We start from the raw sequence: 57,671 nt of genomic DNA on the forward strand, positions 1-57,671 counted from the left end.
CCGGGCTACGCTAACGCGACTCCTAAAAACCTATTACTGCAAAACGAAAGAAGCCCGCATTTCTGCGGGCTTCAGTTTTTTAAGTCGGGGTGGCCAGATTCGAACTGACGACCTTGGCGCGAAGCGCGCCACGCGATACCGGGCTACGCTAACGCGACTCCTAAAAACCTATTACTGCAAAACGAAAGAAGCCCGCATTTCTGCGGGCTTCAGTTTTTTAAGTCGGGGTGGCCAGATTCGAACTGACGACCTTGGCGCGAAGCGCCACGCGATACTGGGCTAGGCAATTTGCTCTAGAAGAAATCGCTTTGCTCCTCGCTTTTTTATTTTGATTTCCATTTTGATCGCGTCAGATTTTGTTTCGAATTTTTGAGACCAAACTATCCTCCATGGAATACCATGCTTAATAGATTTTGTCTCGCCTGAATTATGCTCAGTAATTCTGTTATCAAGATCTTGCGTTGAGCCAATGTAGTAGCGACTGATCGCGTCACTGTAAAGAATGTAAACGTAGTAGGACATAGCAGAAGTAGTTTGAATGATACAAAACGGATACTAAAACGAAAGAAGAATTGACGACCGTGGCGCGAAGCGCGCCACGCGATACTGGGCTATGCTAACGCGACTCCTAAAAACCTATTAGTGCAAAACAAAAGAACCCTGCATTTTTTGCAGGCTTCAGTTTTCTAAGTCGGGGTGGCCAGATTCGAACTGACGACCTTGGCGCGAAGCGCGCCACGTGATACCGAGCTACGCTAACGCGACTCCTAAAAACCTATTACTGCAAAAACGAAAGAAGCCCGCATTTCTGCAGGCTTCGGTTTTTTAAGTCGGGGTGGCCAGATTCGAACTGACGACCTTGGCGCGAAGCGCGCCACGTGATACCGAGCTACGCTAACGACTCCTAAAAACCTATTACTGCAAAACGAAAAAAGCCCGCATTTCTGCAGGCTTCAGTTTTTTAAGTCGGGGTGGCCAGATTCGAACTGACGACCTCTTGGTCCCAAACCAAGCGCGATACCGGGCTACGCTACACCCCGAAATATTTTTCCCTTTATCAAACAACGTGAGGTTTTGTTTCCTCCGGACGACCTTGGCGCCTAAGCGCCACGCGATACCGGGCTACGCTACACCCCGAACAACTTTATATTCTCTCTAAAACTCTTTCAAACAACTAGAGATTTTACTCTCTCATTTTTTAGAGGCTGCAAAGATATATTAATTTCTTATATTCTTCGCATTCTCTCTTCAAAATTTTGTGATCCGACAGGGACTCGAACCCCGAACCCTCAGCTTAGAAGGCTGATGCTCTATCCAGTTGAGCTATCGGACCAATTATTCTGAATGGCTTCGATACATACCTAGCAGCATCTTCGAAACCTTCTCATATTTCTCATAAAGATCTTGAGCTTGTGCCTGCGGAAGAGAGTCAAGTTCTCTCAATATCTGCAGAATGGCAACACTCTCAAACACCGCGCTTCTCGCGATGGTAATGTAATGCTTTTTGTCCGTGGGCGTCATCCGTCCCGTTCCTTCAGCTAGATTCAAGAGAATGTTTACGCTTGCAACTTTCCATTGATCTTTCAAGTAGGGATCAATGTTCTCGTTCGAGAAAATGATTTTCAGCGAATCGGCCACCAAACTTTTTGCAATCTGATAAACCTCAAGCCTTTCAAAATCAAACATGTTGCTGCTTTTAGTATCTCAGATCTGCAAGCATCAAAGTGCGGAGAGGGGGGGATTCGAACCCCCGGTACCGGTTGCCCAGTACCGCAGTTTAGCAAACTGCTGGTTTAAGCCACTCACCCACCTCTCCAAATAACACGCCTTTACAAAAGAAGTCCATTTTTAGCTTAAAAACGAACCTTTCTCAAAAAGGAAGTGCAAATATAAAATTTGATGCTAAACTATCGCACTGCCGCTTTTAAATAACTTGATTTTTTTTCAGAAATGTTCTCAACGCCCGTGATCAAGTCGGCTCTCCTTGCCTACTCTCCTCTTAAACTGTCCGTAGGATTTACAAGCGCAGCTTTAATCGTTTGATAACTCACAGTCAATAGCGTAACGGCAATCGCGATCAAAGCGATGAAAAGAAAAACGATCCATTCGATATCCACACGGTAATCGTATTGTGATATCCATTTGGTCACCACATAGTATCCCAAAGGCATCGCGATAAGCATGGCAATCACCACGAGCTTCACGAAGTCGGTCGAAAGCATTCTCCAAATTGAAAACACAGACGCTCCCAGTACTTTTCGAATTCCAATTTCTTTAGCGCGTTGACTCGTTGCATATGCGGCTAGTCCAAACACACCAATACAACTAATGAAGATAGTGATCGATGAAATCACCGTTGCTAACTTAATTGTTCGTTCTTCATCGTGGAAGAATTTCTTGTAATCTTGATCTTGGAAAACATACTCAAAGGGTGAGCCTGGATTAAATTGTTTGAGCACAGCTTCGATCTTTTTTAATGAAGCCCGAACATCCATGTTGGGCATGAGTCTAATTGTAAGCGCATGCCTCACATCGTAATTGATGTAATAGATATGCGCTGATTGGTTTGCGAATGGCGTCCATCGTACTTGATCTTCAATAACACCGATAATTTCACGTTCCTTTCCATGGCCAAATCGAATCTTCTTTCCAACTACATTCATATCGCCGTTACCCACGAGTTTTGCACCCAACGCGTTGATGATCACCGCAGCTGAGTCAGTCCTTTGATCTCTTGAAAAATCGCGCCCAACAATAAATTTGAATCCATTGGTTTCAGGAAAATCATGACTGCAGCTGTTCATCGCGATGAGTGGCTGTGACGAAGGATCCTTCCCTTCCCAGGTCAATGATGCATCCGCTGCCATCGTTCCGGTGATAAACGCATCAGAAATAGCCATATTCTCTACCACACCCGTCGACAGCAATTCATGGCGTAGCGTGTTATAATCCGCTTTGGTTAAATCGTCTGTATTAATATCAACTTGAATAATTCAGTCGCGATCGAAGCCAACAGGTCTATTCTTTACATGTTGAATCTGCTCAAAGAAAATAGCTGTTCCAATCATCAGCGTTATCGCGGTAGCGAATTGCAATACAATCATAGTCTTTCTGAGCCAAGTTGCATCGGGTCCTTTCCCATTGCCTTTTAATACCCGGACAGCACTAAAAGATGACAAGTAAATTGCGGGATAGACTCCGGCAAGAAAACTTGTAACGACAATAAAGATGAGTGACGTTACAAAGAACGAAGGGTTGCCCCACTGCATACTCAACTCCTTTTCAGCGATGGCGTTGACCAAGGGTAACATCAACACAACTAACATCAGTGCGATGGCATAGGAAAAAACGACGACAAGAAACGATTCGCTCAGAAACTGCAAAATCAGCTGGAAGCGTAGCGATCCCATCACCTTCCGAACGCCAACTTCTTTCGATCTTATTTGACTCCGAGCCGTGCTCAGGTTTACAAAGTTCACACAGGCTAGTAATAAAATTGCTACTCCTATTGCCGCGAAAATAAAGACGACTTTCTTTTGTCCACCGGTATTGACACCGTTTTTAAAATCAGCCGACAAGTGCCACGCTTCCATCGGAAATAAAAAGCCTTCAGGTTTCAATGACTTACCATCGCTGGAAATATGATCGAAGAGGACGTGTTTAATCTTGCCATTTATTTCATTTATATCGACGTTGTCATTGATTATCGCGTAGCAATGAAACGAAAATGCTTCCCAGCTATCCTCCAACTTTTTTCCGTCTGAGGCAGAGGTAAACATTTGCGACATGGGCAGCAACAGTTTTACATCAGCGAGAAATGAGTTCTTGGGAAAATCCCGATACACCGCGCCAACGGTTACTTCGCGTTGGTTGTTCAGCTTAAACGTTTTACCGATTGCCTCACCTGCGAAAACAGCATCGGCCACCGACTGCGCAATAGCTACTTCATGTGTATTGGATTGAAGCTGTGTATGCCCCTGCAGCACGTCAACCGAAAACATCTCAAGAAACTGAGGTTCAACATGTAAGGCCGTCTTCGAGAACGCATTGTCGTGATAGGAAAAAAGTATTTCACTTTGAGCACTTGTTATAGATACCTGATCAAATTCAGTATGTTCACTTTGGAGAATCTTTGCTATCGGTGCCGGAACATCGTTTAGGGTAATCACTTCAGCACCGAACGTGATATGATGATACAGTTGAACGATGCGGTCATGGTGCTTGAAAGATTTATTATAATTAACCTCGTCGAAACACCATAGCCATACTACGATTGCAATAGCCAATCCAAATGCGAGGCCGGTGATATTGATTATCGAGTAAATGCTGTTCTTTAAGATGCTCCGCCAGGCAATGATGATGTAGTTTATAAGCATGTCTCTCACAAGTTGATGCTTTGAGATGACCCCCTGCACCAAAAAGTTCTACACGAATCTAGTTTCTCATACGCAACTTTCCATTTGACGGACCATCGATTCTACTTTTGCAATCGTGTCATTTAATTCTGCCTGTTGTTTTTTTATCTGTTTCGGCCTGAGGTATATCCAATTGAACAATATCCAAACCATCGTGACGGCATAAGTTGTTACCGCGGCAACCGCGCTCATGCGAACCGTATATTCATACATATACAAGGCTAGTCCGACGCTGAGGAGCGCAAAATATATATTGGTCATTGTCGCGTGCATGAATTTTTGCCTTCGTTGCAGCAGCAGTAAGTTTTGGAGGTACTGCTGATTATTCTGCGTTTGACTGATTTTCATCAAGAGCGGATACATCCGATTAAACATCAGGAGGAATGAGACCATCGCCGCGATAACGACGACGATACCAATTTTAGTTGTGGTATATTCTGGTTGAAAGTAAATCCAGATAAAGATGATAAATGCCGATGTCAATAGCAGTAATGTATTGGCGAAAACTAATCTGCGCATGTACTTCCACTTTAATTGTTTCACTTGATCCTTAATGATCGATATGTCGGGCATTTGCACTGACTGCTTCGACCATAATCCCTTGAAGTCAATATTAGAATCCATTTTCTTTAAAACGTTGTGTTAATTTTTCTTTGATACGATGAATCTTCACCCGGACATTTGCCTCCGATAAACCTACGATGTTGGCAATATCTGCTTGTTTTACTTCGTCCAACTCCAGCGATATAATAATCCTATCGGTTTCCGGAAGTGCAGCGATGCATTTATACAAAAATTGAATTTGAGGTTCTACGCTCACCACTTGCTCTTCCATCAACTGAGTGGGCAACTCCGTTTTTACAATCCGCTTTTGCTTTTCAACGAACTTCAGGCAATTGTTAGACGCTATTCGGTATATCCATGTACCGATATTGGATTCACCTCTGAAGTTCGGTAGCTGCTGCCATACAATAACAAAAGTATCCTGCGCTAAATCTTTCGCGATGTCAACGTCATTCGTATAACCCATGCAAAGGCGAAACACCTTTTGCCAGTGCATGCTGTAAATCTCGTCGAAGACCATTATCTGTTTGCAAAGAATGCAACGATCACAAATATCGCAACGCCAACCCCCACGCTGTGACAGGCTACTCCGATTGCTGTTCCGAGGGTGAGTGCTACAATGATTGACTTTCTATTTTTTAATGCTAGTGTTTTCATAGTTTATATAATATATGCAGTTGGTTGAATTTTTAGGATGCCGTTGATCATATCTTATTTAAGGAACTCATTGATTTGATTCATGTACCAATCAAAGTCATCAAACATAATAAAATGTAGTCCTTTGTCTGCATATTTGATGTTACCAGTGGCCAGTCCCTTGTATTGATCTTCCATTGTGGTGGCCATCGGTTTGAATGCGCTCTCCAATAAAACCAACGATGGACATGTAATTGATTTGATCTTTTCACGCAAATCGGTGTTGAGAAAATCACAATACATGTTACCAAAAGTCTTGCGATCCGATTTCACTGTCCAGCCGACGATTAAATCATATTTTGATTGGTCTTGAACCAGTGATGGAATACTCATCTTCTGCATTTGACTGAATTGCTCGTCGCTGGTGCTTCCCATTTGTGTCGCCCATGGAGAACAATCGTTCGATGGATTACTTTTAAAATTTGGGTCTCTTAATGCACTCAAGCAAGGAAGTGCATCAACGACAACAATTTTACCGACCAATAGCGGATAGTCTGCAGCGAGTGCCAATGCTAACGCACCGCCCATGCTATGACCGATCACAATAGGGCGATCGATATTGTGATCTTGAATGTACTGGGCAACCCCTTGCTTCCAGCGATCAAAGGTCGCATTTTCCTGTGGTGCTGTACCGGCAAACCCAGCCATGGTGAGCGTATAACATGTGAACTGTTTGTCGAGGTGCAAGCGCGTATCAGTCCAAACATCTCCCGAACAACCGAAGCCAGGAATAAATATGACGGCCTTTTTGCCTACGCCAGTTTTTTGTACATCAAAGGGATAGGTATTAGATGCCTTGGCGAGCACGACATTTATCGCCAGCACCATGATGATAAGAATACAGTTTTTCATTTTCAAGTTGTTTAGATGCCCTTTTGATCCTGGCAACACCAGAATGTTACAGTTGATCTAAAAAAAGAATTAAAAAACTTTAGCGTTTTTTCCACCAGATAAGAAAGCCGGTGATGGGCAAAGAAGCTGCGATCAGGCTTACGATGAAATAAACCAAAATGCTAGCGAAGCCCATGATTTCGCCGGTATGAAGGGGTTTCGCGACACGCTTAAATTGCTCATGCAGTGGCAAATTATCAAATCGCGTTACCTCCCGAACAGCGCCACTTTCGCTGAATGCCAATGTGTTGGGCATCATAAAATCAAACCTATTTGTTCTATCGATGTGTGTCACATTAAATCCGCGCAGTTGAAGACTGGGGAACAGTACCTGTACGTCGGCGCGTGAAGGGAAAATCTATCCACCCACACCACAGCGTACAACACTCGAGATCACCATATCTTATACGTTCATTAAGAGAATGTTTCATAAAGAATGGAATATTCTAAAACAATTACGACAGGCCATCGATGAAAACACGCCGCTCATTCTCGGAACAGAGAGTAAAAGAATCAGTCCGCAGATCAGCAGCGTGATCGAACAAATCACGAATTGCCAGATTGAACGGATCATGAAGCGTCCGTACCTCGCAGCCAAAGTAACGGAATTGTTTATCTTACAACTTCATGAACTCACGAATACGGCTGTTGACCCTAGACTGGAATTGCTTGCGCCACAAGATCTCTCCGGACTGAACAAAGCTCGCGCCTACATCCGCGAGAACTACAAGGATGGCTGTACCATTCTAGAACTTTCGAAAGTGGTTGGACTAAACCGTTTGAAATTAAAGACAGGTTTCAAGCTCGCTTTTGGCGATACTATTTTTGAGTACTTAACGAAAGTGCGAATGCAGGAAGCAAACCGGCTTTTAAAAACGACAACGCTTCCCATAAGCGAAATCGCGAACCTCGTCGGGTATAAGCATTCGCAACACTTTGCAAAAGCATTTAAAAAACACTTTCGTGTTTTGCCTCGCGATGTGAAATAAACGCCGAGTTCACCAAACTCACGAGACCATCAGAACCAATCATCAGAAATTTTCAGTATCGAATACGAAAACATCACAGGCGTCGTTCTTAGGCATTCCTGAACTACCATGAAAACAACGTTAGCCCTACTTGCCATTTCCATATTGCTTACGTCATGCACACAACACGATGAATCGAAATTGACGGTGTTAAACAATGCCATGGCAAAAGACCGCTTTACACTTGTTAAAAGCGGTGAGATAGAAATTCCTTTAGACAGCACGAGCTTTAACTTCAGTCACTATCCAGTTTATTACACCAACGATTCCGTCGCGTACTACGTGTCAGGCAACGAGATCATCAACAGCATAGACTTTTATGATTTGAAGACACGAAAGCTGGTCAGGCGAAACATGTACCCAACCGAAGGCCCGGATGGCTTGATCAACACATTGAAGCTCTTTGTAAAATCGTTAGACTCCATATATGTGTATCCAACGCATCCAGACTTACTAAAAAAGGATCACGCTATTGTGTTGACCAATTTCAGTGGCGAGATCCTACATCGATACCCCATGCCTTGGTTAGATCGCGAATCATGGATGACACATCTCGCCGCGCCGCTTACCATTATTGGCGACAACGCGTACTTTAGTTTTATGAAGTATGGTGACAACCGCGCACAGATTCAGCAACGTGCTTTAGTAGAATGGAACATGAAAACCGGAAGTTACGTCGCATTCGGTCCCCAATATCCTGATGCTTTTAAGCAATATTATTACGATGACTTCACGCCCATCTTCGCGTTAGGATATCACAACACGTTTGTTGTCAGTTTCCAATCGTTGCCATTCGTTCATGGCTTCAACATCAATCGCAAAGATTCTATTGTTGACGTTCCCATGCGCAGTCAGTTTCAACAAAAGGAAATTGTTCCCAATAAGACGATCACTGATGCACATGACCGCGATCGCGATTTCGAAGAACTTGGACAGGGGCAATACACCCAAATCCAATATGATCCATTCCAACTTGTGTATTACTATACTTATCAAGACGGGATAGCCATTTACAACGCCGATGGAGAAAAAAATTCGTGGGACGATAAACCCATATCCATTATTATCTTCAACACGGCTTTTGAATATTGTGGCGAATTTCAATTACCTGCCAATACCTATATGCCCAATAATTTTATTCCAAGCAAAGAAGGTCTTTTAATTCCGACAAGCCATCCGAAGAATGCAAACAACAACGAAGATATACTCCATTTCGATGTATTTAAGCTTGCGCGCCTGTAGCCTAGTCGTTGCGTTAATGTTGGTCGCAACTGCCTGTAAAAAACAGTCAACGCCAGAACATGCGTTGAATGCTAAAGAATATAAATCGCTTCGTTTCTTGACCGACACACTTGGTGTACCTAACGTTCACCAAAAAATAATTCTTGCCATACCATCAAGGGGATGCGCCAGTTGTATTGAAGCAGCCATGAAATACGCAAAGCAAAATGAAGGAGAACCAAAGATCACCATCATCATCACGGGAGCATCATCGAAATTCACCCGTGCCCTTGCCAAGAAATATCAGCTAGACGAAAATAGATTTGTAGTCGATACAAAAGGAATGTTTTTATCGAAAGGATTGGTAACCATCTACCCAACAATATTCAAACCTGTTGACGATTATACGATGGCAACACATTTAGACGCAACCAATATCCGCGATGAGCTTGGCAAGATCGGAATCGAATTTACCGAGTGACCTGGCTAATTTTTTCCCTTTTGTTTTTTACCAGCTTTTCAAAATAGTCTTCCAGCGTCGTATCTGCTTTTATTTTAATTGTACCTTTTTGTTCCGGTCGCGTTTTACCATCAAGAACTGCTTGCGTCATCTCAACAAAATTTTTAACACCATCGGGAGAAAAACCAGCGTCACGCAAAACATTCTCCCATTCGGCCCTCTCAATTTGTTGCACTTTGACATCGCGATCCAGCACGGCAGAAAGCACGTGCGCTACTGCTTGGGGAGTATACATCCTCGGGCCTTCAAGTTCATAAATTGTGTTTTCGTCAGGAAGGTCTGTGAGTACTTGCGCGGCAAATTTTCCGACGTCTTCTGGTGCAACCATCGCTAATTCAAAATCAGGCGGAAAGAAGGATGGTAATACACCCGTAGATTTTGCGACCTCGAGATAGTTAATCCAATTGCTATAATAGTATGCAGGACGGATGAAAACCTTTTGTATCGCAAGGTCATTGAAAGTGTTTTCAAGGAGATGTGAAATCTGCAAATTACCTGTACCTTTCTCATGCTGCGCACCAATGGATGACAAACCTACTACGGCTTTAATATCAGAATTTACGATTGCTTGATGATAGCAGTTGAGTAAAGACTTACCCTCTTCAATCACATTTTCATCTTTGCCAGTTTCGGGTGTTATCGCGAATAAGGTGTGACCGCGTTTGAAGCCTTCGGCAAGCGCGCGTACATTTTGTGCATCGGCGATAACGGGGACAGCACCCTTATCACGCAATGCTTTGGCACGGTACTCGTCGCGGGTTACTCCTTTCACTGCTTGTTCATTTTCCAATAATTCTGCTACTACAGCTGATCCTACCCTGCCCGTGGCACCCATGATGATATGCATAAGTCTTTATTTTGACTATGCCGCATTAAAATCTTATGCCTTAAAGAATGATTTGACCGTACACATGCTATAAGGATGTGAACCACCATTGGTGTTGTTGATTTATTAACCTCATGAATGGTTCAGCCGAAAGTTTTCAGTTTCGCATGGGCTCAATTAAGCCTGCATAGACTTATTGCAATAAATAGCGATAGTAACCGACAAATTCACGCGCAATAGAATAGAAATCCCGGAGTTCAAAAAAGTCTGCGTGGGCACCATACACCCTGGTGAACCCATTTTTTCTGAATGCTAACTTTGCCCGAGAGATGTGATGATACTGTGAGACAACTGTAACCGATTTTACATCAACAATCAGCTTCTGTACATTGTGTACTGTGGCGTTAGAATTGTTACCTTCATTGTCGATGATGATATTCTCTTCAGGAACACCTTTAGAGACTAGATATTCAAACATTTTAGTTCCCTCGAAGTGTCCTTCTTTTCCCAGACCACCGCTAACCATTAAAATATTGACCAGCGAATCCTGATACAACTTCAAGCCACGATCGAGTCGCGCTTGAAGTCGTGGTGATAGCGTGCCATCCGGGTGCACAGTATTGCCGAAGATCACTCCGACATCAGCGCGTACATTATCATCCGTGAAGCCATCGATTAGAATGCACAGCGTGTGTATGGCAAACCATGTGACGAGAACGATCAACGTATATTTCAAATATCGCATTGCGAATAATAATGATTGACGCAAGATTACAAGAAATCATTTCACTTTTGAATTGCTTTTCCGTCGAAAGCAACGCATTTCTTGGTGTATCTTCGTATACCACGCGGCAAGTCAAATGAAGGCCCAGCAATAAACATGTTCTCTCGGTGTTTTTTTTTAACTGGCAGCCCTTTCACCGACCTCATAGCGATCTTCCTTCCATGTAGGTTCGGCCGACCTGGATGGAAGATGTAGGTCATCTCCAATGGACTAAAATTGACGCCGTTGTACATAAGTTAACGGCTCATGGCACCGATCGACGATTATTTAGTTTTTAATGACATCGTTCTTTTTTTAATTTTTTCTCAATCAATCTACGTAGTATTTGGAGCAGCCGAGGGTGAAAAGTATATTCGCGGGCAAAACACTTATTCATGAGCCAACCAAACGACCTCGAATCCCTTAAAAAAATCAGTTCACAGGTAAGAAGAGACATTGTACGCATGGTACATGCTTGCCAATCGGGCCACCCTGGCGGGTCTTTGGGCTGCGCAGATTTCTTTGTGGCCTTGTATTTCAAGTTCATGAAGCATGATCCAAAATTCAACATGGAGGCGAAAGGTGAAGACCTTTTCTTCCTTTCTAACGGACATATCTCGCCAGTATTCTATTCGACATTGGCACGTGCTGGATACTTTGACGTAAAAGAACTTGCTACATTCCGTATGCTCAACTCTCGTCTGCAAGGTCACCCTGCAACGCATGAACACCTTCCTGGTATTCGCATTGCATCGGGCTCTCTTGGACAAGGATTATCCGTAGCGTTGGGTGCTGCGCAAGCGAAGAAGCTTAATAAAGAAGACAACTTCGTGTACGTTTTGATGGGTGATGGCGAACAACAAGAAGGTCAGATTTGGGAAGCGGCAATGTATGCTGCCCACAACAAAATGGACAATGTAATTGCTACCATCGACTATAACGGACAACAAATCGACGGACCTGTTGACAAAATTCTTTCACTACTCGACCTAAAAGCGAAGTGGGAATCTTTTGGCTGGATCGTTCAAGAATTCAATGGAAATAACATGGCTGATGTTGTTGCTGGCCTTGAAAAAGCACAGAAGCTTGCAAAGAATGGTAAGCCTGTGATGAACTTGATGAAAACAGAAATGGGTTACGGCGTTGACTACATGATGGGATCACACAAGTGGCACGGCGTTGCTCCAAATGATGAGGAGCTCCAAAAAGCACTTGCTCAACTTGAAGAAACACAAGGAGATTATTAATCTTCTATGATCAGAACGTTGACCTTATGCGCTTTGTTGATTGTTTCATTCACTGAAGCATTTTCACAGAAGTTCATCACGGTCAACGTTTCTGACTCTATAATTTTAAAGCCTACCAAAATCGTTTACCGCATCCTCGTAGGCGATTTCCCGAGAGATCCTGTCGCGATGTATACCGGTGAGATAACCGAAGCAAGTCCCTCCTTCTATCTTGATCGCGCAAAAGAGCTTGCAAAATTTCTAACGAAGAACAACATCAACTTTAGAGATGATCAAGCGAATGATTTCGTGATCGGCAGTCCGAACAATCGTCCAACGTTCTATATCGACCTCAAAACACAAACTGAACTTGAAGAAGTCGTAAACTTATTAAAGGACACGAAGAACATTTTCGGTGCGATTTTCAAAGTCACCTATGAAGACGAAGCTGCGTATACAAATGCTTTAATGACTAAGATTTTGAAACGAGCGCATTCTGACGCGGATCAGATTGCAAAAATCGCAGGCGCAAAACTTGGTCCTGTGTTAGAAATAGAAGAAAGCGGCGGCTTCGACCGTGCATTTTTTGAGCGCGACTATCCGGCATCTTTATATGAAAGTGAGCTGTATCACAAAACAGCAGATAACTTGACTTACACCTGCTACCGTGCATTTTCTATCAAGTATCAAATACTTGAATAATATTGAATAGTTTTATGAGTGCCGGAATAATTGCCGGCATTTTTCGTTCATACACTATGCGCAACGTAAGGCTAATTATAATCTCCACAATCTTTTTTATTGTCGCCATCATCGACAGCCAGGCGCAGCACAAAGTGCAGCAAAAAATCCCTGAGAAGACGAGAATTCTATTTCTCCTCGACGGTTCCGGAAGCATGCTTGAAAACTGGGGACGTCCTCATCAAACAAAGATGAGCATGGCAAAAATTATTCTTTCACAGATTATCGATTCGCTCAAACAAAATAAAAACTTAGAACTTGCCCTGCGTGTGTATGGCCATCGTTCACCTCGAGAACAAAACAATTGCAAGGACACACAACTCGAAGCGCCTTTCAAAGCCAATAACCATCAGTTGATCATCGATAAAATCAACGACATAAAACCGAAAGGCGTAACACCAATCACCTATTCGCTCGAGCAAGCCGCGCTCGATTTCCCTGCAAACCCTGGCTATCGAAATATCGTCATTCTCATCACTGACGGCATTGAATCTTGTGGAGGGGACATCTGTGCAACGTCTCGTGCATTGCAAGCGAAAGGAATATTTCTCCGCCCCTACATCATCGGACTCGGCCTACGAGCAGAAGAAAACCTAAACTGCGCAGGCAAATTCATCAATGCCGATACACCTGGTAAATTTCATGACATCTTAAATGATGCGATCGAAAAATCCTTTTCAAAAACGACCGTGAGTGTTGAACTACTCGACGCTCAAAACCAACCACGTGAATCGAATGTAAACATCATGTTCATCAACACGACTACAAACATGACGATGTATGATTTCATTCACTATCGCGATGCGCAGGGAAACCCGGACACCGTACAAATTGATCCTGTTGTCGACTATGATTTGATTGTGAGCACTATTCCGCAGACAGTCGTGCGAAGCGTATCCATTAAAACCGGTTCGCACAATGTGATCCGAATTCCTGTACCGCAGGGAAATCTACGGATCGAGCAAGAAGGAAGAAAGAATGATGCTTTGGAATCGATCGTGCGTCAAAAGGGAGAACCAGGAATCATCATGGTACAAAAGGGCAATGCAGCGATTCGATATCTCATCGGAAAGTATGAAGTAGAGACGTTGACATTTCCGCGGCGAAAATTTCAAGTAGAAGTACAGTCGAATAAAACCCAGGTGATCACACTACCACCACCTGGCGTTGTGAATGTAAACACCGTATCCCCCGGCTACGGCAGTTTGTATGAGATGAAAAGTGATGGCTCTTGGGAATGGGTTACACATCTTAACGATTTGAAGTCGCAGTTCACGTTAAACTTGCTGCCGGGTACTTACAAAATTGTTTTCCGCGTGAAAAATACGACGGGAAGTAAATACAGTGCGTATAAAATTTTTCAATTGAAATCAGGCGAGACCAAACTTGTAAAAGTATTTGGATGAAAAATCAAAAAATACTGATGATTCAAACTACCAGGACGCCCTTCTACTGGTGGTTTTCTTCATGAATTTTTGAGCACTCTTGCGATTGACCGCTTTCCGCGAGCAGGAACCACGGCAGAATAGCGATGGCTAGCGCAAGAATAAAAAGTATCAGCAAATTGCGATTCGATTTTCTCTTTGGTGAGGCGAGGTTGTTCTGTGACATTACGTAGTTTTTGAAGTCTTTACGAACCTTATGACTGTGAGGTTGAAAATCGTTGGGGTATTTCACGATGTTTAACAAATCATTAACAGAATCACGACTTTAGCGCTGGTGAATAGAAAATATTTTACGACTTTCGCAGCGCCTCTTTACGTGGATCGACTACGTAGACGAGTGATTTCAAATTTGAAAACGTACCCGAGAATATGACCAAATTTACTTTTACTGAAAAGAAGGATACCCGCTCTGGTTTTGGTGTAGGCCTTCATGAGCTTGGCAAGAAGAACAGCAATGTTGTTGCGCTTTGTGCCGACCTAACAGGCTCACTTAAAATGGATGCTTTCAAGAAAGAATTTCCAGAACGTTTCTACCAAGTAGGAATTGCCGAAGCAAACATGATGGGTCTTGCCGCTGGTATGACCATCGGTGGAAAAATTCCCTTCACTGGAACATTTGCGAACTTCTCGACAGGTCGCGTGTACGATCAAATTCGTCAGTCAATTGCTTACTCAGATAAGAACGTAAAGATCTGCGCATCTCACGCAGGTTTGACTCTTGGAGAAGACGGTGCAACACACCAAATTCTTGAGGATGTCGGCATGATGAAGATGTTACCTGGCATGACGGTTATCGTTCCTTGTGACTATAACCAAACAAAAGCAGCCACGATTGCCCTGGGTGATCATCATGGTCCAGCATACTTACGTTTCGGTCGCCCAAGCTGGCCAATCTTTATGGCAGCAGATAGACCATTCGTTATTGGTAAAGCTGATAAGCTTATTGAAGGAACAGATGTTACTATCTTCGCTAACGGCCACATGGTATGGCAAGCTGTAGAAGCCGAAGCAATTTTGGCGGCTAAAGGAATTAGCGTTGAGTTGATCAATATCCATACGGTGAAGCCACTCGATGTAGAAGCGATCTTAGCTTCAGCATCTAAAACAAGATGCGTTGTTACCGCAGAAGAACATCAAATTAACGGTGGTCTTGGCGACAGCGTAGCGCAAGTGTTGGCGAGGTTCAACCCTACACCAATTGAAATGGTTGCCGTAAACGATTCATTCGGAGAAAGCGGTACACCAACTCAACTTCTGAAGAAGTATGGTCTCAGCCCCGAGAACATTGTTGCAGCGGCAGAAAAAGCAATTGCAAGAAAGAAATAAGTATTAGTTTCCATTCAGATAAAAGGCTCCGTCTACAAGCGGAGTCTTTTTTTTTGCGCATTACCTTTCACACCACAATCGGATTTCGGTTTCTCGCAAGAAAAATCTTGCGCTTTTGGTGATGCTGCTGATCTCATCCTTGTCATTGCAAACTCACAGTCTATCGAAGTAAATATTGTCGAGCAGTATAAGAAATAGTAAAACGCTAGGACAGAATTGATTCAAGATTTCGTCTCTGATTTCGATCGCGCTAAAAAAACTATTCATCGCTCTATCTCTTCGATGTTGTTCGAAACGACGACGCGAAACACACGGAGCCTGCAAGACACGGCATGACAACTGTTCTCAATGGAGGAACTGACTCCAATAGGTTTTATCTCGTGTTGAACTGCGGAGAAAAATCACGCAGCAAAAAAAAAGATTTATCGAAAACCAGCTTGACTACATCACGTTCTTTGCTGACACGGCGGACTGCATTCCAGAAATTGAACACTGTCCGCAAAAGTTGCAGGTGGAAATGATCACGTCACGAATCTTCATCCACGTATTTCAAGAATCGAGATTTATATGTTTATTTGGTAGTACCAATCCGTATTGAGCGGAGATAAACCAGAGGCGCCATGGAATTGACTTATAAACTCATTGATAGTGAACCGCTATTCGAATCATTCAGAACATTACTTCGGGCATCCAATCTTCCTGCCGATGATTTGAATTATAAGAAAGATCTTTTGCTAGGCTATTATGAATCGAACGTCTTGGTAGGAACCGGTGCATTAGAAGTATACGGAGATTATGCACTACTTCGTTCATTGTCGGTAAAGCTCGGAATACGTGGACGAAATGTCGGTACGACCATTGCCGAATATCTGATCGACGAAGCGCGTGAAAGAAAACTGAAAGGAATTTATTTACTCACAGAAACAGCGCGCGGCTTTTTTGCTAAGCGTGGTTTCGCAGATGTTACGCGCGCAGAGGTTCCGGAAGCACTTAAAGCTTCATCAGAGTTTTCCCATGTTTGCCCTACCACGGCTGCTGTGATGTTTTTAGAATTATAAAATTCTAGACAGTACGATTTTACCAAGCTACGCAAGACGACAGTACAGAAAGAGACCATCGTCTATACCCACCACTTGAGACGAAGCCCACCTTGCACTGAGCACTACCAATCGAACGTTAGTGCTTAAAAAAAATCAAGTTTATACTACTGCTTGCCCTTTACATCTTTTATTACATTTGCGTTTCACAACCAACGCATGAAAATCAATAAGTACTTTGTAATCGATTTCGATAGCACCTTTACGAAAGTTGAAGCCTTTGATGTACTCGCTGAGATATCGCTGGCGGATCACCCGGAGAGAGAACACCGAAAAAAACAGATCGTTGAGATCACCAACCAGGGAATGGACGGTTCACTTTCGCTCCGGGAATCACTCGAAAAACGATTAAACTTATTGGCGCCAAGTAAGCAACACCTACCTGCGCTTATCACAAAGCTCAAGGGGAGCGTATCTGAATCTTTCAAACGCAATAAAGACTTCTTCCAAACGTACGCGGACAATATCTATATCATTTCCAATGGCTTTAAAGAGTTCATTGAACCAATTGTTACGGAGTTTGGCATCAAGTCAGAGAATATTCTAGCCAACGAATTCCGTTTCGACAAAGATGGACGTGTTGTCGGCTTCGATACCGAAAACCCACTGTCGGCTAACGGCGGCAAAGTTGAGCAGTTGAAGAAGCTTAACCTTCCCGGCGATGTGTATGTAATCGGGGATGGTTATACCGACTACGAAATCAAGCATGCTGGTCTCGCCAACAAATTCTACGCGTTCACTGAAAACGTAGAACGTGAAAGTGTGAAAAGCAAAGCGGATCACATCACACCAAGTCTTGACGAGTTCCTGTACCTAAACAAACTCAACACCGCGATTTCTTATCCGAAGAACAGAATCAATGTTTTGCTGCTTGAAAACGTTCACCCAGTAGCCGTAGCGTTGCTTCGCGCCGAAGGGTTCAATGTAGAAACGTATCACGCAGCGATGACGGAAGAAGAATTGATCGACAGGGTAAAGAACGTACACGTGCTCGGCATCCGGTCGAAGACCATGGTAACCGCCAAGGTACTCGAGCATGCAAACCGATTGATGGCAATCGGCGCATTCTGTATCGGCACTAACCAGATCGATCTTAAAGAAGCTACCAAAAAAGGTATCGCGGTTTTCAATGCACCCTTTAGCAATACCCGTTCCGTTGTGGAACTGGCCATTGCGCAGATGATTATCTTGATCCGTAACATCGTTGACAAATCAAACAAGATGCACGACGGCGTTTGGGATAAATCTGCTAAGGGAAGCTTTGAAGTGCGCGGTAAAAAGCTTGGCTTGATCGGCTACGGAAATATCGGAACACAACTTTCAGTAATTGCCGAGTCACTTGGCATGAAAGTGATCTATTATGATGCTGAGGAGAAACTATCGCTTGGTAATGCAGTGAAGTGTAAGACTATGCGTGAAGTACTGGAGCAAGCCGACGTAATTTCAATGCACGTTGATGGGCGTAAAACAAACACAAACATCATCGGTGCAAAAGAATTTGCCCTGATGAAGAAAGGTGTGATCTTCATCAACCTAAGCCGTGGTCATGTGGTCGATATACAAGCATTGCGCGAGAACATCCTATCAGGCAAAGTAGCAGGTTGTGCTATCGACGTGTTCCCTTACGAGCCCGTAAGTAATGATGAGGAATTTAAATCGGAATTGAGAGGACTTCCAAATACAATTCTTACGCCACACATTGGTGGTAGCACATTGGAAGCGCAAGAGAATATCGGAAACTTTGTGCCTACGAAAATGATGGAGTACATCAACAATGGCAGCACTTCCAATAGTGTTAACTTCCCGAACATCACGTTGCCAATTCTCGAGAATGCACATCGTTTGATTCATATACACAACAACGTTCCTGGTATCTTAGCAAAGATCAACCAGATCCTAGCGGAGAACGGAATCAACATTGTTGGACAATATTTAAAGACCAACGAATCGATTGGATATGTGATCACAGACATCAATAAAGAATACAACAAAGATGTGATTGCACAACTTCGTGCGATTGAACACACAATTAAATTCAGAGTGTTGTATTGATCGACAAAAGATTTAAAACGAAAGCGGCTGTCTCGATAAGAAACAGCCGCTTTTTTATTTTCATTCGCTTCAAGGCGCGAACGGATTTGCAAAAGAACCACAGGATTTGGTGAGGTGTTTCTGAACCCCGATAAGACAAGTTTTGAGCTGCCGGCGTCCGCAACCTTCTTCTGTTATCCTGCTTTTTGGGCGAGGTCCCGATTGCTCGGGATGAGGCCTGGTTTTGGTCGAAAGCTTCGCTCGGTAGTTGTTTTAGATTGTTAGGTTCAGCAAACGTGTCCCAAACCCAGTGGTCATGCAAACTTATAGAAATCCTTGTGCCTGTTCACCCTTGTAGGAAAACTATTTTTTCATAAAGCACAAACAATCGTTTGTATCTCACTGATCCTCAAAGTTTCAGTGAAAAACATCACGTCATAAATATCAATTCCCCAAAGTATTTTAGTTTTGCTGCCGTCTTATGAACCAGAAAATCAATTTTACCCCAGGCCCATCACAGTTATATTTTACTGTTGAAGATCACGTACGAACAGCTTTTCGCGAGGGCATCCCGTCACTCTCCCATCGCACGAAACAATTCGAAGGAATCTATGCTAAAGTTGTAGACGGTCTGCGCGAACTACTAGGCGTACCAGCGAACTACCATGTATTCTTCACCGGCTCTGCGAATGAAATATGGGAACGCATTATTCAGAACTTGGTAGAAGACAAATCTTTTCATTTAGTGAATGGCTCATTTTCTAAACGGTTTTACGAAATAGCCCTTCAGTTAAATAAACACCCTGAAAAACTCGAAGTACCTATGGGGCAGGGTTTCGCTGGAGACATCGCTGTGCCTGCTGGCATCGAACTTATCGGCGTAACACATAACGAAACGAGCTCAGGTGTATCGCTTCCCATCAGTCAGATACAAAAACTACGTGCACAAAATCCAAACGCGTTAATCGCCGTGGATGCAGTATCATCTCTTCCCTATCCTGATTTCGATTTCACACAATTCGACACCATTTTCTTTTCCGTTCAAAAAGGCTTTGGACTTCCCGCCGGACTTGGTGTGTGGCTCGTGAATGATCGATGTGTAACAAAAGCGGAGTTCCTTCAAACAAAAAAAATATCTACAGGATCATATCACAATATTCCTACTTTCCTGGCACACTCAGTTAAGAATCAAAATCCTGAGACACCTAATGTATTGGGCATGTATTTACTGGGTGAAGTGATTGCCGATTTTAATCGACGCGGCATTACCAGCATTCGAAAAGAGACAGAATACAAATCGACGTTACTTTATCAAGCACTCGATAACCATCCGCTGTTCAGTGCGTTCGTTCAAGACGTAAACCTCCGTTCGAAAACAGTAATCGTGGCACAGACAGGAGAGCATACGGAAGCCGTAACAAAGTTCTTGCAATCAAAAGGCATTCAACCTGGCGATGGTTACGGTGCTGCCAAGAAAACACAACTCCGTTTTGCTAATTTCCCAACGCATTCGAAAGAGCAATATGAGTTGCTTGTAGATTCGCTAAATGAGTTTAAAGTTTAAAGCAGAAAAGTTTAAAGTTTGCTTTCTGACAGCACCTTGGTTTCAGTATCACGGGCAAGAATTTCAGTTTTTCTTGATCAATTAAAACGTTAGAGCGATCTTCTTTTAACTCGCGGTAACGCTTTTGTAACATAGCGGCACTACGTTCGTCTTGCAGCTATGTTCCGGATTATTGACAAGCTTAAAGGATATCTCGTCATCAAGCTATTCACCATCTACCTCCGATATCTCATCGGTTTTGCATTTGTATTTGCCTCGTTCATCAAGATGAAGGGTGAACGCTTTACAAGCATCCCTGCAACCGAACCGATTGGTTATTTTTTCGAAGCGATGTATCAGACAGGATTCTATTGGCGATTTCTTGGGGTCGGACAATTTGTTGCCGGAGCACTGTTGATGAGTCAGCGTTTTTCAACGCTAGGTGCACTGCTCTTCTTCCCCATTATCCTCAATGTATTCATGATCACCCATGCAATTGACTTTGGTTCAGGCACACCGATTATTACGACGCTGATGCTTGCAGGTACGATCTACTTACTGCTGTGGGATTATCGCAAATGGATCATCCTGTTTCGCCAGGATCATCAGATTAAACTCGATCTTACAACCGAAAGCGCAGACACATTCATGACAGACCCGCTCTGGACGCTTGTTGCGGTAATCTTTATTTCACTCACGGCGATCGTATGGATTTTCGAATCAAAAGCCATCGCCACCTGGGCTTTATCCATGATCACGATCGGCATCACTGCTTTTATTGCCGGTATCGTTAGACATCGACGCCGTATGAACGTATTGACCCGTTGATGTTTTTTTAGCCTTTGCATTAAACCTTCAATCCCATCTATTGTCTAACTTTCCAGAATACATCCTCTTTTGGAAGACAAAGAACTGTTAGACAAGCTCCGCAATCCTGATACGGCGAATTATGGATTCAACCTACTGGTACGTACTTACCAGCAGCGGGTGTATTGGCACGTGCGCAAGATGGTGATCGATCATGACGATGCTGATGATGTTACCCAGGAAATCTTTATCAAAATCCATAAATACATTGGCAATTTTCGTGAAGACGCCCAACTCTACACCTGGATCTATCGCATTGCCACCAATGAATGCTTAAGTTTTTTGGCGCGCAAGAAGCGTCGGTTCTTTCTGCCAATTGGTGATGTTGCCGGAGAATTGCGTGCTAAATTAGATTCGTCATCACATGTATCAGGTGACGAGATCCAACTGAAACTTCAAAAAGCGCTGTTGACCTTGCCTGACAAACAACGCATTGTTTTTAACATGAAATACTTCGATGATCTATCTTATGAACAAATCTCAGAGATTACCAATACATCTGTGGGGGCGTTGAAAGCCAGCTACCACCACGCTGTAAAAAAGATTGAAGATTTTTTGACTGCTTGATTAAACCTTGACCTAGAAAAGAAGTCCAACCACAGACCATGAAAAAACTGGAAGACATCCCCAAAAAGCAGGTTTTTGAAGTCCCAGAGGGCTACTTCGACAGCCTACCAACCCGAATCCAATCGCGGATTACCGGGCGGAAGTCTAGTCACGCTTTTTCGTTAGCCTCCTTTTCCTGGAAGTATGCGCTTCCGGTTGTACTGCTCACCGCAGCCGGAATCTTTTGGTTCTCTCAATCAGGCTCCTCCACCAATGCCGAAAACATTCTCGCGAGTGTTGAAACCGAAGACCTAGTCGCTTATTTGGAAGAAACTGATTTATCAACGGACGAAATCCTTACCGAGATAGATTTTAACGCCGACGACGCAAACGAAATCGAGCAAGCTGTTTACGATACCCATTTCGATGGTGCAAGTGAAGATGAATTATTAGAAGAGCTGGATTTAAATACCCTGTGAAGATGATGAAAACGTTACTGAAAATATTCCTTCTGTTGGTGATCGCGCTTCCTGCCTTTGCGCAAGAAGATGATGATGTGCCACAAAATGCAGATCCTAAAGTGAAAGACAAAATAGAGGCAGCACGCATTGCATACCTCACCGATCAGCTTGGACTAACACCAGCAGAAGCAGAGAAATTTTGGCCTGTGTATCGCGAGTTTGCTGAAAAACGTCTCGACCTCAAGAAGCAATACAGACAAGCAAAGCGGAATCCTAACCCGAATGTGTCGACCGAAGAGAACGACAAAAACCTGGTAGACCTCGGATTAAAACTGAAACAACAGGAACTTGATTTAGAAAAAGACTATTCAGGACGATTGATGAAGGTGATCTCAGCGCAAAAAGTGAGAGAGCTTCCGGAAGCAGAGAAACGATTCAGGTCAATGATCCTCGATCAAATCCAGCGGCGACAAATGCGGCAAGAGCGAAATGAAAATATGCGTGATCGCTCTCAACAGCGACTTCGCCAACGCAACAATTAATAGCCACGCGATTGCATCTATGAGAGTCTCGCTGATTGCGGTGATCATACTTTTATTATCCTGCACCCTTACACGGTCGCAGGATAAATCTATTTTAACGGATCTCGATTCGACAATGTCTTTCGAAGATTCACTTTCAGTTTTCAACCTTATCGATAGCCTACTGTCGCTCGAAGGCGACGGCGCGCAACTTGCCATTCGCGTGGGATACAATAGCAACGTGTTATCGGCAGGCAGAACATTGGGGATTGAAAACTTCGGACTGTCGCCGGGTGTTTCGTACTATCATCCCCTTGGTTTTTATGCCGATGTTTCTGGATTCTGGAGTAAAGACTTTACGCCTGAGTATTATCTCACCACCCTTTCTGTGGGATATATGCACGATTTCGCAAAATGGTTTTCGATCATGGCCGACTACGATCGATACCTCTATGCCGAATCAGACCTGTACATCCCCTATAAAAATACCGTATCTATCACGCCGGTATTGGAGTTCAAGCCCATCACGATGTTGATCAACTACAGTTTTTATTTTGGAGACACACACGTGCATCGCATCATGCCCGGATTGAGCGGGCGCATACAAAAGAAAAAATGGGCAGGCCTAGACCGTGTAAGCTTCTCTCCCGCCGTCTACATGTTACTTGGCAATGAGATCATCACAGAGATTAACTATCCTTATGGTCCAATCGAAGAGAGAATCAGACAGCGACGTGGCTTGCCATGGTATGAACAGATCGACAGAAACGTTTTTGGGATCATGAATTATACCCTTTCCGCGCCGTTAAGCATCATGTATCGCAAATGGACATTTACGTTCACGTATAACTATAACATTCCCAAGGCGCTTCCTGGCGAATCAATCACCTATGGGGAAAGCAGTTACCTATCGGGAAGCCTTTCATACTTTATAGACCTCAAACGAAATAAATTAAGTTTGTAAAATTGGAGGGTATTGATATTTTGCGGCACCTAAACTGAACCAATTATGCTGAGACTCGGCGCCGTAACGATTTTCTCCTTCATCACCTTTACCCTTTGTTTTTCACAAGATTTCCGTTGGCAGCAACGTGTTGAGTACGACATGAACGTTCGTCTCGATGTCAACACACATCGCATCGCAGGAACACAGAAACTTGTGTATTACAACAACTCCCGCGACACCCTTTCTAAAGTTTATTATCATTTATACTTCAATGCCTTTCAGCCAGGAAGTATGATGGATATTCGTTCGCGAAACATTGCCGATCCTGATCCACGCGTTGGCGATCGTATTTCAAAATTGAGAGAAGATGAAATCGGCTATCAACATATTGAAACATTAAAGCAAGATGGCAAAGCGGTCACTTGGCGCATCGACGGAACGGTCATGGAAGTAACACTTGCGAAAGCTATTCTTCCCAATACCAAAACAGTATTCGAGATGAAATTCGAATCGCAAGTTCCTGTTCAAATTCGTCGGACAGGAAGAAACAGCAAAGAAGGAATTTCATATTCCATGACACAGTGGTATCCGAAGATGGCAGAATACGACTTTCAAGGATGGCATGCTTACCCGTATGTTGCACGTGAATTCCACGGCGTGTGGGGCGATTTCGATGTGAAGATTACGATCGACCCGACATTCGTTATTGGCGGCACCGGTAAGCTGCAAAACCCTGATAAGATTGGTCACAATTATGAAAAACCCGGCACGACAGTAAAACGTCCTGAAGGTGATCTCACATGGCACTTCATCGCAAAGAACGTAATTGACTTTGCGTGGGCTGCAGACCCTGACTATACACATGAAAAAGCTCAAGTGCCTAATGGTCCAGAGTTACATTTCTTTTTTCAAAAATCAGACAAGACAACTGACAACTGGATTAAGTTGAAAGATTACGCCGTGAAGCACTTCCAGTTTATGAGCACCACTTTTGGAAAATATCCGTACGACACCTACTCTATCATTCAAGGTGGCGATGGTGGAATGGAGTATCCGATGTGTACCCTCATTACCAGTGAGCGTTCTCTGGGAAGCCTTGTTGGCGTGATGGCCCATGAAGTTGCCCACAGCTGGTATCAAGGTGTGCTGGCCTCAAACGAAGGACTCTACCCATGGTTAGATGAAGGCTTTGCCGATTTCTCAAGTCAAGAAGCCATGGGCGTTCTCGTCAATGACCAGAACATCCACGCAGGTAGTTACGCTGCATATTTTTCGTTAGTGAAAAGCGGGCTTCAGGAACCTTTAAGTACGCACGCAGATCATTACAATACGAACCGTGCGTATAGCATTGCATCGTATAGTTTAGGGACAGTGTTTCTCCAACAACTCAAGTACGTGATTGGTGAAGATAACTTTTACAAAGGTATGCGTCGATACTATTATACTTGGAAGTTCAAACATCCAGAGCCGGCAGATTTTATTCGCGTGATGGAGAAAGTTTCTGGCCTACAATTGAAATGGTATTTGAACTATTGGATTAACTCGACCAAGAAAATTGACTATGGAATTCAGACGGTGATTGAAAATCAAGGCGCCACATTCGTCACACTGCAGCGCATTGGCGATTTCCCGATGCCAATCGACTTGGTGGTTACGTATAAAGATGGCTCGAAAGAACTTTATTACATTCCGCTAGGCGAAATGCTTGGTACCAAACAACAGGAGAATACAAACATCAATCGCATCGATCTACAGGCATGGCCATGGGTAAATCCATCTTACGTTGTGCGTGTTGGTCGTCCTTCATCAGAAATTGCTTCTGTGGAAATTGACCCATCGCTTAGAATGGCCGACATTGAACGCAAGAACAACAAGGTAGACCTTAGTGCTGCGATGCAAGCCTTCGAGTATAAAACGAAGTAGTAGAAAATTAAATCGAAATGAGATAAGCAAGGAGTCTGTTGGCTTCTTGCTTTTTTTTGCACGCTAGGAAACCGCTCAGAAAAACTTCGCCTGATTCCTTTCTCACTTATAGACTTCCTGACTTCTCGACTCTTTTGCTAAATTACGCCCCAAATTCAGGCATCATGTCGCTCGAACAGGCACAAAAGGAAATTCAGCAGCTCACCGAGAAGATCAATTATCACAATGATCTTTACTATCAAAAAAGTCGCTCAGAAATCAGCGACCAAGAATTCGATGGCCTGCTTGCCAAACTCAACCAACTTGAGCAGGCGCATCCTCAGCTGAAGCAAGCCGACTCTCCTACCCAGCGTGTCGGCGGTGCAATCACCAAAGAATTTGCGACAGTATATCATCAATATCCCATGTTGTCGCTTGGGAATACCTATAGTGAAGAAGAACTTCGTGACTTCGATGGTCGTGTTGCAAAGGGGTTAGATGGCGACGCTTATGAATATTTCTGCGAACTGAAATTTGACGGCGTGTCAATCAGTTTGATCTACGAAAACGGAATTCTCGTAAAAGGCGTTACGCGTGGCGATGGTGTACGCGGCGATGACGTAACGACCAACGTGAGGACGATCCGTAACATTCCACTGAAGCTGAAAGGGAAAGGTTACCCCGCAAACTTTGAAGTGCGCGGCGAGATATTTATGCCCAAAGAAGTATTCGCGCAGCTTAACAAAGAGCGGGAAGACATCGGCGAAGAGCGCTACGCAAATGCCAGAAATACAGCATCAGGCACGGTCAAGATGCAAGACTCCGGAGAGGTGGCCAAACGAAAGCTCGATTGTTTTGTATACTCCCTGCTCGGAACAGAAACCGATACACACGAAGACGGCATTAAACTTCTTGAGACATGGGGCTTCAATGTATCGCCGACCTACAAGAAGTGCAAGGACATCAACGGTGTGTTGGAATACATCCATCAATGGGAGATGAAACGACTTGAGTTGCCCTTAGAGACGGACGGTGCAGTGATTAAGGTGAACAACAAAGAGCAGCAGGATCGACTCGGTTTTACCGCGAAAAGTCCGCGCTGGGCGATTTCCTATAAATACAAAGCTCAGAGTTTAAGTACAAGACTCAATGGTATCACGTATCAGGTGGGGCGCACAGGAGCCGTTACACCGGTAGCGGAACTTGAGCCTATCTTTCTCGCGGGTACGACGGTAAAGCGCGCATCCCTCCATAACGCCAATGAAATTGCCCGGCTCGACCTCCGTATTGGCGATTATGTGTTCGTCGAGAAAGGCGGCGAGATCATTCCAAAGGTTACCGCAGTTGATAAAGATAAACGGGATGCTAAAAGTCAACCGGTTGTATACATCGACAAATGCCCGGAGTGTAATACGCCCCTCATTCGATTTGAAGGTGAAGCCAATCACTACTGCCCAAATATCACAGGCTGTCCCGTCCAGATAAAAGGACGTGTCGAACATTTCATTCAGCGAAAAGCAATGGACATTGACTCGCTTGGCGAAAGGACAATCGATCAAATGTATCAATTGGGTTTGGTGAAGAGCCCTGCTGATTTGTACGATCTAAAGAAAGAAGATGTACTTAAGTTAGATGGCTATAAAGACAAGTCTGTTAAGAACTTATTGGATGGTATCCAGAAATCAAAAGAGACACCTTTTGAGAGCGTCCTATTCGCGATTGGTATTCGGTACGTTGGAAAAACGGTCGCAGAAAAACTAGCGCGCTACTTTAAAACGATCGACAACATTGCAGCCGCTACTGTTGAAGGATTACTTGCGGCACCTGAAGTCGGCGAGAAGATCGCGCAGAGCGTCTACCAGTTCTTTCAGAATGCCGAAAACCAGAAAGAGATCACACGCTTAAAGCAGGCTGGGCTACAATTTGAGAGTACGGCGAAGGAACCAGAGAAAGAAAGCGATACCTTGGGCAACAAATCGTTCGTGATCTCTGGCGTTTTTGAGCGTTACGAGCGAGATCAACTGCAAGACATCATCTTAAAAAACGGAGGCCGCGTGCTGTCGGGCGTATCCGGAAAGTTGGATTATTTGCTTGCAGGTGATAATATGGGGCCTTCAAAACGCGAGAAAGCTGAAAAATTGGGCGTTAAGATTATCACCGAACAAGAGTTCGAGGAACTATTAAAAGGACATTCACTATAACTTTGGCAATGAGGCTTAACTTTCTGAAAACCAAGACGCAATCTTTAGTCAAGAAGAATAAAGCTTTACGTGCCAATTTGCCGTATACCAACGCCCAGACGGTGGGTATCATCTTCACGGTCGAGGACAAGCAGAAGCATTTTGCGGTGAAGGATTTTATCCGAAAGCTCGAAGTTGACACCAAGCACATACAAGTTTTGGAATTTCTTCCGGCGAAGACCGAGAACTACGAATTCAAGTTTGATTTCTTTTCCGATAAAGACCTGTCGTTCTGGGGAAACATCACTTCGCCTAACGCACTTCAGTTCGCTGAAACGTCTTTTGATTTTCTTTTCTATATCGACTTAACAGCTAACCCACTTATACTACATTTGCTGGCCCGAAGTAAGGCCAAGTGTCGGATCGGTAAGAACTTCGAAGGTGCTCAAGATTTCCTTGAACTCGCCATCGATTCAGTCGACAACACGCAGGCACTTATCGACGGCATGTATAAATACGCAACGCAATTGAAATAACAAGTTTAGTAGAATGAAGAAGTTTTTCGGAACAGGTGTCGCCCTGGTCACGCCCTTTACAGAATCACTCGAGATCGATTACAAAGCCCTCAAGAAATTACTCCGCCATACCGCGAAGGGTGTCGATTATTATGTCGTGATGGGAACAACCGCCGAATCACCAACCATTTCAGCTACTGAAAAGGAAGCGGTTCTTGAATTTGTAAAGGCAAACAATCCCGACAAACTTCCTATCGTATACGGCATCGGCGGTAACGACACACACAAAACAATTGAAGAAATTGAAAAGGCGAACCTCAAAGGTGTTGACGCACTGCTTTCGGTAAGCCCCTATTATAATAAGCCTTCCCAAGAAGGTATCTATCAGCACTTCAAAAAGGTAGCCGATAAATCTCCCGTTCCTTTGATACTCTACAATGTTCCGGGTCGCACGGGTTCTAACATTGCCGCTGAAACCACCTTGCGCCTTGCCGAACACCCGAACATTATTGGAATTAAAGAAGCATCTGGGAATGTTGAGCAATGCATTAAGATCGCGAAGCACGCCCCAAAAGATTTCCTATTGATTTCTGGTGACGACATGCTAACGGTAGCCCTATATGCACTTGGTGGAAAAGGCGTAATCTCAGTACTCGCCAACCCATTCCCAGTCATCTTCAGAAAGATGAAGGAATTTGCTTTTGCAGGAAACTATCCGAAAGCTGCACTCGAACAGTACAAGATCTCTGATATCAACGGACCGATGTACGAAGAAGGAAATCCTGTCGGCGCCAAATACTTGTTATCGAAATTAGCAATCACAGAGGCACATGTACGATTGCCGCTGGTGAAAGCTTCACTCCCACTACAGAAAAAGATTGATGGGTTATACGAATCCATGAAGAAGTAATGAACGACGTTGTTATTCGTAACGCAGGCCCTGCCGACATCCCTATTATTCAAGAACTTGCCGAGTTAATTTGGTGGCCGACTTATTCGCCGATTGTGGCACCGGAACAAATCCGGTTTATGCTCGACTTGATATATTCTTCCGCTGCCCTTGAAAAAGTAATGCAGGAAGGTACGCAGCGATTTTTATTGCTTCAAGATGATAACGGGTACCAAGGCTTTGCCGCATTTGGCGTTCGCGCCGAAGATGACACGATCTTTAAACTTCACAAGCTTTACATCGATACGAGAAACCAAGGCAAGGGCTATGGAAAAATGCTGATCAATGAAATCAAAACGCGTTTGCGACAGAACGGAATTCGTACGCTAGACCTAAACGTAAATCGACACAACAAAGCCAAGTCGTTTTACGAGAAACTTGGCTTTGTCGTTATCAAAGAGGAAGATGTTTCGATCGGACCTTATTGGATGAATGATTTCGTGATGCGTCTCACGTTCTAGGATCATTCACTCCGCAATGACTTCACGGGATTAGCCACAGCGGTCTGTAGCGATTTATAACCCACCGTCACCAACGCAATCAAGACGCATATGCCGCATGTGCCGACGATACTGCCCCAGGTTACCGGCACATGATAGGCGAACGACTCTAGCCATTGTCCGAGTAACCAAACCGCAATTGGAGCTGCTATTACAAAAGCAATGACGACGAGCTTGAGATAACTATTGGACAACATCACCACAATTTGCGCCGACGTCGCCCCCAGTACTTTTCGGATTCCAATCTCTTTGGTTCGCTGCTCGGTCATGAAAGATGCCAACGCGAACAGACCCAAGCACGCCAACGCAATGGCTACTGAGGCCGCCAGTCCAAAGATTTGCCCATGGCGAGCATCCTGTTTATAGAAATCGCCAAGTCTATCATCTAAGAAATTATACTCTAACAAGTGCGCGGGGTCAACTTTATGCAACGCACTGGCTAAGCCTTTTAACGTCTCGGGCATGTTGCCGCCATCAACACGCACAGAAAAATAATCGATCGGCTGAATTTCATTTTGACGATATGCAAGCACCAGTGGTGCTATCTTTTGATGGAGTGATTGAAAATGAAAGTCTTTCACTACGCCTATGATTTTTCCTGCCAACGGTTTCTCAAACTGTTCCTCCGACGATCCGTTTGACATCGATTCGAGTGTTATATCCGCTCCTACTGGCGATTTCAATCCCAACAATTCCGCCGCACTTTCATTGATCAAATAAGCGCTGGTATCTGCAATATTTCCAGCCTGGAAGTTGCGTCCCTCGACAAGATCTATGTTGAATGTCGCAAGGAAATCCTCGTCTATTCCAATGAAGTAAGACTTATCCTGAACGGGTCCCTGGAAAGTTCGGGTGCCAACCTGAAGTAGGTTCTTCCATTCGCCCGGCACGCGCGATGACAGCGAAACACTTTGCACATGGGGTAGTTTCTTGATTTCTTCCTTTACCACATCAGCACCGCGTCGCACATCGCGTGTATTAATATCCATCACAATAATTTGGTTGTGATCGAAGCCAAGATGTTTATTTTGAATGAATGATAATTGATCCCATGCTACAAAAGTGGCGAGGATGAGCATTACAGCAAGTCCGAATTGAAACACCACAAGTGCTTGGCGCAATGTTCCGCCACCTGCGGACTTAGCACCTTTGATGGCCGCAGAAGGCTTCAACGCCGAGAGAAAAAATGCCGGATAACATCCCGAAAGCGTTCCTGTAACCACCGTGAACAGCACGATCGTGCCAATGATCTCTGGGCGCCACAAGTGTTCGAGTTCAATCGTCTTTCCAGTGAATGTATTAAACAAGGGAAGCAATGCATTGACCAACACAAAGGCAATAACCAAGGCAAGTAATGAAATCATATTCGATTCAACGATGAACTGAACAATGAGATTGAACCGCGACGCCCCGGCAACTTTCTTAACAGCCACTTCTTTACCACGCGTAATGGAGAGTGACGTTGAAAGATTGACGTAGTTAATGGATGCGATCAAAAGGATGAACAATCCTACGGCCGTTAAGATATACATGTATGATATCGCGCCTGGATTAGATGCAAATCCACCGAGAATATCCGCGGAATAAAAATGTACATCGTCCATGGGTTGAAGGCCGATTGCCACTGTTGCCGACTCAGGTGCAAGGTGTCGCTTCGTCTCTTCCGTTATCAACTTCTCGAGTTTTTTCACCGACGCATTTCCTTTCAACAACATGTACGTCGCGAAGTTATTACCATCCCAGTCGTTTGGCATCTCTTCCACATACCATCGTGCCTGCGCAAAACTCGCTATCGAAAAGAACATGTTACCTTGGATGTGCGAGTTGGTAGGAAAATCCTCAAGTACTGCCGTAACGCGAAAAGTTTGCTGATCGCGATCATTCGAGATCATTTCATCCACGACGTCTGTTTTCCCAAAAAGCTTTATCGCCGCCGACTGCGTAATGACAGCCGTATTGGGTTGTGTCAATGCATCTTTCCGGCTACCGTGTACAATGGCGAAATCAAAAATATCCATGAATCCTTGATCGACAATATTCAAGGGATCATGCACGGTGTTCTCAGTACCTACGCCAGTCAAGTTAGCGCGACCGAATGTTGTGATGCGTGTGGCATTCGTGATGTCTGGAAACTGTTCCTTTAGATTCGCCAATTGAAATCCAACATCTGCTACTTTTGTTATGGCGCCGTCATCAGCCTTCTCTGTTTCAATCACACGATAAATCTGACTATGATTCTCGTGCTGATGGTCGAATGTGAGTTCGTCATGAATATACAATCCGATAAAGGTGACGCAAGCCAGGCTTAAAGAAAGTCCGCCGACATTGATCAAGGTGTAAGATCTGTATTTGGCGAGGAACCTGGCTGCGACTTTGAACATAGGGAACATAAGAATAGGTTAATGTGTCGAATGGCGTGATCCAATAATAAGACCAACTTAAAAATGGCTTACACGGACCAAATAAAGCGTTTCTATTCGATGGCATTGTGCGGAGACGAAAACAGACGTTCGATTACGGTCAGTACCTACCGTTGGTAGAAAGATCCGAGACTTGCCGCAACTCATGTTTGCATAAACTGTTCGAAGAGTGTTAATTGCTGTTTAATAAAGCGCTAATTGTGGCTTGGTATAAAGAATTTGGACTCACGGAAATTATCTTCATCGCCCTGTTCGCGGTGTTCTACGCTGGCTACCTTTTCCGGGTAATTCGTTTGGGGATCAAACTTAAGACTCCTTACCACAGGATCTTTATAAAGCTTGCCCTACGCTCTGTATACTTCGCGCTATTCATTGTCGCTTTGCTTGGCCCCTCTTACGGCGGCTCTAAAAAGGAAGTGAAGTCCGTCGGAAAGGACATCATGATCTGCGTGGACCTATCCAAATCAATGGATGCTTTCGATATCCAACCAACGCGGTTAGAAAAGATAAAATACGAACTCAAGAAGATTGTCGACGCGTTCAACTCGGATAGAATTGGCGTGGTTATTTTTTCATCTGAAGCGTTTATGCAGTGCCCGCTAACCTATGATCAAAATGCCTTGAACTTGTTTATCGAGACCATGAATAGCGGGTTGGTGCCCGGTGGTGGAACGGATTTCGGCCCTCCGCTCAAGATGGCACTGAGCAAGCTTACGGAAGAGACCGAAGGACCATCGACGCAAGCCAAATCCAAAGTCATTATTTTAATTAGCGATGGCGAAGATTTTGGTGATGACACCGACGCCATTGCCAACAAAATTGAAAATGAAAGCATCAAACTCTTTGCATTGGGCATCGGCACACAACAAGGTGGCAACATTTACGCGGCGAATGGATTGAAGCGAGACCGCGAAGGCAAAGTAGTATTGACTAAACTCAATGCAGAGTCATTACAAAAAATTGCCAACAAAACCGACGGCCAATATTTCGAAATCAATGACTCGCGCAATGACGTATCAAGAATGATCAACACGATTGGAAAAATTGAAGGGGAACTGCGCGACGCCAAAATGCTAGACGTTACGGCAAACAAGTACTTCTACTATCTCCTTGCTGCGGCAGTATTACTCCTTGTGGATATTGTACTTTCTTTAAAGACCGTTAAAATATGAATCAACCGAAGAAGAAATCGTTCGACATCAAACAACTTTTGGTCAGCGTACTGCTGTTGTTGATCGTGTCGACGCTTGTTTTTTTGGGGATATTGGGGATGCGCAAAAGCAAGATTAGCGCCGTGAACAGTGCGATCAATGAAGGTAGAAAAGCATTTCTCGAAGCGAATTATCGCGACGCCGTCATCCAATTCGTAAGGGCGACCGATTCATTAAAATATGAGTCTGAGGCAACCGAACTAAACACTGCACATGCCATGTTTCTTTTATCGGGATCCGGAACCGCTAAGGAAACAAAAAGCGTTCAAGAGGTAATTCAAAACAAGAAAGACTCTGCACAACAAAGTAATGGACGCTCGGACATGGAGGCTTACACGACGTTGTCGGCCACGGCTGCTGATGAACTGATCGCATCCATTGCCTATAACCAAGTTGGTATTGTGAATTACCGCTCTTCGAAAGAACAGGTGAACGATACCATCGTACAAAATTCGATGGACTACTTTAAAGCGGCGTTGATTGCTGATCCTAAAAATGAAACAGCGCGTTACAACTACGAGATCTTGAAAAAGAAGAGCGAGTATCCTGATTTAGTGATGAAGAAAGTGCGGGCATTGGTAAAGGAAAATCGTTACAATGAGGCGCACCAAGTGATGGAAACTGCGATCAAAAACGATCCAAGAATCGAGCAACGTAATCAGGGATTTTTAAAACGGTTAAAAGACATTATTAAGATTGACGGGCAATGATCAAATTCTTCACCATATTATCGTTACTGTGCGCGAGCGTAATGCACGTTAATGCACAGATGCTCGAGGATCGGAAATTTCACGAAGCTTCCGACTACTATGTGAACAACGATCTGAAAACAGCCTTAGCTACTGTTAAGGAAGGCCTGCGCCAAAAGCCGGGTGATAAAAAACTCGAAGAATTAAGAAAGCTGTTAGAGAAAGAACAACAGCAGCAAAAAGAACAAGAGAAAAAAGATCAGCAGAAGAAAGAGCAGGATAAAAAACAGCAAGAGCAACAGAAGAAAGATCAGCAAAAACAAGATCAGGAGAAGAAAGACCAGGAGAAAAAAGATCAAGAGAAGAAGGATCAGAAAGACAAGGACCAAAAAGATCAGAAGGATAAAGACCAACAGCAAAAAGATCAGGAGCAGAAGAATAAGGATCAGAAGGAAAAGAAAGGCGAAGAGCAAGAACAGAAAGAACAGAAGGAGAAAGAAGAGCAGGAAAAAAAAGATAAAAAAGAGCTGCCGCCGGATGTCGCGAAGAAACTAGAGCAGATGAAAATCTCCGAAGACAAAGCGAAGATGATTCTGGAGGCCATGAAAAATCAGGAAACGCAATATCTGCAGCAGAATAAACGGAAGGCAACTGAAAAGAGAGATAAGTCTAAGCCGGATTGGTAGGCCTTGATTAAGCGTTGCACGGCATCTCAATCCCTTGATGACTTTTTGTAGTTTTAAGACCATGGTAACCTTCAAGATGAAACTGCACATCACACTACTATTGCTAATTCCCTCCCTAATCGGTTGTTCCCAGGTGAAACAAAACGAATTGGTCGATTATGGCTTCAAGGGAAACATCAAAAGTGTCGTGATCAAAGAACATCCGGGTCCGACAGAAGGGGCGTCGGGAAGTTGGACTGCAGAGAAAGAAACGACGCTCATAAGAACAATGGTCTTCGACCGAAGTGGGATGCTTGAAAACGAATCATTCGAAAGTCCCCAAACAAAATACTCACGGGCTTACACTAATCAAGGCAATAAAAAAATAAGTTGTGTAGAGCGAGGGGAACTCGAGGGCTCATCGACATTTAGCTACACAGATTCTTCGATGGTAGAAAGAAATCTCAATAAATCCGGTGTTCTAACGTTTGAAGCAATTACGGTTTTTGATAAGAACTTCCTCACGATCAAAGAGATTTATAAATATTATCGTCGTGATGGTCAGCTAACCAATACCACGGAGACCGTTTTCCAGAATCGAATCGATGGCTACTTCAATAAGTTCGTGTACACCGACAAGGGCAGCAAAGAAGTTACTGAGTATGAATACATCATTTTACAGCGCGACGAACGTGGCAACCCACTTCAAGCGTTAAAAAAAGAAAATGGCCAACCTTCAAGTCTAAAAATCTTTACTTACGAATACAAATAGTTACTCATTTCACAACTGAAGAACTCCGTCGTCATCTTAAATGTAAATACTCGATGTGCACATACTTTTGATTGAAGTCTTTTCTTTCTTGGCCACTATATCCGTAATCGGCAAACATGGTTTGTATATCGGTGTAAAAGTCTAACGTTTTGTAACCGCTGATGTCTTGTCCTACATCGGCATACTGAAAATTCTTTTCGTAGTCCAACTTCTCGCCAACGTTGCTCTCCATCAATATACGATGTGGTGGATGTTGCGACTTCATGTAAATCGACCGAAGTACCTGCCCATTCTCCCAAGCTAAAAACCTTGTATCTCCCATGGTTGTTTGTTCATATCCAAATAGAACGACGGTACTGCATGCTTTCGATACTCGCATTAAAAAATCATCATGTTCCTCTGCAGAGCGATAAAAATCCAAGTCTACTTCAATCCAGTTTTCAACGTATGCATCGAACACAATAAAGGCGTAATTCATTTTGTCGAGAAACACTTCCCTGTATTCGTAGTCGAACGTAGCAATCCTTCCCGTCGCATAGTTTTTTTCAATCAGCGCCTGCATCGCTTCCGTACGCACGTCTTTAATTAAAATCCTTCTTGCCGTTGCCATTTACGATCTTCCCCTTTTACAATTAAACCAAACACCGCAACCTTCCTTATGTGCCAAAATATACATTTAATAAGATCGAACCGAGTTTGTTCACCCTTCATAACGCCGAAAATAAAAGGTACTCCGCCATTACGGATCAACTACAACTTATAACTTTACGAACAGACTCATTAACCAACCATGAAAGAAGTATACATCATTTCGGCTGCCCGCACTCCTATCGGAAGTTTCGGCGGCAGTCTATCATCGCTCACTGCGACCCAACTCGGTTCCATTGCTGTAAAAGGCGCACTTGAAAAATCTGGCGTCGACGCGAAGCTCGTGCAAGAACTATTTATTGGTAACGTCATTTCCGCAGGGCTGGGACAAGCACCGGTAACGCAGGTTGCTGCCGGCGCAGGTTTAGGATTTGAAATCCCAACCACACTTGTGAATAAAGTTTGCGCGTCTGGAATGAAAGCGGTGATGCTCGGTGCACAGTCTATTATGTTAGGACAAAATGATGTCGTCGTGGCCGGTGGCATGGAAAGCATGAGCAACATCCCCTACTACCTGATGAAAGCACGTTACGGCTATAAATTCGGAAACGGTGAACTCATTGACGGTCTTCAACACGATGGACTAACCGATGTATACAACCACTGCGCTATGGGTGTATGTGCCGACAACACGGCAAAGGAGATGAGCATTAGTCGTCAAGACCAAGATAACTATGCGATCAATTCTTATAAGCGATCTGCTTCTGCATGGCAAGCCGGAAAATTCAAAGATGAAATAGTACCTGTTGAAATAAAAGACAGAAAGGGAAATGTCACATTGTTTTCCGAAGATGAAGAGTATAAGAATGTTCAATTCGAAAAAATCGCGGGATTAAAACCAGCCTTTACAAAAGAAGGAACGGTGACAGCCGCAAATGCATCGACATTGAACGATGGCGCCTCTGCCCTTGTATTGGTAAGCAAAGAAAAGGCGCAGGCCCTCGGCTTAAAACCGCTGGCGAAAATAAAAGGGTTTGCAGATGCGGCACAAGATCCAATGTGGTTTACCACAACGCCTTCACTCGCTATTCCGAAAGCCATGAAAATGGCTGGTGTAGAAGCTAAAAATGTTGGCTACTACGAAATCAACGAAGCATTCTCTGCCGTCGCAATTGCGAACAATATCAAGCTTGGATTAGATCCTGAAAAGGTGAACGTGAACGGTGGCGCTGTTGCACTGGGACACCCTCTTGGATCAAGCGGTTCACGCATCATCACTACGCTTGTAAACGTATTGAAACAAAACAATGCTGCGGTTGGCGTGGCTGGAATTTGTAACGGTGGTGGCGGCGCCTCGGCTATTGTCATTGAAATGTGCTGACGATCAAGCACTATCCTCAACCAACGTTGCACTATCGCGATGTACTATATCAAACAGCTTTTCGTTATACGGAGAGCTGTTTTATTTTTGCTTAAATCTTTTCTCATGAAGAAAGTTCTGCTGTTTATCATGCTTTTGCCCCTGCTGACCGACGCGCAGAGACCTGTTCGTACCTACTATGACTCGCTAAAAAAGCACGTTCAGGAAGAATACTTTGTTGATCGCGCTGACGACCAAAAAATGGTTGGCCTCTATAAACGCTACTACCCCAACGGAAACGTAATGCTCTCCGGTAATTTTGACGATGGCGAAAAGTCGGGCGTGTTTCAAGAATTTCATGAGAATGGAAGCCCGGCACGGAAGATCACCTTTGTGAATGGCATGCGTCATGGAGCCGTCGAAGTTTTTAATGAAGACGGCAAATCTGTTCAGCGTGCGTACTATCAAAATGATAAGCTTGCCGACAGCATCCAAATGTTCTTTGATAACGGCAGCTTAAAGAGCGAGACGTTTTTTAAAGAAGGAAAGCCCGAAGGAATGGTGAAGGAATATTATCCTGGTGGCAAAGTGCGCAAGGAGATCATGTATAAGGATGGAAAGCCCAATGGTGTTATGCGAAAATTCTATCCAGAAGGTAAGGTTGAGTCGGAAGCCAATTACAAAAATGGAATCTTGAGTGGCTTCTATAAGAACTACTATCCGAACGGCCAACTCCAAACCGTGTCGACGATGGAAGAAGGTTCGAAGAACGGAAAATTCAAAAGTTACGACATGGAAGGGCACCTTATTCTGGAGGGAAATTTCCTTAGCGGCCGTCTTCATGGCGAAAACCTTGCTTACTACACCGACGGCAAAATTCAGCATCGCTATACTTACAAAGACGGCAAAAAGGTAGGGACGAATTACGACTACTTTAAGACGGGTGAGGTCCGCATCAAAGAGGATTACAGTACTAATGGCGTCGACGCCGTACAAGAAGAGTTTACGGAAGCCCACGTACTCGTTTCTGAAAAACGCTTTCGGAACGGCAAACCCAACGCAACCTGGGTTTATTACCATGCTGATGGAAAGACGCCAAAAATCAAGGAGACGTACCTATTGGGTGGACTGTCTGGAATGAAGTACACCTATTTTCCAGACGGCAAGGTTCAAAAGGAAGAAACCTACAAGAACAATATCCTCACGGGGCCAACAAAAATCTACGACGATAAGGCTATCCTCCTGTCAATCACCGAGTATCGCTCAAATCGTAAACATGGTCCTTCAATCGAATACTACCCCAATGGCAAGATCAAGACGCAGGGAGATTATGCTGCCGACAAAAAACATAAGGAATGGAAGGAGTACGATGAGCAGGGAAATTTGATAAGAACCATTATTTTTAGGGCCGGAATCCTGGTAGAAACCCGGGACGCTAAAAAGTAATGCAAGCCATCAAAGAGACCAATTTCAATTTCCCAGGCCAGACAGGTGTTTACAAAGGAAAAGTTCGTGATGTTTATTATTTCGGAGACTACATGGCCATGGTCGCAACCGACAGGATCTCGGCTTTCGACGTGATACTTCCCAAGGCAATTCCTGATAAAGGCCGAGTATTAAACCAAATCGCAGCGTTTAACTTAAAGGCAACCAAAGATCTGGTTCCGAACTGGGTTATTTCTACACCCGACCCAAACGTAACAATAGGTTTTAAGTGCGAGCCATTTGCCGTAGAAATGGTTGTTCGTGGTTACTTGGCAGGTCACGCTTGGCGCGAATATAAGGCTGGCAAACGCATGCTCTGCGGTGTGCCGCTACCGGAAGGTTTGAAAGAAAATGACAAACTTCCCCAGCCCATCATCACCCCGACTACAAAAGCACATATCGGTCACGATGAAGATATCTCCAGAGCAGAGATTTTAAGCCGTGGCATTGTATCCGAAAGCGACTATAAAACTTTAGAAGATTACACCTTCAAGCTTTTTGCAAAAGGTACTGAGCTCGCCGCCGAGCGAGGACTAATCTTAGTGGATACAAAGTATGAATTCGGAAAACATAACGGAACCATTTATTTGATCGACGAAGTGCACACGCCAGATTCATCTCGATACTTTTATACCGAAGGTTATGAAGCGCGCCAAAAGTCAGGCGAAGCTCAGAAACAACTTTCAAAAGAATTTGTGAGACAATGGCTCATTGAAAATGGATTCCAAGGTAAAGACGGGCAGCAAGTACCAGAAATGACCGATCCAATTGTCGCTTCGATCTCGGCGCGGTATAAAGAGCTTTATGAGAAAGTGCGTGGCGAATCTTTGGAACCGGTCAACTATACGGCTATCCTCCAAAGAATAGAGCAGAGCATCACAGATTCGATAAATTCCGCTAAATTGGCAGCTAAAGCCTGAGGCTACCTAAACTCGAAATCGCTTTTATGAAATATACCATCGACAAACAAGAAAAGTACAGCCTCCTAAAACTTCATGAAGAGAAGTTGGATTCTACCGTGGCACCTGGATTGAAGTCTGAGTTGATTACCTTTCATGCGGAAGGTGTCAAAAATATTATCCTGGATCTGTCCGATGTTAAATATACCGACTCCTCAGGATTGAGCGCTTTGTTGGTAGGCAATAGAATTGTTCAGGAAGAAGGCGGCATCTTTGTGTTGGCGCGACTTTCAGAGCATACCATGAAATTAATCAAGATCTCTCAACTCGATAGCGTACTCAACATCCTTCCGACGGTAGAAGAAGCCATCGATGCAGTGTACATGCACGAGATTGAAAAAGATCTAAAAGGCGACGGGGCGAACTAATCGCTCCCACCCCGCTGTTAAAGTGACCAAAACCTATCAACGTTTTGGTCATTTTGTTTTACGTCCCGCCGAAATAAGACATGAGTTTTAAAGTTACGATACTGGGATCCAGCGGCGCATTACCCGCCTACGGTCGACATCCCTCTGCACAGCTGGTCGAAATTCAAAATCGATACTTCCTGGTCGATTGTGGTGAAGCCGTGCAAATGCAACTCATGAAATTTCAAGGCAACTATCACCGCATTGGTCACATCCTCATCAGCCACTTGCATGGCGATCATTACCTTGGGCTTATGGGGTTGTTATTCACGATGCACCTCCAGCGTAGAACAAATGATTTGCATATTCACAGTCACCGTGGGTTAGATGAAATCATCACGACGCAATTTAAGTACTCACAGTCTGTACCGTCTTTCAAGATCATCTTCCACACCTTGAAGAATGATGTACGCGAAGTCATTTACGAAGACGACGCACTCACCGTAGAAACGATACCGCTCGTCCATAAACTTCGGTGTTCCGGATTTCTCTTTCGTGAAAAACCAAAACCACGTAGAATCGATAAATCCGTTCTTCCTGAAGGACTATTAATTCAACAACTCGCAGGATTAAAACGCGGTGAAGACGTTTGTGATGAGTTTGGAAACGTGCTTTATAAAAATGAGACGTTAACATTAACACCGCGTAAATCTCGCAGCTATGCATACTGTTCCGACACTGCGTACAACGAACAGATGGTGGAGCAGATTCGTGGGATTGATTTGTTATATCACGAAGCAACGTTCGCTAACGATGAAGAACAAAAAGCCAAGGAAACAAAACATAGTACCGCCGCGCAAGCCGCTACGATAGCATCACTCGCCAACGTGCATCAGCTTTTGCTTGGACATTTTTCGGCGCGGTATAAAGACCCGCAGCCTTTGCTGGAAGAAGCAATTCCACTATTTTCAAATACACGACTCGCGATCGAAGGTGAAGAACACACTATTCCCGAATAATCCATCATGAATACAACACTCGAGCAAAAACGAAATAGACTCTTTCTAATTCTGTGTGGCATATTCATCACAAACGCGATCCTTGCAGAAATCATTGGCGCAAAGTTATTTTCGTTTGAGCGAACATTCGGATTCGAGCCGGCCAACTTAGACATCATGGGCTTTCAAATGAGCTTCAACCTCACTGCAGGCGTACTCATTTGGCCCGTCGTCTTCATCACGACCGACTTGATTAACGAATACTTTGGAAAACCCGGCGTTAAGCGCATCAGTTATTTTACCGTACTGCTCATCTCCTACTCGTTTGTGATTATCTTTTTAGCGATCCAACTTCACCCGGCAGATTTTTGGTCTACAGCCCAAGATGCAGAGGGCAATACGTTCAATTTAAATGGGGCCTTTGGTGTAATCTTCGGTCAGGGCTTGCGCATTATTATCGGATCGATCACGGCGTTTATATTTGGACAGCTCGTGGACAGTTATGTATTTCAGAAGTTAAAAAAGTCGACGGGCTCTAAAATGTTATGGCTGCGCGCAACAGGCTCAACACTCGTGTCACAACTGATTGATAGTTATGTGGTATTGTTTATTGCTTTCTATGGAATCTTCGAAACAGAAAATATTGTCGCCATCGGCATTACCAACTACCTCTATAAATTCATTGTTGCCATTGCGCTCACACCGGTGATATACTTCGGCCATGCACTCATTGACAACTATCTTGGTAAGGATAATGCAGAAAAGATTTCAACAGAAGCCTCTGAGAAAAGTGCTGGATTCTTTTGACAATACAACCGCACAGAATTCACTCAAAAGAGTAATGGATTCTGTTCCTCATTGAGCTTACTCACATATGGATTCTCAAATTTTGATGCGAATGATCGCACGGCTTTGATGCTATCCAAAGGAATTTTAGTCTCCGGGAGAATATAGCCATTGGTATCATAGGCATGAAGAACAACGATCGAATGGTCCCCGAGTACGAGGTCAACCACGCCGGTGAGATACATCGTGCGTCCTAGCAACGAAGATGTAATGCCGATAACGGTCCCCTGCGATTTACTATCGATTAAGGCTTCAAAGATTTCCTTTTCAGAGGTAAAGTTTTCTTGATCCAAATAACGGCTAACTGCAACAGAACTTGATTTATCATTTTCAAACACAGGCTCCATCTATTAATTTTCTCATTTAGTTATTTTTATTACGTTCACCGTAAAACTCAATGCCAGCCTGTTTTCTATATAAATTGGAAAGTTCTCGCCACATTTTGTAGCAACAGCAACATAAATTCTATTTTTTCGATGAACGACATTACATCTCACCCGATGATGTCATACATTTGATATTGTCTTATAAGATAAAGTGATATTTCATGCAAAGGAGCATACTGATAATAGATGACGACGAGGACGATTGTATGTTAATCAAAGACAGCCTAGTTCAAATCGGCATCAGACATCCGATCAAAATTGTACTAGGCGGTCAACAAGCACTTGATCTGCTGCAAACCTTAACCTTAGAATTGCCGCTGTTGATCATCCTTGATTTAAACATGCCGCTGATGGACGGATTCCAAGTACTTGACAGAATCAACAGCGACTATAAAATCCCTGTTGTCATGTACACTACTTCTTGTGATGATGAGACCGTGGCGAAGGCAAAGTCGGCAGGCGCGATTGATTGTATCAAGAAGGGAACCAGCTACGCAGACAACCTAAAATTCGCCAAGTACATATTCGACCTCACCAAGGAATTTAAAAGTTAGTTTTACGGATCTGCGCATATTCAACTAACAGCGAAAGAAAAAGTGGACAGCTGTGTTACCGAACTGAATCATCATTTCGGCCTGCGAATGTTATCGCAAATGATCGCAGTGGCAATCGCGGCGTTCAATGATTCCGCCTTTCCGTATTGTGGGATCGTAATCTTCTGAGTGATAAACTGTCCTATTTCGGGTGAGATGCCGCGCGATTCATTTCCGATCACCACAAACCCACCATCGTGAAAGGCCTGCGTGTGTACGTCGGCGCCATCGAGATAAGCGCCATAGACCGGAAGTTTTATTGATTGTAAATAATCGGTTAAAGCCGTGTAGTACATCTCTACACGTACAAACGAACCCATGGTGGCGCTGATCACTTTGGCATTGTAGATGTCGGCAGTCTCTTCGGAAGCTATGATCTTGGAAATCCCAAACCAATCCGCAGTCCTGATGATCGTCCCGAGATTTCCAGGATCGCGAATATCGTCCAGCACAAGCGCAAACTCACCCGGCGCAATTTTTACAGGCGTGTTGGGCTTCATCCTCGCCACGGCCAGGGCTGCATCATTCGTTTGAAATTCGCTTAGCCCCGCCAGTTCATTCTCCTGAACCGCGATGATTTCAAGGCCTTTCGGAAGCGATGCCGCGTCCAGGAATTCAGTTGTGCCCAGCACAAATTGTATTTCAAAGTCCGAGAGCAACAATTCGTGCACACTCTTTGCACCTTGCACCACAAAACATTGCTCCTGTTTCCGGTATTTCTTTAATTGCAAGGATTTAATGAACTTGATTTTAGCTTTCGATAGCATCATTCACGATTGAGAACCGCGAAAATTAGATATTTTATTTTGATCTCTTTGCTTCCAATCATCCTTGGAAGCTGCTGGGGTACAAAACATTTGAAAGATGGCGAGAAATTACTCCTCCGGCAAAGCATCAGCGCCCCCCGGTCCATTGATAGCGAAGAACTTAAGGGCCTATACGTACAGCGCCCTAACCGTAAGTTCCTGGGCATCGCAGCGCCGCTGGTAGAAATCTACTACATCGGATACAATAGTTATAATGAAGACTCCATGCGGGCACGCATGCTACGCAAAGACAGCATCTTTGAGGAACGTATCCGCAAGGCAAAAACCGAAAAACGGAAAAATAACCTTGCCATTCGCCAGCAAAAAACGAAAGATCGGTTCGCCGACAAACTCACGAATGGAAATACAGTCATGCAATGGGGTGAACCCGTGAGCGTTTTCGATAGCACCAATGTGACCAACACCGTTGAACGCTTCAGTAAGTACCTCTTCTCCAAAGGGTATTTCACCAATAAGGTAACAGCCAAAATTTCTCAGGTCAGAAGTTCCAAGCGCGAAAAGAAGAACCGGTTTCTGCAGAAGCTAGTCCAGGTGTCGTACAAACTTGAGCCCGGACAGCCCTACATTATCGACTCCATGTTTTACAGCATCCAAGACACGGCAATCCTTTCACTGGTCAACAAAAATCAAAAATGGAATCACCTCAAGAAGGGCGATCCTTATGATCAAGACAACCTTACCAAGGAACGCGAGCGACTTGATCTCCTGATGAAGAATAACGGTTACTACGACTTCAGCAGACAGTACATCGAATACTGGCCAGACACCTCCTACCTCAAGCCTGGACGCCGCGTCATGATCATGATTGAAATCAAAGATCCTGCAAAGCGTGGCTACCATAAGCAGTTTAAAATCGACACTGTCAACTTCAATACGGATGCCGGCGTGAACAAAGTAGACATGGTTCGCACGGGCAGAACCTACCGTGATATTCGCTACACCTACTACGAGGACAACTACAATTTAAAAATACTGTCGCAGCGTGTGTTCTTAAAGCCAGGCGAACTATACAGTCGCACAAAAACGCTGGACACTCAGCGACAGCTTGCCAACTTGGATGCATTCAAGTTTGTGAACATAAACTTCGATACTACCGGCGGAAGATTCATTGCCAACATTTTTACAAGTCCGCTAGCGCGGTATGAATGGACGAACGAAGCTGGTGTAAGCGTGACGCAAGGGTACCCCGGTCCGTTTTACAATATGACCTTCAAAAAGCGAAACATCTTTAACGGACTAGAGACTTTTGATCTTAGTGGGCGTATTGGTTTCGAAGGTGTTGCCCCTGCTACAAGCGACGAAGATTTTTACAAGAGCATCGAAGCAGGTGTGAACGCATCATTTACGTTCCCACAATTTGTGTGGCCATTCCGTGAACGCGTTAGATTCCGCCATGCGCAATTCAACCCCAAAACAAAATTCACAGCCGGATATGCTTACACGCGAAGACCCGAATATACACGCACAGCTTGGTCGTTGAACGGCACTTACTCTTGGAACAACAAACGGACACGCTTGTATACCTTCACACCTGTTAACCTCAGTGTGATCGACACTGCTAACCTATCCGCTGGGTTTCGCGATCTTCTTGCAGAACAAGAGAACCTCGGGAATTTTAGTTTGAAAAATTCATTCCGACCATCGTTCGTGAACAGTATGATTTTCGCAATCACTTGGAACCACAAGAACTACGGAAACTTGGAACGCAACTCTGCATACATGCGCGCACAATTAGAAAGTGGTGGAACGATTTGGAATATCTTCAATGGCGACTTCATCACCGACAAATACAGCCTCGAATACTTTCAGTTTCTCCGGCTGAGTCTTGACATGCGTCGAATCAATATTGTCGGTAGACACTCAGTTGTCGCTTACCGTTTCAACGGAGGTTTGGCATACGCGTATGGAAAAAATAAAAGTTTACCGTACGAGAAATTCTTTTTCGCAGGCGGTAGTAATAGTATTCGTGCATGGCGACCTCGTCGCTTAGGACCAGGGTCATTTAAGCCACCAATCAGTACAGATCCAAGCAACGATGGTCTTTACGACTACAGCATTGAAAAGCCCGCAGACATTTTAATGGAAGCCAGTCTTGAAGTGCGCCAAAAACTATTCGGATTCGTGAACGGTGCCATATTCGTTGATGCCGGAAATGTGTGGACCTTCGAGCCACGTAGCACCCTGGCAGAAGAAGGAAGCGCTGGCAATTCGCAGTTCAGATTGGATAGCTTCTTTAAAGAAATTGCTGTCGGTACTGGTTTCGGTTTACGTTTCGACTTCACCTTCCTCATTCTCAGATTCGACGTCGGTATCAAAGTGTGGGACCCTGCACGCGCAGAAGGAGAACGCTTTGTACTTGACAAGGTAAAATTCTTCGGACCTTTCTCAACGAACAAAGAACCTGTAATCTATAACGTTGGGATTGGGTATCCTTTCTGATTTTTGGGAAGCTTGTAATCGTTATTCATTATTTGCGAATCGTTAAAAGTTTAAAGTTAATCTTCAAAGGACATCATGCGCAGTAGGCCCTTTAGGGAAATGAAGGGTGCGCGTTGGCTTAGACTTTCGTTAATCGTGAATCGTTAAACGTTAATCGTTAATCGTTTAAAGTTAATCTGCAAAGGACATCATTGCGCAGTGGACCCTTTAGGGAAGTGAAGGGTGCGCGTTGGCTTATACATTCGTTAATCGTTATTCAATGTCGTTGACTTAATCAACGTCCGTAGGCTATGGATTTGTGTTCACCCCTGCCCCTGAAGGGGAACTCGATTTGCGGGCGGGCCCTTTAGGAAGTGAAGGGTGCGCGTTGGCTTGGACTTTCGTTAATCGTTAATCGTTAAAAGTTTAAAGTTCTTCATTGCGCCGCGGGCTTTCCTTGCCTTCGTGTCTTCGCGTCTTCGTGGCATAAAAGTGAATCTTTGAAAAGAGTTCTGCAACTACTAGATCTGCTACATAATACACCGTTGTTTTTTGATCTAGTGCCTTCTTTTTCTGGCATACATAATCAATCTTAATTGCCTACAGCTAACGGATAATCGATAACACTTCCTGTTCCATCGGTAATAATCAACCGTAGCGAAGGTGGTAGCGTTATTCATATGGTGGTGATATTTTATTTGTGTTTGACAATAGCTTTTTGATTAAGACTACACTTGTAGCAATGGCTATCACGACGCCATTTGCAATGGCACATACAAATAGAATTCTCTGACTGTCACTAATACATGGTGGGCAAGGCTTACCTTGTTCACAAGGCTCACACAAAGGTTGAAGTAACCAAATTAAGAACACTAATATGACTTCTAAAATCATCAGTGCCCAAATTAATCTCTTTACCATAAAAGTGACTACGCTTAATGGAGCTCCGCTTGCTATCGCCGTTGCTTAATTAATATTTTTGTCAAAAGAAATAATACTACAAGGAGATAAACGACTGGAAAAAATTGCAGGAACATCACGCTGAAGTAGAGTCCATACCTAAATGTGTACTGTGATCTAATAGAAGCCGAAATAATAAAAAGCACTGACAGCAAGAGCTGAATCCAAGCCGCATATTTGAATGACCGTTTAAATACAACAGCGATGTCAACTTTCATGTAGGATTATTTTAGAATCCAAAGTGGTCTTCTCATTACAATTGCACGACACTAATATCTCAAAAGATTCCAGAGTTCGGTTTCGACTTTTTGTGCATTCGGGAGCATCATTCTTTCGAGCTTCACCTGTAGTGGAATCGCAGGTAGGTTTGCGGCACCCAAAGTCCAGACGGGAGCATCAAGGTATTGAAAACATGTCTTTGAAATTCTTCCCGCCAACGACTCTGCAAAAGAATTCAGTAGCGGTTCTTCCGTCAGCACGAACACTCTTCCATGTCGCTGTGTAGCGTCTGCGATAGCTTCCCAATCAATTGGATTTAATGTCCTCAGGTCGATGATGGTCACGCGGTCTGAAATATCCTTCGTTGCCTCCTTCGCCCAGTACACACCCATACCATAGGTTACTACGACGCATGCTTCACCACTTTCAATCTTTTCTGCAGCGGCTTGTTGAACGGTGTTTGCCTTCCCTAGCGGAATGATGTAATCTTCATCCGGCTCGATTGTTTTCGCTTCCGTCGTGCCTGGAACTTTCGACCAATACAATCCTTTGTGCTCGAGCAATACAACAGGATTCGGATCATAAAAAGATGCTTTCAACAATCCTTTCATGTCTGCGGCATTAGACGGATAGACTACTTTGATTCCACGAATGGTCAGCAACGTCGACTCTACACTTCCTGAATGATATGGACCTCCTCCGCCATAAGCACCAATGGGAACTCTGATCAACGATTGAATTGGAAATTTTCCATTGGAGAGATAGCAACTTTTAGAAAGCTCTTCCACCAATTGATTCATCGCAGGCCAGATGTAATCAGCAAATTGAATTTCTACAATCGGCTTGGTTCCTACTGCCGACATCCCTGCTGTTGAGCCGACAATGTATGCCTCCTGAATGGGTGTATTAAACACGCGTTGATCACCATACTTTTGCGCTAATGTCGCGGCTTCTCTAAAAACACCGCCGAGCCTTCCTCCCACATCCTGTCCATAAAACAATGCTTCAGGATTGCGTTTCAAAATCTCGTCAACAGCATGCAGTGCCGCGTCAACCATCACTACTTTCTCACCTCCTAACGGCGCGCGTTGTCCTTGCTCTTCTTGTATGGGCGTCGGCGCAAACTCATGTGTATCGAACGTTTCTTCAGCCGGATCTTCTGCTGCTAGCGCGCGTTGGTAGTCATCAGCAACTTTCGCGATGGCGTGCTGTTGAATTTCCTGCAGTGTACTTTCATCTTCCCCGTGAGCCAATAAATAGTATTTGAGTTTATCGAGGGGATCAAATTTTTGATGGTGACTAAGATCATCACCGCGGTACCACTCTTTGCGTACGCCCGAAGTGTGATGCCCTAACAACGGACACTTGGCGTGAATAAGAATGGGAGATCGTTTCTTGCGCACATATTCAATTGCCTTTTTCACACCGAGATAAGAATCAACAAAGTCAGCACCATCAACGGCCATGCGCTCCATGCCTTTAAATCCCGCTGCGTATTCGTATGCATCCATTGCACGCATCTCTTTCCCGGTTGCTGAAATACCCCAGTCGTTGTCTTGGATTAAATATATGATCGGCAGTTTTCGAAGCACTGCCATTTGAAAAGCTTCAGCTACTTCACCTTCAGTAACAGAACCATCACCCAGCGAACACATCACAACCGAGCGCTCTTCTCCCTTCATCAGACCCTGTGACTCAAGATATGCTATTCCTTGCGCCATGCCAGTAGCCGGAATCGCCTGCATGCCTGTGGCTGAACTTTGATGTGGAATTACTGGAAAACCTTCACGCTTAAGTGACGGATGGCTGTAATATGTTCTACCGCCGGAAAAAGGATCGTCCCTTTTTGCCATGAGCTGCAACATTAACTCGTAGGGTGCGAGCCCAAGTCCCAACAACACCGATTCATCACGATAGTAAAGCGCAGCGTAGTCGTACGGTTGCAACTGAAGTCCCGCGGCGAGTTGGATGGCTTCATGTCCTTTGGAGGTGCTATGAACATATTTACTGCACACGTCCCTATTTTCTTCATACGTGTCGGCCATTCGCCGAGCCGTGCACATCAAGCCATAGGCATTTAATAAAATATCACGGTCAATATCGAGTTTCGATTTTTTCTTCGAACGCGTCGTTTCTTCAACACTCATGATGATCAAATTGGTCTCGCTCAAAGATAATGATTTTCATTCAACCGATTGAAGTGCAGTTTTTGGGAGATATCGTGATTCATGCCATCTTTGCTCTTTCGATTAATGCCTATGATCTCAAAAGAATCCGTCCGCGACTGGTTTATCTCACTACAGGATGAAATTTGCAAAAGTTTAGAAGCCGCCGATGGTAAGGGGAAGTTTATGAGCGATCCATGGGAACGCAGCGGCGGTGGTGGCGGTGTATCGAGAATTCTAACCAATGGTAACATCATCGAAAAAGGCGGCGTCAATTTCTCTGCTGTATGGGGCAAGACGCCTGAAGCTGTTCTTCATTCGATGAAGCTGCCGACAAATGACCACCCTGATTTTTTTGCAACGGGCATTTCCATTGTCTTGCATCCGCACAATCCGAAGGTGCCGATCATTCACATGAACACGCGGTATTTCGAGATGAGCAACGGCATCTGGTGGTTCGGTGGTGGTATTGACCTCACCCCTCACTATGTCGATGAATCGGATGCACGGTATTTTCATCAACAGTTGAAAACGGTTTGCGACAACCATCATCCTTCGTACTATACCGAGTTTAAAAAGTGGGCCGACGATTACTTCTACATCAAACATCGCCAAGAGACACGCGGTGTTGGCGGGATTTTCTTCGACAGCTTAAAAGACGATGCACCTTTTACGAAGGCTGCTCGATTTGAATTCGTCAAAGATGTAGGGTCGGCATTTGCGCCGATCTACACACACTTGATGGCAAAAAATAACACGCTGTCATTCTCGCAGCAGGAGAAACAATGGCAATACCTTCGTCGCGGCCGTTATGTTGAGTTCAACTTGGTGTGGGATCGTGGTACAAAATTCGGACTCGATACCGATGGTCGCACAGAATCAATTCTCATGAGTTTGCCACCGCAGGCGCAATGGGAATATAACCATCAAGTGGTACCTGGGTCGCCGGAAGAAAAGACGCTTCAATTATTAAAAAAAGGGATTACGTGGGTATAGCCGCGTGGGCATGATGTGATCAACTTAGGTTCGTTGTACCAAAGAGTCCGAGGGATGATTCATGGTTTGTAATCACCTTCCAAACTTCGAGTTGGTCTTTGAGATTTCCATGCTCGTCGATATGCTGAAGCGCAATGCGATCCTCTAACAATGTTCGGCCAATAAGCTTACTTCTGTGACATTCCGTTGGTTTTGTTTCGCTGCACATTAACGCAATGGGAAGTTCTTTCTGCTGGGCCGTCTTCAAACGCGCAATGCCCTCTTGGTAAAACGATTTTGATTTTACTTTTTCATAATTAACATTGCCTTTCAAATCGTAACACGACGGGTCTGAAGGCCTACCGCCGATGCTATCGCCCATAAAAACATACATTATACCTTCATCGGTCAGTGATTGCTGAAGACGTTCTCGATTGTATTGAGGGCTATAAGTCGAATAGGGTACAGATCGAACATCAATCAAATAGTTAATGCCGTAGATTTTCAATAGTCGGACGAACTCCTCGATAGATCGTGTTCCATGTCCAATAGAAAAAAGTGTAGATGTATTCACAGATAAAAAATTCAACACCGACGTTCAACACACCTGAAGCCCGCGAGGCGTTTGCATTCCACTAGCGGATTGGTGCAGGTAAATTTAAGATATAGCTATCCCTTGCGCTTCATGGTTTTGTCTTTGCCCTTCCCTATCTCCTCTTGTAATTTTAGTACTTGTAACGCCAGTTGATCTGAAAGAGATTGGTTTGACGATACTTCTGGAAATTGGTTTGAAAAGAATGCTTTTGCAGACCATACCTCAAGCACGTCACTTGTATTAATACTATAAGGCGCGTATTGACGGTTGTCAGAAACCAGCAACAACTTGCCCTGATCATCCGCAAAATTGAAGATTCGTTTAAATACGATTCCATCTTGTTCAGTGACAATGATGTATAGTTTTCCGTTTTTTATTGAAGTGGTGTCGTCGATGTATTCCCCGAAGATGACGCTACCAGGCTGAATAGGTAACATTGAGTCACCTTGAATTTCAAAAGCTCTGTAGGTTTTGTTTTTGGGTAACATCGGAAGGCTAACCTTCGGGAGTTCCTTTACAAATTCAGGATCTTGGTATCCGGCTAAATATCCAGCCGAAGCTTTCTGCGAAACGAGCTCGACATTTTCTTTATTGTCGCGATCGACGGTGATTGCCAGGATTTCCTTTCCTTTCGAAGCCGACTTTCCTTTCCAATCCTTCTCAGGAAGTCTGCTAAGGTCTGCATTGACAATAGCATCAATGGTTACGTTGAATATTTTGGTGATGTCGAGTAGTGATGACAGTGGCGGAGTTGAGCGCTCTTCTTCGTAGGCGCCAATCGCGGCCTGCTTTAAACCAAGCTTTTCTGCCAATTGCTTTTGCGTCAGTCCGTGTTTGGCGCGCAAAAACTTTAGATTCTTATTCACATTTGCCATAGCGAATTATTTTAAACACAAGTATAATCATAGTCGTGATAAGTAGGGACGCAAAACGTATTTGCGTCCCTGAAGATTCCTCCGGGCAACCACGCGCAGAGAATTTATCACGGGACAAGAACTTTTATTTACTCGTCCGCCAACTAAGAACAATCAATAAAGAGAGCAGGAGAAAACAGCTATGGCAAAACAGACAATTTCTTTACTGAACTTCTCTTTATCTGTCGTTCAATGATTCAAAACTAAAATATTTAGATTAACCGTGCAAATATTAACTAATATTTTTAGTTCTTTGTTTTATGGATCGAAACATTGTGCACTTAGACTTGGACGCTTTTTTTGTTGCCGTCGAGTGCCGCAACAATAGGAAGTTACTTGGAAAGCCGCTCATCATCGGCGGTAGCAGTCGTCGTGGTGTTGTGGCTGCATGCAGTTATGAAACCCGGAAGTTCGGCGTTCATTCCGCTATGCCGATGTATCTTGCGCTGCAACTTTGTCCCGATGCTAAAGTAATCTCTGGCGACGTAGAAGCTTACAGTAAATGTTCACATGAAGTGACGGAGATCATTGCTGAGGCTGCTCCTACTTTCGAAAAGTCGTCGATCGATGAGTTCTATATTGATGCCAGTGGAATGGACCGATACTTTGGCGCTTTCAAATGGGCAGTCGAACTTCAAAAGAAAATTGTCAAGGAATCACATCTTCCCATTTCCATGGGAATGTCTGTTAACAAGCTTGTGTCTAAAGTTGCTACCGGTGAATTTAAACCCAACGCATCAAAGCACATCCCCGATGGCACCGAAAAGGATTTCCTCGCGCCGCTTGGTGTCGAAAAAATCCCTATGATTGGCAAACAAACCGCATCGTTCCTTTATGATATGGGCGTGCGCACTGTCTCCACGCTCCGTGAGATGCCCGTGAACTTTCTGATTAGCGCTTTTGGAAAAAATGGAATCTCACTGTGGAATAAAGCAAACGGCATCGACGATTCGCCTGTTGTACCTTACGCTGAGCAGAAGTCCATTTCAACGGAATGTACATTCGACGAGGATACGATCGATGTAAAGCGATTGAATTCAATTATGATTGCAATGGTCGAGAAAGTTGCCTTCACCTTGCGGGAGCAGCACAAACTCACCTCCTGTGTTACAGTCAAAATTCGCTATTCTAATTTCGACACGGAAACAAAACAAATACGTGTCCCCTATACTTCTGCTGATCACGTCCTGCTTCAAACCGTCACTGAACTTTTTAAGAAACTCTATAATCGGAGAATGCTGATCAGACTCGTGGGGGTTAGACTCAGCGGTCTTGTTTACGGCAATCAGCAGATCAGTTTATTTGACGACACAGCATCGTCTATCAATCTGTACGAGGCTATTGATAAAATTAAACATCGCCATGGTGTAGAGAAGATCGTTCGCGCCACAACGCTCGATGTCAATAAACGTGTGCGCATGGAACTGAATATGTTTAAGGGACCAAAATATCCCCTGAAGAATGTAGGGTAACAAACGCAAGAAAAGAATGGAGATCCGAAGATGTGACACTGATTGACACAAGACCAAACGATCTTCGAACCATGCTTCAAAAACGGAAGCGCATGAAAACGTAACAAAAAAAACAAATCATCTTATGAAATCATCATCATTGAAAGTCCTGCCGAATTATCTTAGCCCTGTTCAGGAGTTGTATTTCATGATCACACCTCCACGTCACATTATGAGCGATGTGTCTGTATTAAAAGACGATGTACATTATTTAATCGGTCATAAGTTTGATGATCAGTTCTCAAAAGCTCATGTCCCGCTATTCCGTTACAGCGATCACTATGCGAAAGACATGGTACGATTTGTCGAATCCAAAGCGTCTGCGTTTAAGCCTTTCAATATATTGTTAAAAGATTTTGGCGTCTTCTATAATGGAAATAAGCGTACCGTATATATGGACATTGTCTATAAATCACCTATTCAGGAAATTTTTGAAGCGCTCGTTAAAGAGGACAAGAACTACGTTCCACATATCACCATCGCTAAAAATCTTTCTACAGAGGACTACTTGCGCTGCTGGCCATATTTAAAAAGTCTCAACTACGGGAATCAACACTTCCTTTGCGACCGGATTACAGTACTCACGAAGAAGGACAACCAATGGATTCATTACAAAGAGATTCTTTTTGGGGAGTAGTTTCTCCCACCGTTAGCCCGAACACAAACCGTTACCTGTTATTGAATATGAAACCATTTGAAATTCTCCAAAAACAATTTGGCTATGCATCCTTTCGCCTGGACCAAGAAGCGATTATTGATTCAGTAATTACGAAGCGTGATACATTCGCCTTGATGCCTACGGGCGGAGGTAAATCTCTTTGTTACCAAATCCCTGCACTGTGCTTTGAAGGTGTGACCATCGTGATCTCACCTTTAATTGCACTGATGAAAGATCAAGTTGACGCGCTCCGTCTTAATGGTGTCGCTGCTGCCTATCTTAACTCAACACAATCTTACCGCGAACAAGCCGATATCATTGACCAGGCACGTCTCGGTAAAATGAAACTTCTATACGTTGCCCCTGAAAAAATTTTGCGCGACGTCGGTGATCGTGATAAACTTTGTCATGAAAATTTCAACCCGACGTTATCGCCATTCCTTCAAAGCATACTTTCATTAAAAGTCAGTCTGGTTGCTATCGACGAGGCGCATTGCATTTCTCATTGGGGGCACGACTTCCGTCCTGAGTACCTCATGCTTGCACACATTCGACGACTGATGCCACAGACCCCATTCATTGCGCTTACCGCTACAGCGGATCGTGTAACGCAAAAAGATATTGTAGAGAAACTTGACCTTAAAGATCCTAATATTTTTATATCAAGTTTCAACCGCGCTAATATTCGTTACACAGTGCAACCGAAGCGCTCGGGACTTGAAAATTTGCTCCATTTCTTAAAAAAACATCAAGAGGATTCAGGCATCATCTATTGCTTCTCACGGGCGGCAACGGAGAAACTCGCCCACGACTTAAAGACCCATGGCTACTCAGCACTTGCTTATCACGCCGGCATGGACAAGTCTGTACGGGCACAGCACCAAGATCTCTTCCTTCGCGACCAAGTGAAGATTATGGTCGCGACCATTGCATTTGGTATGGGCATCGACAAATCAAATGTCCGGTATGTGGTGCATATGGATCTTCCAAAAAATATTGAAAGCTATTATCAGGAAACCGGGCGCGCTGGAAGGGACGGGCTAAACAGCGAGGCACTTTTATTTTTTGGACTTCAAGACGTCGCTAAATTGAAACGATTCGCCGTCATCGAAAACAATCCGGAGCAAACTGAAATTGCCGTCCGGAAAGTGGAGCAAATGGCACGATACGCCGAACTGAATTCATGTCGCCGAAAATATTTGTTAAACTATTTCGATGAAAAAACAATCGAACATTGCGGCAATTGCGATACGTGCTCGTCGACTTTTGAGTTTTACGACGGCACGGTAGTCGCGCAAAAAGTATTGTCGGCGGTATCGAGATTACAAGAGCGATTCGGGAACGCGTACGTAATCGATTTTTTACGCGGAACGACGAATGAGAAAATGACTGATGAACATAAGGCCATGAAAACGTATGGCATCGGAGCAGATCTCACAAAGCATGAATGGAACAAAATCATCCACGAGCTTATCGACCTGGGGTTTCTACGAAAAGCTGAAGGGCTTTACCCAGTTTTAAAATTATCAGAAAAATCTGAGGCGGTACTTAGGAATGAAACGAAGGTCACTTTCACAAGACTTAAATTGACGGCCGATTACCAACAGACAAGTGGTGATTACGACCAGGCACTTTTCAATGCGCTAAAAGCATTACGACGCACACTAGCTGAGCGTGAAAACGTCGCGTCATACATTGTTCTTTCTGATGCATCCCTTGTTGAGCTTGTAACTTACTTACCACTAAGCACCATTGACATCTCGAAAATTGCTGGTTTCGGAGAAGTAAAAATGAAGAAATACGCGGCGGATTTTCTCGGGGTTATTGTGTCGTACTGTAAAGCAAATCAACTCGAAAGCCGCATGGCACAAAAACCGACAAAGTCCCGGCGAGAGCGAACAAACCGTGAGCATGAACCCGACACAAAACTGCAAAGCTTAGAGCAGTTTAAGCGTGGGCATACCGTTCATGAAATCGCAGCGCATCGACAGTTGAAACAATCAACTATTGAGGAACACCTGTCCTACTATTTACAAAACGGAACACTCTCTATCGACGAACTGATCACAAAAGATAAATATCAGGCGATTGTACAAGCATTGGCTAAAGCAGATACTGTGGCATTAAGTCCCGTAAAAGAAATTCTCGATCATAGTATAACCTATGGCGAGATTCGATGGGTAAAAATAGCACTCGAGAATGACCGAAGACGTTTACAACATACGCATTAATATTGGTCATGGCTGCCGTGGCGTCAAACTTTCTTGGCTCGATTTCAAAATGTTTGATAACCTAATATAAAAACACGAAAGAAGACACATGTATCTGAATTGTCACACCGCTTTCAGTTTTAAATATGGCACACTTCGCATTAAAGATCTTTTTGCTGAAGCCAAACGGTGTCAGGTAGGGAAACTTGTGCTCACTGAAATTAACAACACGTCGTCTTACATTGAAATGCTTCGTGTTTGCGCAGAGCATGCGACTGTTCCGGAAACCGGATTGACAAAATACGGAAAGGAATCACACAACTTAGAAATAGCTGTTGGTGTCGAATTCCGTCAAGACAATCAACTGTTATATATCGCGATTGCTAAAAATAACAATGGGTTTGAGAGAATTAACCGTTTTTTATCTTTTCACAACCGAGACGGTCGCCGCTTTCCAAATCGCGCACCTGCGTTAGAGGACGTGTTCATCATCTACCCGTTTCGAACGGAACCAGAAACGCTGCGCATAAATGAATTCATCGGCGTTCGAAAGTCAGAGCTTACACAACTTGCTCTATACAAACCATATCAGGACTATCGTGACAAATTTGTGGTTCTCCATCCTGTCACCTTTGCAACGAAAAAAGGATTTAACATCCATCGGTTGCTGCGTGCAATTCATCACAACACACTGTTAAGCAAACTTGCGCCGGAGCAACAGGCACAAAGCGATGAAATTATGGAACCAGAGGAAGCGCTTAAGCAAGCTTTCGACGAGTTCCCTAATCTGGTGTGGAACGCTGAAAAGTTGATCTCCCAGTGTAGTTTAGATTTTCAACTCGGAAAAGACAAAAATAAAAGTACTGTCACGGGCAGTACAGCGGATGATCTTGCCCTTCTGCGACAAAAGGCTTGGGATGGATTCGTTCAAAGGTACGACGCAAACAGCCAAGTACTTGTCGAACGTTTCGAACGTGAAATGCAAGTCATTCAGCAAAAAAAATTCTGCGGGTACTACCTCATTACATACGATCTGATTCAATTCGCCCAGCGAAAACGGTTTGATTATGTTGGACGAGGCAGCGGTGCCAATAGTTTAATTGCCTATTGTCTCGGCATCACGAACGTGGACCCGGTAGCGCTGAATCTATACTTTGAAAGATTCCTAAATGAGGAGCGT

The 57,671-nt window shown here is 44.0% G+C and carries 56 protein-coding genes and 3 tRNA genes (1 of these 59 running past the window's edge); 38 read left to right on the top strand and 21 right to left on the bottom strand.

Features of this window, described 5'->3' with window-relative positions:
• Window positions 1-283, top strand: a 283-nt coding sequence (locus DQQ10_RS27990; protein ID WP_165824001.1) for a hypothetical protein, incomplete at its 5' end; no start/stop codon positions are given.
• Here DQQ10_RS27990 and DQQ10_RS17975 read toward each other — a convergent pair.
• The 12 genes from DQQ10_RS17975 to DQQ10_RS18025 all read right to left on the bottom strand — a co-directional run bounded on the left by DQQ10_RS17975 (window position 280) and on the right by DQQ10_RS18025 (window position 6,825).
• Window positions 280-522: a GIY-YIG nuclease family protein gene (locus tag DQQ10_RS17975; protein WP_112748285.1), complete on the bottom strand. Its 243-nt coding sequence runs from the start codon at window positions 520-522 to the stop codon at window positions 280-282. The genes DQQ10_RS27990 and DQQ10_RS17975 overlap by 4 nt on opposite strands.
• Window positions 523-966: 444 nt before the next feature.
• Window positions 967-1,040 (bottom strand) — tRNA-Pro (locus DQQ10_RS17980).
• Window positions 1,041-1,259: 219 nt separating this feature from the next.
• Window positions 1,260-1,333, bottom strand: a tRNA-Arg gene (locus DQQ10_RS17985).
• Between the two features lie 2 nt (window positions 1,334-1,335).
• A complete protein-coding gene (locus DQQ10_RS17990; RefSeq protein WP_112748286.1) occupies window positions 1,336-1,686 on the bottom strand; it encodes a four helix bundle protein in 351 nt (116 codons plus the stop codon).
• A gap of 41 nt (window positions 1,687-1,727) precedes the next feature.
• A tRNA-Ser gene (locus DQQ10_RS17995) sits at window positions 1,728-1,816 on the bottom strand.
• A gap of 172 nt (window positions 1,817-1,988) precedes the next feature.
• The gene (locus DQQ10_RS18000) at window positions 1,989-2,912 is read right to left on the bottom strand and encodes an ABC transporter permease (RefSeq protein WP_165824003.1); all 924 of its coding nucleotides are present in this window, start codon (window positions 2,910-2,912) and stop codon (window positions 1,989-1,991) included.
• Between the two features lie 81 nt (window positions 2,913-2,993).
• Complete coding sequence (locus tag DQQ10_RS18005; protein WP_112748288.1) at window positions 2,994-4,376, bottom strand: ABC transporter permease; 1,383 nt, start codon at window positions 4,374-4,376, stop codon at window positions 2,994-2,996.
• Between the two features lie 66 nt (window positions 4,377-4,442).
• Entirely contained in the window at window positions 4,443-5,039 is a 597-nt protein-coding gene (locus DQQ10_RS18010) for a hypothetical protein (protein WP_112748289.1), read from the bottom strand.
• Window positions 5,029-5,499, bottom strand: coding sequence for an RNA polymerase sigma factor (locus DQQ10_RS18015; protein WP_112748290.1), 471 nt, complete (start codon window positions 5,497-5,499; stop codon window positions 5,029-5,031). The genes DQQ10_RS18010 and DQQ10_RS18015 overlap by 11 nt, the downstream gene beginning before the upstream one ends.
• Window positions 5,499-5,636 (bottom strand): hypothetical protein, encoded by a 138-nt coding sequence (locus DQQ10_RS27995; protein ID WP_165824004.1) that lies wholly within the window; start codon window positions 5,634-5,636, stop codon window positions 5,499-5,501. Before DQQ10_RS27995 ends, DQQ10_RS18015 begins: the two co-directional genes overlap by 1 nt.
• A 54-nt stretch (window positions 5,637-5,690) precedes the next feature.
• Window positions 5,691-6,527, bottom strand: a complete 837-nt coding sequence (locus tag DQQ10_RS18020) for an alpha/beta fold hydrolase (RefSeq protein WP_185147039.1) — start codon at window positions 6,525-6,527, stop codon at window positions 5,691-5,693.
• A 79-nt stretch (window positions 6,528-6,606) separates the two neighbouring features.
• Entirely contained in the window at window positions 6,607-6,825 is a 219-nt protein-coding gene (locus DQQ10_RS18025; protein ID WP_112748291.1) for a PepSY domain-containing protein, read from the bottom strand.
• Window positions 6,826-6,988: 163 nt separating this feature from the next.
• Here DQQ10_RS18025 and DQQ10_RS18030 point away from each other — a divergent pair, with 163 nt between their 5' ends.
• The 3 genes from DQQ10_RS18030 (at window position 6,989) to DQQ10_RS18040 (ending at window position 9,296) form a co-directional block, all read left to right on the top strand.
• On the top strand, window positions 6,989-7,555 hold the full coding sequence (locus DQQ10_RS18030; RefSeq protein WP_112748292.1) for a helix-turn-helix transcriptional regulator: 567 nt from the start codon (window positions 6,989-6,991) through the stop codon (window positions 7,553-7,555).
• Between the two features lie 108 nt (window positions 7,556-7,663).
• A complete protein-coding gene (locus tag DQQ10_RS18035) occupies window positions 7,664-8,836 on the top strand; it encodes a DUF4221 family protein (RefSeq protein ID WP_112748293.1) in 1,173 nt (390 codons plus the stop codon).
• Window positions 8,811-9,296 (top strand): hypothetical protein, encoded by a 486-nt coding sequence (locus tag DQQ10_RS18040; protein WP_133259692.1) that lies wholly within the window; start codon window positions 8,811-8,813, stop codon window positions 9,294-9,296. Before DQQ10_RS18035 ends, DQQ10_RS18040 begins: the two co-directional genes overlap by 26 nt.
• Here the strand turns inward: DQQ10_RS18040 and DQQ10_RS18045 are convergent.
• Together DQQ10_RS18045 and DQQ10_RS18050 are read right to left on the bottom strand one after the other, a co-directional pair.
• Complete coding sequence (locus DQQ10_RS18045; protein WP_112748295.1) at window positions 9,286-10,182, bottom strand: NmrA family NAD(P)-binding protein; 897 nt, start codon at window positions 10,180-10,182, stop codon at window positions 9,286-9,288. The two genes, DQQ10_RS18040 and DQQ10_RS18045, sit on opposite strands and share 11 nt — an antisense overlap.
• A gap of 172 nt (window positions 10,183-10,354) precedes the next feature.
• Entirely contained in the window at window positions 10,355-10,906 is a 552-nt protein-coding gene (locus tag DQQ10_RS18050; RefSeq protein ID WP_112748296.1) for a YdcF family protein, read from the bottom strand.
• 413 nt (window positions 10,907-11,319) lie between these two features.
• Here DQQ10_RS18050 and DQQ10_RS18060 point away from each other — a divergent pair, with 413 nt between their 5' ends.
• From DQQ10_RS18060 to DQQ10_RS18145, 17 genes are all read left to right on the top strand, one after another.
• Window positions 11,320-12,171: a transketolase gene (locus DQQ10_RS18060; RefSeq protein WP_112748298.1), complete on the top strand. Its 852-nt coding sequence runs from the start codon at window positions 11,320-11,322 to the stop codon at window positions 12,169-12,171.
• Window positions 12,172-12,177: 6 nt separating this feature from the next.
• Window positions 12,178-12,852 (top strand): SIMPL domain-containing protein, encoded by a 675-nt coding sequence (locus tag DQQ10_RS18065; RefSeq protein WP_112748299.1) that lies wholly within the window; start codon window positions 12,178-12,180, stop codon window positions 12,850-12,852.
• 14 nt (window positions 12,853-12,866) lie between these two features.
• Window positions 12,867-14,297, top strand: a complete 1,431-nt coding sequence (locus DQQ10_RS18070) for a vWA domain-containing protein (protein WP_245970466.1) — start codon at window positions 12,867-12,869, stop codon at window positions 14,295-14,297.
• Window positions 14,298-14,705: 408 nt separating this feature from the next.
• A complete protein-coding gene (locus tag DQQ10_RS18080) occupies window positions 14,706-15,662 on the top strand; it encodes a transketolase family protein (RefSeq protein ID WP_112748301.1) in 957 nt (318 codons plus the stop codon).
• Window positions 15,663-16,282: 620 nt separating this feature from the next.
• A complete protein-coding gene (arsN2, locus tag DQQ10_RS18085) occupies window positions 16,283-16,720 on the top strand; it encodes an arsenic resistance N-acetyltransferase ArsN2 (RefSeq protein ID WP_112748302.1) in 438 nt (145 codons plus the stop codon).
• A 198-nt stretch (window positions 16,721-16,918) separates the two neighbouring features.
• The gene (gene serA / locus DQQ10_RS18090) at window positions 16,919-18,811 is read left to right on the top strand and encodes a phosphoglycerate dehydrogenase (RefSeq protein ID WP_112748303.1); all 1,893 of its coding nucleotides are present in this window, start codon (window positions 16,919-16,921) and stop codon (window positions 18,809-18,811) included.
• 460 nt (window positions 18,812-19,271) lie between these two features.
• Window positions 19,272-20,354 (top strand): aminotransferase class V-fold PLP-dependent enzyme, encoded by a 1,083-nt coding sequence (locus tag DQQ10_RS18095; RefSeq protein ID WP_112748304.1) that lies wholly within the window; start codon window positions 19,272-19,274, stop codon window positions 20,352-20,354.
• Window positions 20,355-20,513: 159 nt separating this feature from the next.
• Window positions 20,514-21,161 (top strand): hypothetical protein, encoded by a 648-nt coding sequence (locus tag DQQ10_RS18100; protein ID WP_112748305.1) that lies wholly within the window; start codon window positions 20,514-20,516, stop codon window positions 21,159-21,161.
• Between the two features lie 69 nt (window positions 21,162-21,230).
• Complete coding sequence (locus DQQ10_RS18105) at window positions 21,231-21,767, top strand: RNA polymerase sigma factor (RefSeq protein ID WP_112748306.1); 537 nt, start codon at window positions 21,231-21,233, stop codon at window positions 21,765-21,767.
• A gap of 38 nt (window positions 21,768-21,805) precedes the next feature.
• Window positions 21,806-22,225, top strand: coding sequence for a hypothetical protein (locus tag DQQ10_RS18110; RefSeq protein ID WP_112748307.1), 420 nt, complete (start codon window positions 21,806-21,808; stop codon window positions 22,223-22,225).
• Window positions 22,226-22,227: 2 nt separating this feature from the next.
• A complete protein-coding gene (locus tag DQQ10_RS18115) occupies window positions 22,228-22,749 on the top strand; it encodes a hypothetical protein (protein WP_112748308.1) in 522 nt (173 codons plus the stop codon).
• Window positions 22,709-23,692, top strand: a complete 984-nt coding sequence (locus DQQ10_RS18120) for a hypothetical protein (protein WP_133259693.1) — start codon at window positions 22,709-22,711, stop codon at window positions 23,690-23,692. The genes DQQ10_RS18115 and DQQ10_RS18120 overlap by 41 nt, the downstream gene beginning before the upstream one ends.
• A gap of 45 nt (window positions 23,693-23,737) precedes the next feature.
• Window positions 23,738-25,597: a M1 family metallopeptidase gene (locus DQQ10_RS18125; protein ID WP_112748310.1), complete on the top strand. Its 1,860-nt coding sequence runs from the start codon at window positions 23,738-23,740 to the stop codon at window positions 25,595-25,597.
• Between the two features lie 164 nt (window positions 25,598-25,761).
• On the top strand, window positions 25,762-27,777 hold the full coding sequence (gene ligA, locus DQQ10_RS18130; protein ID WP_112748311.1) for an NAD-dependent DNA ligase LigA: 2,016 nt from the start codon (window positions 25,762-25,764) through the stop codon (window positions 27,775-27,777).
• 8 nt (window positions 27,778-27,785) lie between these two features.
• The gene (locus DQQ10_RS18135) at window positions 27,786-28,292 is read left to right on the top strand and encodes a DUF6913 domain-containing protein (RefSeq protein ID WP_112748312.1); all 507 of its coding nucleotides are present in this window, start codon (window positions 27,786-27,788) and stop codon (window positions 28,290-28,292) included.
• Between the two features lie 13 nt (window positions 28,293-28,305).
• Entirely contained in the window at window positions 28,306-29,181 is an 876-nt protein-coding gene (dapA, locus tag DQQ10_RS18140) for a 4-hydroxy-tetrahydrodipicolinate synthase (protein WP_112748313.1), read from the top strand.
• On the top strand, window positions 29,181-29,681 hold the full coding sequence (locus tag DQQ10_RS18145) for a GNAT family N-acetyltransferase (RefSeq protein ID WP_112748314.1): 501 nt from the start codon (window positions 29,181-29,183) through the stop codon (window positions 29,679-29,681). The genes dapA and DQQ10_RS18145 overlap by 1 nt, the downstream gene beginning before the upstream one ends.
• A 2-nt stretch (window positions 29,682-29,683) precedes the next feature.
• Here DQQ10_RS18145 and DQQ10_RS18150 read toward each other — a convergent pair whose 3' ends face one another.
• Window positions 29,684-32,110 carry an ABC transporter permease gene (locus DQQ10_RS18150; protein ID WP_112748315.1) on the bottom strand — a complete coding sequence of 809 codons (2,427 nt, stop codon included), beginning with the start codon at window positions 32,108-32,110 and terminating at the stop codon, window positions 29,684-29,686.
• Between the two features lie 230 nt (window positions 32,111-32,340).
• On the opposite strand from DQQ10_RS18150, the gene DQQ10_RS18155 reads away from it, so the two are divergent.
• From DQQ10_RS18155 to DQQ10_RS18170, 4 genes are all read left to right on the top strand, one after another.
• On the top strand, window positions 32,341-33,312 hold the full coding sequence (locus tag DQQ10_RS18155) for a vWA domain-containing protein (RefSeq protein WP_112748488.1): 972 nt from the start codon (window positions 32,341-32,343) through the stop codon (window positions 33,310-33,312).
• On the top strand, window positions 33,309-34,061 hold the full coding sequence (locus tag DQQ10_RS18160; RefSeq protein ID WP_112748316.1) for a hypothetical protein: 753 nt from the start codon (window positions 33,309-33,311) through the stop codon (window positions 34,059-34,061). Before DQQ10_RS18155 ends, DQQ10_RS18160 begins: the two co-directional genes overlap by 4 nt.
• A complete protein-coding gene (locus DQQ10_RS27720) occupies window positions 34,058-34,726 on the top strand; it encodes a hypothetical protein (RefSeq protein ID WP_119726144.1) in 669 nt (222 codons plus the stop codon). The genes DQQ10_RS18160 and DQQ10_RS27720 overlap by 4 nt, the downstream gene beginning before the upstream one ends.
• Window positions 34,727-34,859: 133 nt before the next feature.
• Complete coding sequence (locus DQQ10_RS18170; protein WP_133259694.1) at window positions 34,860-35,477, top strand: hypothetical protein; 618 nt, start codon at window positions 34,860-34,862, stop codon at window positions 35,475-35,477.
• A 31-nt stretch (window positions 35,478-35,508) separates the two neighbouring features.
• On the opposite strand, the gene DQQ10_RS18175 is transcribed toward DQQ10_RS18170, so the two are convergent.
• Window positions 35,509-36,087, bottom strand: a complete 579-nt coding sequence (locus tag DQQ10_RS18175) for a hypothetical protein (RefSeq protein WP_112748319.1) — start codon at window positions 36,085-36,087, stop codon at window positions 35,509-35,511.
• A 180-nt stretch (window positions 36,088-36,267) separates the two neighbouring features.
• Here DQQ10_RS18175 and DQQ10_RS18180 point away from each other — a divergent pair, with 180 nt between their 5' ends.
• From DQQ10_RS18180 to DQQ10_RS18205, 6 genes are all read left to right on the top strand, one after another.
• The gene (locus DQQ10_RS18180; protein WP_112748320.1) at window positions 36,268-37,446 is read left to right on the top strand and encodes an acetyl-CoA C-acyltransferase; all 1,179 of its coding nucleotides are present in this window, start codon (window positions 36,268-36,270) and stop codon (window positions 37,444-37,446) included.
• 105 nt (window positions 37,447-37,551) lie between these two features.
• Entirely contained in the window at window positions 37,552-38,871 is a 1,320-nt protein-coding gene (locus DQQ10_RS18185; protein WP_165824005.1) for a toxin-antitoxin system YwqK family antitoxin, read from the top strand.
• Window positions 38,871-39,830 carry a phosphoribosylaminoimidazolesuccinocarboxamide synthase gene (locus DQQ10_RS18190; RefSeq protein WP_112748322.1) on the top strand — a complete coding sequence of 320 codons (960 nt, stop codon included), beginning with the start codon at window positions 38,871-38,873 and terminating at the stop codon, window positions 39,828-39,830. Before DQQ10_RS18185 ends, DQQ10_RS18190 begins: the two co-directional genes overlap by 1 nt.
• Before the next feature lie 26 nt (window positions 39,831-39,856).
• Window positions 39,857-40,237: an STAS domain-containing protein gene (locus DQQ10_RS18195; RefSeq protein ID WP_112748323.1), complete on the top strand. Its 381-nt coding sequence runs from the start codon at window positions 39,857-39,859 to the stop codon at window positions 40,235-40,237.
• Between the two features lie 80 nt (window positions 40,238-40,317).
• Window positions 40,318-41,235, top strand: coding sequence for a ribonuclease Z (locus DQQ10_RS18200; RefSeq protein ID WP_112748324.1), 918 nt, complete (start codon window positions 40,318-40,320; stop codon window positions 41,233-41,235).
• A 6-nt stretch (window positions 41,236-41,241) separates the two neighbouring features.
• Window positions 41,242-42,021 carry a queuosine precursor transporter gene (locus DQQ10_RS18205; RefSeq protein WP_112748325.1) on the top strand — a complete coding sequence of 260 codons (780 nt, stop codon included), beginning with the start codon at window positions 41,242-41,244 and terminating at the stop codon, window positions 42,019-42,021.
• A gap of 23 nt (window positions 42,022-42,044) precedes the next feature.
• Here the strand turns inward: DQQ10_RS18205 and DQQ10_RS18210 are convergent, their stop codons facing one another.
• Window positions 42,045-42,407, bottom strand: a complete 363-nt coding sequence (locus DQQ10_RS18210; RefSeq protein WP_112748326.1) for a hypothetical protein — start codon at window positions 42,405-42,407, stop codon at window positions 42,045-42,047.
• A gap of 200 nt (window positions 42,408-42,607) precedes the next feature.
• Between DQQ10_RS18210 and DQQ10_RS18215 the strand changes: the two genes are divergently transcribed.
• Window positions 42,608-43,000, top strand: a complete 393-nt coding sequence (locus DQQ10_RS18215) for a response regulator (protein ID WP_112748327.1) — start codon at window positions 42,608-42,610, stop codon at window positions 42,998-43,000.
• 71 nt (window positions 43,001-43,071) lie between these two features.
• On the opposite strand, the gene DQQ10_RS18220 is transcribed toward DQQ10_RS18215, so the two are convergent.
• Window positions 43,072-43,809 carry a TrmH family RNA methyltransferase gene (locus DQQ10_RS18220; RefSeq protein WP_317047956.1) on the bottom strand — a complete coding sequence of 246 codons (738 nt, stop codon included), beginning with the start codon at window positions 43,807-43,809 and terminating at the stop codon, window positions 43,072-43,074.
• Window positions 43,810-43,854: 45 nt separating this feature from the next.
• On the opposite strand from DQQ10_RS18220, the gene tamL reads away from it, so the two are divergent.
• On the top strand, window positions 43,855-46,305 hold the full coding sequence (gene tamL, locus DQQ10_RS18225; RefSeq protein ID WP_133259695.1) for a translocation and assembly module lipoprotein TamL: 2,451 nt from the start codon (window positions 43,855-43,857) through the stop codon (window positions 46,303-46,305).
• Between the two features lie 1,208 nt (window positions 46,306-47,513).
• On the opposite strand, the gene DQQ10_RS18230 is transcribed toward tamL, so the two are convergent.
• Complete coding sequence (locus tag DQQ10_RS18230) at window positions 47,514-49,634, bottom strand: alpha-ketoacid dehydrogenase subunit alpha/beta (RefSeq protein ID WP_245970468.1); 2,121 nt, start codon at window positions 49,632-49,634, stop codon at window positions 47,514-47,516.
• Between the two features lie 87 nt (window positions 49,635-49,721).
• Between DQQ10_RS18230 and hemF the strand changes: the two genes are divergently transcribed.
• Window positions 49,722-50,624 carry an oxygen-dependent coproporphyrinogen oxidase gene (gene hemF, locus DQQ10_RS18235; protein WP_245970469.1) on the top strand — a complete coding sequence of 301 codons (903 nt, stop codon included), beginning with the start codon at window positions 49,722-49,724 and terminating at the stop codon, window positions 50,622-50,624.
• 19 nt (window positions 50,625-50,643) lie between these two features.
• On the opposite strand, the gene DQQ10_RS18240 is transcribed toward hemF, so the two are convergent.
• Both DQQ10_RS18240 and DQQ10_RS18245 read right to left on the bottom strand, forming a co-directional pair.
• Window positions 50,644-51,177 carry a DUF488 domain-containing protein gene (locus DQQ10_RS18240; protein WP_112748330.1) on the bottom strand — a complete coding sequence of 178 codons (534 nt, stop codon included), beginning with the start codon at window positions 51,175-51,177 and terminating at the stop codon, window positions 50,644-50,646.
• Between the two features lie 95 nt (window positions 51,178-51,272).
• Window positions 51,273-52,073 carry an XRE family transcriptional regulator gene (locus DQQ10_RS18245; protein WP_112748331.1) on the bottom strand — a complete coding sequence of 267 codons (801 nt, stop codon included), beginning with the start codon at window positions 52,071-52,073 and terminating at the stop codon, window positions 51,273-51,275.
• Between the two features lie 299 nt (window positions 52,074-52,372).
• Here DQQ10_RS18245 and dinB point away from each other — a divergent pair, with 299 nt between their 5' ends.
• The 4 genes from dinB to DQQ10_RS18265 all read left to right on the top strand — a co-directional run.
• Complete coding sequence (dinB, locus tag DQQ10_RS18250) at window positions 52,373-53,584, top strand: DNA polymerase IV (protein ID WP_112748332.1); 1,212 nt, start codon at window positions 52,373-52,375, stop codon at window positions 53,582-53,584.
• 124 nt (window positions 53,585-53,708) lie between these two features.
• On the top strand, window positions 53,709-54,260 hold the full coding sequence (locus DQQ10_RS18255) for a 2'-5' RNA ligase family protein (RefSeq protein WP_112748333.1): 552 nt from the start codon (window positions 53,709-53,711) through the stop codon (window positions 54,258-54,260).
• Window positions 54,261-54,307: 47 nt separating this feature from the next.
• Entirely contained in the window at window positions 54,308-56,512 is a 2,205-nt protein-coding gene (gene recQ / locus DQQ10_RS18260) for a DNA helicase RecQ (RefSeq protein WP_112748334.1), read from the top strand.
• A gap of 88 nt (window positions 56,513-56,600) precedes the next feature.
• Window positions 56,601-57,671: the 5' portion of a DNA polymerase III subunit alpha gene (locus tag DQQ10_RS18265; RefSeq protein WP_112748335.1), read on the top strand. 1,968 nt of this gene lie beyond the right edge of the window; the window shows 1,071 of its 3,039 coding nt (coding positions 1-1,071); it begins with the start codon at window positions 56,601-56,603; its stop codon lies beyond the right edge, outside the window.

This window comes from Pseudochryseolinea flava (assembly GCF_003286915.1).
Taxonomy (GTDB): Bacteria; Bacteroidota; Bacteroidia; order Cytophagales; family Cyclobacteriaceae; genus Ohtaekwangia; species Ohtaekwangia flava.

Bases quoted from the DNA above. Each gene is read 5' to 3' on its own strand.
- DQQ10_RS18150 (WP_112748315.1), bottom strand. From the start codon at position 32,110: ATGTTCCCTATGTTCAAAGTCGCAGCCAGGTTCCTCGCCAAATACAGA.
- DQQ10_RS18190 (WP_112748322.1), top strand. From the start codon at position 38,871: ATGCAAGCCATCAAAGAGACCAATTTCAATTTCCCAGGCCAGACAGGT.
- arsN2 (WP_112748302.1), top strand. From the start codon at position 16,283: ATGGAATTGACTTATAAACTCATTGATAGTGAACCGCTATTCGAATCA.
- DQQ10_RS18220 (WP_317047956.1), bottom strand. From the start codon at position 43,809: ATGATGCTATCGAAAGCTAAAATCAAGTTCATTAAATCCTTGCAATTA.
- DQQ10_RS18035 (WP_112748293.1), top strand. From the start codon at position 7,664: ATGAAAACAACGTTAGCCCTACTTGCCATTTCCATATTGCTTACGTCA.
- DQQ10_RS18050 (WP_112748296.1), bottom strand. From the start codon at position 10,906: ATGCGATATTTGAAATATACGTTGATCGTTCTCGTCACATGGTTTGCC.
- DQQ10_RS18100 (WP_112748305.1), top strand. From the start codon at position 20,514: ATGTTCCGGATTATTGACAAGCTTAAAGGATATCTCGTCATCAAGCTA.
- DQQ10_RS18005 (WP_112748288.1), bottom strand. From the start codon at position 4,376: ATGCTTATAAACTACATCATCATTGCCTGGCGGAGCATCTTAAAGAAC.
- DQQ10_RS18215 (WP_112748327.1), top strand. From the start codon at position 42,608: ATGCAAAGGAGCATACTGATAATAGATGACGACGAGGACGATTGTATG.
- DQQ10_RS18045 (WP_112748295.1), bottom strand. From the start codon at position 10,182: ATGCATATCATCATGGGTGCCACGGGCAGGGTAGGATCAGCTGTAGTA.
- DQQ10_RS18145 (WP_112748314.1), top strand. From the start codon at position 29,181: ATGAACGACGTTGTTATTCGTAACGCAGGCCCTGCCGACATCCCTATT.
- DQQ10_RS18040 (WP_133259692.1), top strand. From the start codon at position 8,811: ATGTATTTAAGCTTGCGCGCCTGTAGCCTAGTCGTTGCGTTAATGTTG.
- DQQ10_RS18195 (WP_112748323.1), top strand. From the start codon at position 39,857: ATGAAATATACCATCGACAAACAAGAAAAGTACAGCCTCCTAAAACTT.
- DQQ10_RS18160 (WP_112748316.1), top strand. From the start codon at position 33,309: ATGAATCAACCGAAGAAGAAATCGTTCGACATCAAACAACTTTTGGTC.
- DQQ10_RS18135 (WP_112748312.1), top strand. From the start codon at position 27,786: ATGAGGCTTAACTTTCTGAAAACCAAGACGCAATCTTTAGTCAAGAAG.
- DQQ10_RS18025 (WP_112748291.1), bottom strand. From the start codon at position 6,825: ATGATGCCCAACACATTGGCATTCAGCGAAAGTGGCGCTGTTCGGGAG.
- DQQ10_RS18065 (WP_112748299.1), top strand. From the start codon at position 12,178: ATGATCAGAACGTTGACCTTATGCGCTTTGTTGATTGTTTCATTCACT.
- DQQ10_RS17990 (WP_112748286.1), bottom strand. From the start codon at position 1,686: ATGTTTGATTTTGAAAGGCTTGAGGTTTATCAGATTGCAAAAAGTTTG.
- DQQ10_RS17975 (WP_112748285.1), bottom strand. From the start codon at position 522: ATGTCCTACTACGTTTACATTCTTTACAGTGACGCGATCAGTCGCTAC.
- DQQ10_RS18255 (WP_112748333.1), top strand. From the start codon at position 53,709: ATGAAATCATCATCATTGAAAGTCCTGCCGAATTATCTTAGCCCTGTT.
- DQQ10_RS18060 (WP_112748298.1), top strand. From the start codon at position 11,320: ATGAGCCAACCAAACGACCTCGAATCCCTTAAAAAAATCAGTTCACAG.
- DQQ10_RS18095 (WP_112748304.1), top strand. From the start codon at position 19,272: ATGAACCAGAAAATCAATTTTACCCCAGGCCCATCACAGTTATATTTT.
- hemF (WP_245970469.1), top strand. From the start codon at position 49,722: ATGATCTCAAAAGAATCCGTCCGCGACTGGTTTATCTCACTACAGGAT.
- DQQ10_RS18020 (WP_185147039.1), bottom strand. From the start codon at position 6,527: ATGAAAAACTGTATTCTTATCATCATGGTGCTGGCGATAAATGTCGTG.
- DQQ10_RS18185 (WP_165824005.1), top strand. From the start codon at position 37,552: ATGAAGAAAGTTCTGCTGTTTATCATGCTTTTGCCCCTGCTGACCGAC.
- DQQ10_RS18210 (WP_112748326.1), bottom strand. From the start codon at position 42,407: ATGGAGCCTGTGTTTGAAAATGATAAATCAAGTTCTGTTGCAGTTAGC.
- DQQ10_RS18245 (WP_112748331.1), bottom strand. From the start codon at position 52,073: ATGGCAAATGTGAATAAGAATCTAAAGTTTTTGCGCGCCAAACACGGA.
- DQQ10_RS18030 (WP_112748292.1), top strand. From the start codon at position 6,989: ATGTTTCATAAAGAATGGAATATTCTAAAACAATTACGACAGGCCATC.
- dapA (WP_112748313.1), top strand. From the start codon at position 28,306: ATGAAGAAGTTTTTCGGAACAGGTGTCGCCCTGGTCACGCCCTTTACA.
- dinB (WP_112748332.1), top strand. From the start codon at position 52,373: ATGGATCGAAACATTGTGCACTTAGACTTGGACGCTTTTTTTGTTGCC.
- recQ (WP_112748334.1), top strand. From the start codon at position 54,308: ATGAAACCATTTGAAATTCTCCAAAAACAATTTGGCTATGCATCCTTT.
- DQQ10_RS27995 (WP_165824004.1), bottom strand. From the start codon at position 5,636: ATGAAAACACTAGCATTAAAAAATAGAAAGTCAATCATTGTAGCACTC.
- DQQ10_RS18115 (WP_112748308.1), top strand. From the start codon at position 22,228: ATGATGAAAACGTTACTGAAAATATTCCTTCTGTTGGTGATCGCGCTT.
- DQQ10_RS18200 (WP_112748324.1), top strand. From the start codon at position 40,318: ATGAGTTTTAAAGTTACGATACTGGGATCCAGCGGCGCATTACCCGCC.
- DQQ10_RS18070 (WP_245970466.1), top strand. From the start codon at position 12,867: ATGAGTGCCGGAATAATTGCCGGCATTTTTCGTTCATACACTATGCGC.
- DQQ10_RS27720 (WP_119726144.1), top strand. From the start codon at position 34,058: ATGATCAAATTCTTCACCATATTATCGTTACTGTGCGCGAGCGTAATG.
- ligA (WP_112748311.1), top strand. From the start codon at position 25,762: ATGTCGCTCGAACAGGCACAAAAGGAAATTCAGCAGCTCACCGAGAAG.
- DQQ10_RS18110 (WP_112748307.1), top strand. From the start codon at position 21,806: ATGAAAAAACTGGAAGACATCCCCAAAAAGCAGGTTTTTGAAGTCCCA.
- DQQ10_RS18080 (WP_112748301.1), top strand. From the start codon at position 14,706: ATGACCAAATTTACTTTTACTGAAAAGAAGGATACCCGCTCTGGTTTT.
- DQQ10_RS18175 (WP_112748319.1), bottom strand. From the start codon at position 36,087: ATGGCAACGGCAAGAAGGATTTTAATTAAAGACGTGCGTACGGAAGCG.
- DQQ10_RS18015 (WP_112748290.1), bottom strand. From the start codon at position 5,499: ATGGTCTTCGACGAGATTTACAGCATGCACTGGCAAAAGGTGTTTCGC.
- DQQ10_RS18010 (WP_112748289.1), bottom strand. From the start codon at position 5,039: ATGGATTCTAATATTGACTTCAAGGGATTATGGTCGAAGCAGTCAGTG.
- DQQ10_RS18180 (WP_112748320.1), top strand. From the start codon at position 36,268: ATGAAAGAAGTATACATCATTTCGGCTGCCCGCACTCCTATCGGAAGT.
- serA (WP_112748303.1), top strand. From the start codon at position 16,919: ATGAAAATCAATAAGTACTTTGTAATCGATTTCGATAGCACCTTTACG.
- DQQ10_RS18125 (WP_112748310.1), top strand. From the start codon at position 23,738: ATGCTGAGACTCGGCGCCGTAACGATTTTCTCCTTCATCACCTTTACC.
- DQQ10_RS18205 (WP_112748325.1), top strand. From the start codon at position 41,242: ATGAATACAACACTCGAGCAAAAACGAAATAGACTCTTTCTAATTCTG.